At 71.8% G+C, this 57,436-nt stretch carries 50 protein-coding genes and 1 tRNA gene; 25 read left to right on the forward strand and 26 right to left on the reverse strand.

Annotated features, from left to right (window positions below; translation table 11 throughout):
• Positions 1–237: 237 nt before the first annotated feature.
• From VLK66_RS16910 to VLK66_RS16965, 12 genes are all read right to left on the reverse strand, one after another.
• Positions 238–310: transfer RNA gene (locus VLK66_RS16910), tRNA-Ile, on the reverse strand.
• 131 nt (positions 311–441) lie between these two features.
• Positions 442–3,162, reverse strand: a complete 2,721-nt coding sequence (locus VLK66_RS16915; RefSeq protein WP_325310630.1) for a DUF5916 domain-containing protein — start codon at positions 3,160–3,162, stop codon at positions 442–444.
• Between the two features lie 315 nt (positions 3,163–3,477).
• Positions 3,478–4,119, reverse strand: coding sequence for a uracil phosphoribosyltransferase (gene upp, locus VLK66_RS16920; protein WP_325310631.1), 642 nt, complete (start codon positions 4,117–4,119; stop codon positions 3,478–3,480).
• A gap of 430 nt (positions 4,120–4,549) precedes the next feature.
• A complete protein-coding gene (locus VLK66_RS16925; RefSeq protein WP_325310632.1) occupies positions 4,550–7,303 on the reverse strand; it encodes a DUF5916 domain-containing protein in 2,754 nt (917 codons plus the stop codon).
• 71 nt (positions 7,304–7,374) lie between these two features.
• On the reverse strand, positions 7,375–9,501 hold the full coding sequence (locus VLK66_RS16930; RefSeq protein WP_325310633.1) for a M56 family metallopeptidase: 2,127 nt from the start codon (positions 9,499–9,501) through the stop codon (positions 7,375–7,377).
• A complete protein-coding gene (locus VLK66_RS16935; protein WP_325310634.1) occupies positions 9,501–9,902 on the reverse strand; it encodes a BlaI/MecI/CopY family transcriptional regulator in 402 nt (133 codons plus the stop codon). Before VLK66_RS16935 ends, VLK66_RS16930 begins: the two co-directional genes overlap by 1 nt.
• A 366-nt stretch (positions 9,903–10,268) precedes the next feature.
• A complete protein-coding gene (locus VLK66_RS16940) occupies positions 10,269–10,781 on the reverse strand; it encodes a Fur family transcriptional regulator (RefSeq protein WP_325310635.1) in 513 nt (170 codons plus the stop codon).
• Positions 10,782–10,845: 64 nt separating this feature from the next.
• Positions 10,846–11,289 carry a hypothetical protein gene (locus tag VLK66_RS16945; protein ID WP_325310636.1) on the reverse strand — a complete coding sequence of 148 codons (444 nt, stop codon included), beginning with the start codon at positions 11,287–11,289 and terminating at the stop codon, positions 10,846–10,848.
• A gap of 31 nt (positions 11,290–11,320) precedes the next feature.
• Positions 11,321–12,082, reverse strand: a complete 762-nt coding sequence (locus VLK66_RS16950) for a TonB-dependent receptor (RefSeq protein ID WP_325310637.1) — start codon at positions 12,080–12,082, stop codon at positions 11,321–11,323.
• Complete coding sequence (locus tag VLK66_RS16955; RefSeq protein ID WP_325310638.1) at positions 12,082–12,984, reverse strand: carboxypeptidase-like regulatory domain-containing protein; 903 nt, start codon at positions 12,982–12,984, stop codon at positions 12,082–12,084. Before VLK66_RS16955 ends, VLK66_RS16950 begins: the two co-directional genes overlap by 1 nt.
• A gap of 375 nt (positions 12,985–13,359) precedes the next feature.
• Positions 13,360–14,469, reverse strand: coding sequence for a hypothetical protein (locus VLK66_RS16960; protein ID WP_325310639.1), 1,110 nt, complete (start codon positions 14,467–14,469; stop codon positions 13,360–13,362).
• Positions 14,470–14,745: 276 nt separating this feature from the next.
• Complete coding sequence (locus VLK66_RS16965; RefSeq protein WP_325310640.1) at positions 14,746–15,243, reverse strand: hypothetical protein; 498 nt, start codon at positions 15,241–15,243, stop codon at positions 14,746–14,748.
• A gap of 221 nt (positions 15,244–15,464) precedes the next feature.
• On the opposite strand from VLK66_RS16965, the gene VLK66_RS16970 reads away from it, so the two are divergent.
• The gene (locus VLK66_RS16970; protein WP_325310641.1) at positions 15,465–15,707 is read left to right on the forward strand and encodes a hypothetical protein; all 243 of its coding nucleotides are present in this window, start codon (positions 15,465–15,467) and stop codon (positions 15,705–15,707) included.
• A 60-nt stretch (positions 15,708–15,767) separates the two neighbouring features.
• On the opposite strand, the gene trpD is transcribed toward VLK66_RS16970, so the two are convergent.
• Positions 15,768–16,811: an anthranilate phosphoribosyltransferase gene (gene trpD, locus VLK66_RS16975; protein ID WP_414676494.1), complete on the reverse strand. Its 1,044-nt coding sequence runs from the start codon at positions 16,809–16,811 to the stop codon at positions 15,768–15,770.
• Between the two features lie 2 nt (positions 16,812–16,813).
• Entirely contained in the window at positions 16,814–18,019 is a 1,206-nt protein-coding gene (locus VLK66_RS16980; protein ID WP_325310643.1) for a GAF domain-containing protein, read from the reverse strand.
• Between the two features lie 212 nt (positions 18,020–18,231).
• Here VLK66_RS16980 and truA point away from each other — a divergent pair, with 212 nt between their 5' ends.
• The 6 genes from truA (at position 18,232) to VLK66_RS17010 (ending at position 23,922) form a co-directional block, all read left to right on the forward strand.
• Positions 18,232–19,044 (forward strand): tRNA pseudouridine(38-40) synthase TruA, encoded by an 813-nt coding sequence (gene truA, locus VLK66_RS16985; RefSeq protein WP_325310644.1) that lies wholly within the window; start codon positions 18,232–18,234, stop codon positions 19,042–19,044.
• A 7-nt stretch (positions 19,045–19,051) separates the two neighbouring features.
• Positions 19,052–19,603 carry a CbrC family protein gene (locus tag VLK66_RS16990; RefSeq protein WP_325310645.1) on the forward strand — a complete coding sequence of 184 codons (552 nt, stop codon included), beginning with the start codon at positions 19,052–19,054 and terminating at the stop codon, positions 19,601–19,603.
• A gap of 56 nt (positions 19,604–19,659) precedes the next feature.
• Positions 19,660–20,055 carry a VOC family protein gene (locus tag VLK66_RS16995; protein WP_325310646.1) on the forward strand — a complete coding sequence of 132 codons (396 nt, stop codon included), beginning with the start codon at positions 19,660–19,662 and terminating at the stop codon, positions 20,053–20,055.
• A gap of 36 nt (positions 20,056–20,091) precedes the next feature.
• Entirely contained in the window at positions 20,092–21,528 is a 1,437-nt protein-coding gene (gene purB / locus VLK66_RS17000; RefSeq protein WP_325310647.1) for an adenylosuccinate lyase, read from the forward strand.
• Between the two features lie 74 nt (positions 21,529–21,602).
• Positions 21,603–22,154: a restriction endonuclease gene (locus tag VLK66_RS17005; RefSeq protein ID WP_325310648.1), complete on the forward strand. Its 552-nt coding sequence runs from the start codon at positions 21,603–21,605 to the stop codon at positions 22,152–22,154.
• 226 nt (positions 22,155–22,380) lie between these two features.
• On the forward strand, positions 22,381–23,922 hold the full coding sequence (locus tag VLK66_RS17010; protein ID WP_325310649.1) for a carboxypeptidase M32: 1,542 nt from the start codon (positions 22,381–22,383) through the stop codon (positions 23,920–23,922).
• A gap of 101 nt (positions 23,923–24,023) precedes the next feature.
• Here VLK66_RS17010 and VLK66_RS17015 read toward each other — a convergent pair whose 3' ends face one another.
• From VLK66_RS17015 to VLK66_RS17040, 6 genes are all read right to left on the reverse strand, one after another.
• Positions 24,024–24,497 (reverse strand): hypothetical protein, encoded by a 474-nt coding sequence (locus VLK66_RS17015; protein ID WP_325310650.1) that lies wholly within the window; start codon positions 24,495–24,497, stop codon positions 24,024–24,026.
• Positions 24,494–24,919: a TonB-dependent receptor plug domain-containing protein gene (locus VLK66_RS17020; RefSeq protein ID WP_325310651.1), complete on the reverse strand. Its 426-nt coding sequence runs from the start codon at positions 24,917–24,919 to the stop codon at positions 24,494–24,496. Before VLK66_RS17020 ends, VLK66_RS17015 begins: the two co-directional genes overlap by 4 nt.
• Complete coding sequence (locus VLK66_RS17025) at positions 24,916–25,305, reverse strand: hypothetical protein (RefSeq protein WP_325310652.1); 390 nt, start codon at positions 25,303–25,305, stop codon at positions 24,916–24,918. Before VLK66_RS17025 ends, VLK66_RS17020 begins: the two co-directional genes overlap by 4 nt.
• A 125-nt stretch (positions 25,306–25,430) precedes the next feature.
• Positions 25,431–25,985, reverse strand: a complete 555-nt coding sequence (locus VLK66_RS17030; protein ID WP_325310653.1) for a TonB-dependent receptor plug domain-containing protein — start codon at positions 25,983–25,985, stop codon at positions 25,431–25,433.
• Between the two features lie 187 nt (positions 25,986–26,172).
• Positions 26,173–26,793 carry a hypothetical protein gene (locus VLK66_RS17035; protein ID WP_325310654.1) on the reverse strand — a complete coding sequence of 207 codons (621 nt, stop codon included), beginning with the start codon at positions 26,791–26,793 and terminating at the stop codon, positions 26,173–26,175.
• The gene (locus tag VLK66_RS17040) at positions 26,790–28,499 is read right to left on the reverse strand and encodes a PASTA domain-containing protein (RefSeq protein WP_325310655.1); all 1,710 of its coding nucleotides are present in this window, start codon (positions 28,497–28,499) and stop codon (positions 26,790–26,792) included. Before VLK66_RS17040 ends, VLK66_RS17035 begins: the two co-directional genes overlap by 4 nt.
• Before the next feature lie 475 nt (positions 28,500–28,974).
• On the opposite strand from VLK66_RS17040, the gene VLK66_RS17045 reads away from it, so the two are divergent.
• From VLK66_RS17045 to VLK66_RS17100, 12 genes are all read left to right on the forward strand, one after another.
• Positions 28,975–29,916, forward strand: coding sequence for a phosphoribosylaminoimidazolesuccinocarboxamide synthase (locus VLK66_RS17045; protein ID WP_349260514.1), 942 nt, complete (start codon positions 28,975–28,977; stop codon positions 29,914–29,916).
• Positions 29,913–30,803: a CDP-diacylglycerol--serine O-phosphatidyltransferase gene (gene pssA / locus VLK66_RS17050; protein ID WP_325310657.1), complete on the forward strand. Its 891-nt coding sequence runs from the start codon at positions 29,913–29,915 to the stop codon at positions 30,801–30,803. Before VLK66_RS17045 ends, pssA begins: the two co-directional genes overlap by 4 nt.
• Positions 30,800–31,063 (forward strand): phosphoribosylformylglycinamidine synthase subunit PurS, encoded by a 264-nt coding sequence (gene purS, locus VLK66_RS17055; RefSeq protein WP_325310658.1) that lies wholly within the window; start codon positions 30,800–30,802, stop codon positions 31,061–31,063. Before pssA ends, purS begins: the two co-directional genes overlap by 4 nt.
• Positions 31,060–31,755, forward strand: a complete 696-nt coding sequence (purQ, locus tag VLK66_RS17060; protein ID WP_325310659.1) for a phosphoribosylformylglycinamidine synthase subunit PurQ — start codon at positions 31,060–31,062, stop codon at positions 31,753–31,755. Before purS ends, purQ begins: the two co-directional genes overlap by 4 nt.
• A gap of 229 nt (positions 31,756–31,984) precedes the next feature.
• Complete coding sequence (locus VLK66_RS17065; RefSeq protein ID WP_325310660.1) at positions 31,985–32,878, forward strand: hypothetical protein; 894 nt, start codon at positions 31,985–31,987, stop codon at positions 32,876–32,878.
• Between the two features lie 449 nt (positions 32,879–33,327).
• The gene (gene purL / locus VLK66_RS17070; protein WP_414676492.1) at positions 33,328–35,643 is read left to right on the forward strand and encodes a phosphoribosylformylglycinamidine synthase subunit PurL; all 2,316 of its coding nucleotides are present in this window, start codon (positions 33,328–33,330) and stop codon (positions 35,641–35,643) included.
• A gap of 237 nt (positions 35,644–35,880) precedes the next feature.
• Positions 35,881–37,272, forward strand: a complete 1,392-nt coding sequence (gene purF, locus VLK66_RS17075) for an amidophosphoribosyltransferase (RefSeq protein WP_325310662.1) — start codon at positions 35,881–35,883, stop codon at positions 37,270–37,272.
• A 581-nt stretch (positions 37,273–37,853) separates the two neighbouring features.
• Positions 37,854–38,954, forward strand: coding sequence for an aldo/keto reductase (locus VLK66_RS17080; RefSeq protein WP_325310663.1), 1,101 nt, complete (start codon positions 37,854–37,856; stop codon positions 38,952–38,954).
• 190 nt (positions 38,955–39,144) lie between these two features.
• Positions 39,145–39,738, forward strand: coding sequence for a hypothetical protein (locus VLK66_RS17085; RefSeq protein WP_325310664.1), 594 nt, complete (start codon positions 39,145–39,147; stop codon positions 39,736–39,738).
• A 339-nt stretch (positions 39,739–40,077) separates the two neighbouring features.
• Positions 40,078–40,551, forward strand: a complete 474-nt coding sequence (locus VLK66_RS17090) for a DUF3761 domain-containing protein (protein ID WP_325310665.1) — start codon at positions 40,078–40,080, stop codon at positions 40,549–40,551.
• Between the two features lie 142 nt (positions 40,552–40,693).
• Positions 40,694–40,921 carry a hypothetical protein gene (locus VLK66_RS17095; RefSeq protein ID WP_325310666.1) on the forward strand — a complete coding sequence of 76 codons (228 nt, stop codon included), beginning with the start codon at positions 40,694–40,696 and terminating at the stop codon, positions 40,919–40,921.
• 227 nt (positions 40,922–41,148) lie between these two features.
• On the forward strand, positions 41,149–41,454 hold the full coding sequence (locus VLK66_RS17100; protein ID WP_325310667.1) for a hypothetical protein: 306 nt from the start codon (positions 41,149–41,151) through the stop codon (positions 41,452–41,454).
• A 112-nt stretch (positions 41,455–41,566) separates the two neighbouring features.
• On the opposite strand, the gene VLK66_RS17105 is transcribed toward VLK66_RS17100, so the two are convergent.
• From VLK66_RS17105 to VLK66_RS17125, 5 genes are all read right to left on the reverse strand, one after another.
• Positions 41,567–43,537 (reverse strand): beta-propeller domain-containing protein, encoded by a 1,971-nt coding sequence (locus tag VLK66_RS17105; protein ID WP_325310668.1) that lies wholly within the window; start codon positions 43,535–43,537, stop codon positions 41,567–41,569.
• A gap of 584 nt (positions 43,538–44,121) precedes the next feature.
• The gene (locus tag VLK66_RS17110; RefSeq protein WP_325310669.1) at positions 44,122–45,165 is read right to left on the reverse strand and encodes a tetratricopeptide repeat protein; all 1,044 of its coding nucleotides are present in this window, start codon (positions 45,163–45,165) and stop codon (positions 44,122–44,124) included.
• Positions 45,166–45,179: 14 nt separating this feature from the next.
• Entirely contained in the window at positions 45,180–45,728 is a 549-nt protein-coding gene (locus VLK66_RS17115; protein WP_325310670.1) for a hypothetical protein, read from the reverse strand.
• A gap of 47 nt (positions 45,729–45,775) precedes the next feature.
• A complete protein-coding gene (locus tag VLK66_RS17120; RefSeq protein WP_325310671.1) occupies positions 45,776–47,494 on the reverse strand; it encodes a GAF domain-containing sensor histidine kinase in 1,719 nt (572 codons plus the stop codon).
• 405 nt (positions 47,495–47,899) lie between these two features.
• Entirely contained in the window at positions 47,900–48,076 is a 177-nt protein-coding gene (locus tag VLK66_RS17125) for a hypothetical protein (protein WP_325310672.1), read from the reverse strand.
• A gap of 354 nt (positions 48,077–48,430) precedes the next feature.
• Here VLK66_RS17125 and VLK66_RS17130 point away from each other — a divergent pair, with 354 nt between their 5' ends.
• The 6 genes from VLK66_RS17130 (at position 48,431) to thrC (ending at position 56,867) form a co-directional block, all read left to right on the forward strand.
• Positions 48,431–48,994 (forward strand): DinB family protein, encoded by a 564-nt coding sequence (locus VLK66_RS17130; protein WP_325310673.1) that lies wholly within the window; start codon positions 48,431–48,433, stop codon positions 48,992–48,994.
• A gap of 540 nt (positions 48,995–49,534) precedes the next feature.
• A complete protein-coding gene (locus tag VLK66_RS17135; protein WP_325310674.1) occupies positions 49,535–51,331 on the forward strand; it encodes a right-handed parallel beta-helix repeat-containing protein in 1,797 nt (598 codons plus the stop codon).
• Positions 51,332–51,345: 14 nt separating this feature from the next.
• A complete protein-coding gene (locus tag VLK66_RS17140; RefSeq protein WP_325310675.1) occupies positions 51,346–51,687 on the forward strand; it encodes a hypothetical protein in 342 nt (113 codons plus the stop codon).
• 244 nt (positions 51,688–51,931) lie between these two features.
• Positions 51,932–54,406: a bifunctional aspartate kinase/homoserine dehydrogenase I gene (thrA, locus tag VLK66_RS17145; RefSeq protein WP_325310676.1), complete on the forward strand. Its 2,475-nt coding sequence runs from the start codon at positions 51,932–51,934 to the stop codon at positions 54,404–54,406.
• On the forward strand, positions 54,403–55,347 hold the full coding sequence (locus tag VLK66_RS17150) for a homoserine kinase (protein ID WP_325310677.1): 945 nt from the start codon (positions 54,403–54,405) through the stop codon (positions 55,345–55,347). Before thrA ends, VLK66_RS17150 begins: the two co-directional genes overlap by 4 nt.
• Positions 55,348–55,574: 227 nt before the next feature.
• Positions 55,575–56,867, forward strand: coding sequence for a threonine synthase (thrC, locus tag VLK66_RS17155; protein ID WP_325310678.1), 1,293 nt, complete (start codon positions 55,575–55,577; stop codon positions 56,865–56,867).
• A gap of 387 nt (positions 56,868–57,254) precedes the next feature.
• Here thrC and VLK66_RS17160 read toward each other — a convergent pair whose 3' ends face one another.
• On the reverse strand, positions 57,255–57,404 hold the full coding sequence (locus tag VLK66_RS17160; protein ID WP_325310679.1) for a hypothetical protein: 150 nt from the start codon (positions 57,402–57,404) through the stop codon (positions 57,255–57,257).
• Between the last annotated feature and the right edge of the window lie 32 nt (positions 57,405–57,436).

A 57,436-nucleotide genomic window follows, 5' to 3' on the forward strand; every position in this document is an offset into this window, starting at 1 on the left:
TGCCCGCCGACCTCGCCGCGCTGAAGGAGCGTGTGGCCACGATCCTTCGCAACTACTCCAACGAAACTCTCGCCTCCATCACCGGCTACGAGTACCTGCGGAACATCTATTCTGCACAATCAGCTTAAGGAAATGGTATAAGGCCATTGACTTACCCCTGATGCACCGTGCCTCACCGCGGATCCTGCGAATATAAAAAACAGCCCCGGTTCACTCGGATGAGCGAACCGGGGGCAGTGGGCCCACCAGGATTCGAACCTGGGACCAAGGGATTATGAGTCCCCTGCTCTAACCGCTGAGCTATGGGCCCGAACGACGGATTTGCGCTCGGAATATGATGTTCACCGCATCCCCGGTCAACGCTTTGGCCCGGGAATGGACAGGGCGGCGCCGGGTCGATTCCCCCGCGCCGCCCTTGTTCCCTCCCCTATCCCCTGTCCCCTATCTCCCGATGTAGTAGCTCGCCTTGATCACGAACACGTTGTCGGGGTGCTCGCGGAAGATCGCGCCGGCGTCGCGGCGCAGGGCGAAGTCGCCGAAGCCTTCGCTGGCGCTGCGCTGCTGCTGCCACACGAAGAAGAGCGTGCTCCCCGGCCGGTACTCCCACCGCAGCACCGCGCTGCCGCGGAGCGAGCGAAAGTTGAAGTCCGGGTTGCCGAAGGTGAACGGCGCCGTCGACGGATCGCCGTCCGCGTCCAGCACGTACACGCTGTCGCTCCCCGCCGCGTCGTGCAGCACCGAGATCCGGTCGCCGAACGGCGTCTTGGCCAGGCCGCGCGGCGCGGTGAACTCCTTGAAGTCGTGGTACTCGCCCGAGCTCACGAACGGCTGCGCAAACATCTCCAGGCTGAGCGTGGGGGTGAAGGTCACGTTCAGCCGCGTGTCCATCGAGAACGTCTGCTGCGAGAGCCCCGCGAACACCGCGCGCCGCCCGAAGAACGCCACCGCCGAGGGATCGCTGAACGCGGTCACGTACTGCGCCGCGATCTCGGCCCGCGACCAGGCGGGCGCCACCGAGAGCTGGATGTTGCTGGCGGGACGGTAGCGCACGGAGAAGTTGGCGCCCTCGTCGTGCCCGCCGTCGCCGCGGGTGCCGCGGAACACGTCGAAGCCGAACACCGTCCGCTTGCGCCCGTCGGTGCCGATGTTCCAGTCGAAGTAGCGCTGGTCCGCCCGCCGCACCGTGGCGCCGCCGCGCGTCAGCCGCTCGTCGTACACCTCGGGGCGGTACTGCGCGTAGAACCCCATCCCCCAGTAGTTGGGCAGCGTCATCGAGCCGGAGAGGTGGACCTGCGCGTCGTTCACGTCGCCGCCGAAGGTCTGCTGCCGCTGCCCGCCCACCGTCACCCACAGCTCGCGGAAGATGCGGTTCGGCTTGGTCCAGTAGCCGTTCAGGTTGGCCAGCGTCCAGATGTAGTCGGCCCGGGTGAGGAACGCCATGTCGTTCACCTCGAAGCCGGGGCTGCGGTAGTTCGCCTGCGCCTCCCAGCGGATCGTCCCCGCCTCCTTGGCCATGCGCAGGTAGCCGCCGTAGCCGCGCAGCGCGGTGGCGGAAGGATCATAGGCGTTGGAGAAGAAGCCGTTCGACCCCTGGTCGCGGTCGGGGCGCTGAAAGTAGCGCGCGGACGAGCGCTGCAGGCGCAGGATGGCCAGCGAGTCGCCCTGCACGTTGCTCAGGGCGAAGTTGCCCTGCAGCCGGTAGGTGTGGCGGCGGAAGTAGGCGTTCCAGTCCACCCCCACCGCCTCGGCGTGCGAGGGAAGCTGCTGGCGCAGCGAGTCGTACCCGAAGCTGCGGGTGACCGAGGTGGCGATGGCGCCGAAGCTCAGGTTGCCGCCGTTCAGCGTCTGCCGCACGCGGCCCACGAAGTAGTTGGTGAGCGGCTCCACCTCGCGCTCCAGCGTCTGCCCCTCGGTGTCCACCAGCCGCGCGTGGCCGGCGCCGGTCACCGCCTCGAACGCGCCGAACTCCAGCCCGCCGCGGAAGCGGCCGGTGAGCTTGGCCGCGCCCAGGATGCCGGTGTTCTGCGGCCGGTCCACGAAGCGCGTGTCCATCGGCAGCGCCCCCTGCGGCGCCCGGCCGATGCGGCGCGAGTAGAACAGCGACAGGCTGCTCACGTTGCTGCAGGTGAAGCAGCTGAACGATCCGAATCCGAGCAGGCCGCTGCCTTCGACGAAGAAGGGGCGCTTCTCGGCGAACGAGGTCTCGAAGGCGGAAAGGTTCACCACCGCGGGGTCCACCTCCACCTGGCCGAAGTCGGGGTTGATGGTGGCCGACAGGGTGAGGTTGGAGCCCAGCAGCGCCTTGATGTCGGCGCCCACGCGCACGTCGTAGGCGCTGGCGTCCTGGAAGGGGCTTCCCGGCTGGCTGGGGCGCACGTACGAGGCGCGCGCCACGGTGTAGGGCATGATCTCCCACCCGCCCGGCTTGCGGGTGATGCGCAGGTCGGTGAGATGGCCGAAGCGCGACGGGCCGCCGGGCTCGTTCTGGCTCACGAACGACCACTGGCTCAGCTCGTTGCGACGCTCCACGAAGCGCTTGATCTGCAATCCCCAGGTCTGCACCGAGTCGCGGGTGAACTTCAGCTGCGACCAGGGGATGCGGAACTCCGCCGTCCACCCGGCCGAGTCGATCTTCGTGGCGCCCTCCCAGATGGGGTCCCACGCGGGGTCGGCGCTGGGCGAGGCCTGGCCGGCGTCCCACTTCACCCCGCTGGGGTTGAGCTGGATGATGGTGATGCCGGAGTGGTCGTGGTAGGTGTCGAAGTCCAGCTCCAGCCAGTCGCCGCCGCCTTCCTGGTCGCGCCGGGTGAGGCTGGTGCGCACCCCGGCCGCCCCCAGCGAGTCGTGCATCCGCGCGCCGATGTACAGCGCGTCGTCGTCGTAGGCGAAGCGCACCTCGGTGTTCTGCGACGCCGGCCGCCCCTCGTCGGGCCGCTGCTGGCGGAAGCCGGTGGCCGCGGGGGCGCTCGCCCAGACGCCCTCGTCCAGCACGCCGTCCACCTGCACCGGCGAGGTGCGCGGCACGGCGTGCACGGTGGGCGCGCCGGCATGCGACCCGTGCTCGGGCGGTGCCGCGGGCCCGGCCTGCGCGGCGAGCGTGGCGGCGGACGCCAGGGAGAGCGCGAGCCCGAATGCCGTCGAGGCGAGGGGGCGGAGGTTCATCGGGAGGACTTGGTGGGAGGACGGCGCGGTGCTGCGAACGTCCGGTTGGACGGCGCGAACGGCGGGAAGGTTTGCAGAGAGATCGGGATAGGACGAAATGGGAGGAAGATGGTGCTGATATGAGTGCTGAGTGCTGAGTGCTGAGTGCTGAGTGCTGAGTGCTGAGTGCTGAGTGCTGAGTGCTCGACGATGTCACTCCTGAGAATATATCTGACCAGGAATAGTCGCGGCGGCCCGTGCGCTTGCCCTGGCCGCCGCGTTCACCGACCTCCGCAGTTCCGTACTTTCGTACTTCCCGTACTCTCGTACTTCGGTCTACTTCGTCCCGAACAGCCGGTCCCCCGCGTCGCCCAGGCCGGGGAGGATGTAGCCGACGTCGTTCAGCTCGCGGTCCAGCGCGGCGGCGTAGACGTGCACGTCGGGATGGTCCTCCAGCATGCGCTGCACGCCCTCGGGGGCGGCCACCATGCACAGCATCCGCACGCGCTTGGCGCCCTGCCGCTTCAGCGAGGTGACCGCGGCGGAGGCGCTGCCGCCCGTGGCCAGCATGGGGTCGAGCACCAGGAAGTCGCGGGACTCGGCGTCCGCGGGGATCTTGAAGTAGTAGTCCACCGGCTGCAGCGTGTCGTGGTCGCGGTACAGGCCGATGTGCCCCACGCGCACGCCGGGCATCAGCCGCACCACGCCATCCACCATCCCCAGCCCCGCGCGGAGGATGGGGACCACGGTGAGCTTCTTCCCCGCCACCTGCCGCGCGGTCATCCGCTCCAGCGGCGTCTCCACCTCGACCTCGGCCAGCGGCAGGTCCTTGGTCACCTCGTACGCCATCAGCATGGCGATCTCGTCGACCAGCTCCTTGAACTTCTTCTTCGACGTCTCCTTGTCGCGCAGGAAGGAGAGCTTGTGCTGGATCAGCGGATGATCGACGACGGTGAGGTTCGGAAAGGTCGGGCTCACGGGCTCCTCCGGACGGATGGGCTGCACGGGCGGGCGTGAAGCTACCGTCTTTCGCGCGGAGGACAAGTGCGCGGGGATAACGGGAGTGCGGGAGTGCGGGAGTGCGGGAGTGCGATGGGATTGGTGAGCCGCGCGTTATCCGTGCTGATCCGGGCGTGGTGCGCGCCGCCGGGCCCTCTCCCCGCGCCTGAGAGCGCTCGCCCTCTCCCGTTCCGGGCGAGGGGGGCTGCCCGGCACGGGCGCACCCTGCAGCCTCTGGTCACGCCAATGCTTCCCCGTGCCGGTGATGCTTGAAAGCTACCTCTCCCGGTACGGGAGAGGTGGACGGCCTCGGCCGGCCGGAGAGGGCGCGATGCCCCGGCAACGCGCAGACGTCAGTCCCACACCCTCCCCGACGCACTCACGCACTCACGCACTTCTGCACTTCCGTTCACCGGCCGATCCAGTAGCTCGCCTTGATGACGATCACGTTGTCGGGACGCTCCCGGAAGATCTCGCCCAGTTCGCGGTCGAGCCCGGGATCGGACCGGAGCGCGGAACTGCTCCGCTCCTGCTGCCACACCACGAACAGCGTGCTGCCCGGGCGGAATTCCCAGCGGATCACCGCATTCCCGCGCAGCGAGCGCACGTCGAAGTCCGGGTTGTCGAACTCGAAGTCCGGGGTGGCGGCGTTCCGGTCCGGGTCCAGGCGGTAGCGCGACGGCCGCCCGCTCTCGTCGCGCGCGGCCACGCGAAGCTGCAGCGAATCGAACTCCGCGCGCTCGCCGCTGCGGGGGCGCACGTACTCCTGGAAGCGCCCGAATCTTCCGCTGGAAACGAACGGCTCGGCGAAGAGCTCCAGCGTCAGCTGCGGGGTGAACGTCCAGCTCACCCGCGTGACCATCGACACGGTCGTCTGGAGCATGTCGCCGAACACCGCGCGGCGGCCGAAGAACGCGGTGGCGGAGGGATCAACGAACGCCTGCACGTACTGGCCGCGGTCGTGAAGCCGCGTGTACGCCGGGCCGGCGGAGAGCTGGACGTTCGCCGCCGGCTTCACGCGCACCGAGGCGTTGAGGGTCGTGATCGTGCTCCCGTCCCCGAAGTCCTGGTACGATGGGCTCACGCTCGCCACCACGGCGCGCCGTCCGTCGGTGCCGAGCCTGGGGCCCACGTACCAGCTGGACGCGCGGCGGACCACGGCCCCGCCCCGGGTCATCCGGTCGTCGTACACCGCGGGGCGGTAGCGGGCGTAGAGGCTGGCGGTCCAGTAGTTCGGCAGCTGGCCGGCGAAGGACTGGTGGAACTGCAGGTCGGTCCGGTCGCCGTCGTAGTTGAACTGCTGCTGCGCCCCCGCGATCCAGGTGAGGCTCCGGTACCACGCGCCCGGCGTGGTCCACAGCCGCATCACGTTCGCGTTCATCCACACGTAGTCGGCACGCTGCAGGAACGCCAGGTCGTTCACCTCGAACCCGGGGCTGCGGAAGTTGACCATCGCGTCCCAGCGCCAGGGGCCCTGGTCGCGGCTCGCGCGCAGGTATCCGCCGTAGCCGCGCAGCCGCCCCGCCGAGGTGTCGTACCGGTTCGAGAAGACCGCGTTGCCGCCGCCCTCGCGGTCCGGGCGCTGGAAGTAGCGCGCACTCGAGCGCTGCAGCCGCGCGACGGCGAGCGAGTCGCCGGCCACGCTGGAGAGCACGAAGGTGCCGATCAGCCGGTACGTCTGGTCGCGCGTGGCCACCGACCAGTCGGCCCCGACGGCCTCGGCGTGACCGGGGAGCGCCTCCCGCAGCGCGCTGTCGCCGGCCTCGAAGCGGCGGACCACGGAGGTGCCCATCACCCCCCAGGTGGCCAGGCCCCCGCGCGTGGTCCGCCGCACCCGCCCCACCAGGTAGTTGCCGAGCGGCTCCACGGGCACCCGGGTCGCGGGGCCCACGTCCGGGTCCTCCACGCGCGCCACCTCGCGGCGGGTGACGGCGTCCAGGAAGCCGATCTGCCAGCCGGCGGCGGTGCGGCCGGTGAGCTTGGCCGCGCCCAGCAGCCGGGTGTCGCGCGGCACGTCGCGGTAGACGTACCGCTCCGGCACCTCCCCCTGCGGCGCGCGGCCGATCCGCCGCGAGTAGAACAGGTTCATCCCCGCCGCATTGCTGCAGCTGTAGCACTCGAAGCCGCCGAAGAACAGGATCCCGCTCCCTTCCACGAAAAACGGGCGCTTCTCCTCGAAATAGCTCTCGAAGGCCGACAGGTTCACCACGGCCGGGTCCTGCTCCACCTCGCCGAAGTCGGGGTTCAGGGTGGCCGACAGCGTCAGGCTGCTTCCCAGCAGCATCCGCAGGTCGGCGCCGATCCGGGCCTGGTAGCGGCTCCCGTCCTGGAAGGGGCTCCCGGGCTGCGTGGGGGCCGCGTAGCTGGCGCGGGTGAGCGCGTACGGCATGATCTCCACCCCGCCCGGGCGGCTCCGCACCCGGACGCCCTCCAGGTGGCCGAAGCGCTGCGGCCCGCCCGTCTCCTGGCGCCCCCAGAACGACCACATGCTCAGCTCGTCCAGGCGCTCCACGTAGCGCCACGCCTGCATCCCCCAGGTCTGCAAGCTGTCGCGCGGAAAGCGCAGCTGGCTCCAGGGGATGCGCGCCTCCGCCGTCCACCCCAGCGAGTCCACCCGCGCGGCATACTCCCACACCGGGTCCCACGAGGGGTCCGCCCCCGGCGACGCCTGCCCCGCGTCGCCCTTCACCCCCGACGGGTTCAGGGTGAAGACGGTCCGGCCGGCGTGGTCGTGGAACGTGTCGAACACGAGCTGCAGGTAGTCGCCCTCGGTGATCTGGTCGCGGCGCGCCAGGCGGGTCCGCACCCCCGCGGCGCCCAGCGAATCGTGCATCCGCGCGCCGATGTAGAGCGCCTCGTCGTCGTACAGGAAGCGCAGCTCGGTGCGCTGCGTGGCGGGCAGTCCCTCGGCGGGCCGGAACTGCCGGAAGCCGGTGGCGGGCACCGCGGCGCTCCACGCCGCGTCCCCCAGGGCTCCGTCCAGCGCGATGGGACCGGTGCGTGCGGCGGCGACCGCCCGCGGCGCGCCGGAGTGGGCCGCCGTCTGCGCCAGGGCGGGACGGACGAGCGTCAGGAGAAGTACGGCGACCACCGCACCGGTGCCGCGGCCGGCGGAGGCGCGCGGCGGCGCCGCGGGAGTGCTGGATGACATCATCTTCATCATACGAAGAATTTCGTAGATACGGACGCGGAGATGCCCGACGGCGCGCGTGCCGCCCGGGCATCTCTCCGGGTTCAGCGGCTCCGGGAAAGCTCCGCCGCGAGCTCCGCCGCCAGCCGCGCGGATTCGCCACCCCCCCGCCCCGACCGGGGGAGGTACACCACGAACGAATACCGCGCCGCGCCGGTGCGGTCGAAGGCGAGGCCCGCGAACCAGCCGTCGCCGGCGCCGCCCGCGCGGGGAGCCGTTCCGGTCTTCCCCCCCAGCGTCCAGCCGGTGCCGGCGAGGGCCCGGTCCGCCCCGCGCGCCGTCCCCCGCCGGACCACGTCGAGCATGGCCTCCCGCAGCAGCGCGGCGGTGCGGGCGGTGAGCACCCGCTGGGGAGCCGCGGGCGCCAGCGCCGCCGCGCGCTCCACGGTGGGCGCCAGCATCAGCCCGCCGTTCCCGATCGCCTGGACGAAGCGCGACAGGTGCAGCGGCGTCACGTTGACCTGCTCCGCGCCCAGCGCCACGCCGGCCCAGTCCTCCGGTGCGTCCAGCCGCACGCCGACCCGCTCGGGGCTCATGGGCTCGCGGAAGCCGCCGGAGGTGGTGGCCCAGAACGACTCGTCGCGCCCCGCCGCGGCGGTGTCCGCGGCCTCCGCCGTGGGAAAGCCCGCGCGGGCCAGTTCCCTCCTCAGGCCCTCCGCGCCGAGCCGGTCCCTCAGCCCCAGCGCCATCCGCGCCGCCGCCGTGTTGCACGACTGCACGAGCATGCCGTGCACCCCGCTGCCGCGGGTTTCGGTGATGGGGGACCCGTTGCGGATCGTCCGCCCACCGGCGGAGAGCCGCGCGCTGCACCGGACCGGGGCGTCGCCGAGCCCCTGGTCCCACCAGATCCCCGCCAGCACCAGCTTCCACACGGAGCCGGGCGCCGTGCCGCGGCCGGCCTCGGTCCCGGCCGCGGAGTTGGCGAGCACGGCGCCGGTCGCCACGTCCTGCACGATCACCACGCCGCCATCCGCGCGCCCCGAGAGCGCCCGGCCGGCCAGGGCGGCGAGCTCCGCGCAGAGCGTGCTCCCCGGTTCCGCCGGCGTGCATCCGCGCGTTGGCGCCGGGGCCGCATGCCGCGGCGCGGGCACCTGCGCCCCGGCCGCACCCGCGCGCCGGGCGGGGAGGAGCGCCACGGCGCCCAGCAGCAACAGCACGCCCAGCGCGGGGAGACGCGGCGCCCGCCGTGGCGCGGCCGCGCGCGCCTCCACCAGGCGCAGCACCCGGGCGAGCAGCCCGGAGCCGTCGGCGGCCAGCGCCAGCACCGGGCGCGCCGAGCGGACCTGCTCCATCCCGGCCAGGGCCTCCACGTAGTCGCGGACCCCTTCCAGCCGGGCGACCGCATCGTCGCAGCAGAACTCGCGTTCCTGCCGGATCCGCCGCGACACCCACCACGCCGCGGGGTGATGGAACAGCGCGATCTCGGCGGCGGCCTGGAGCAGGTTCACCAGGGTGTCGTGGCGGCGGACGTGCACCAGCTCGTGCAGGATCAGCAGCTCGATCTGGCGGGGGGTGAGGCCGGTGAGGGCGCTCAGCGGCAGGAGCACCACCGGCCGCAGCCAGCCGGCCACGGTGGGCACCCCCACCGCCACCGAGGTCAGCAGACGCACGGGACGGGAGATCCGCAGCCGCCGGCGCAGCCGCTCCGCCGCGGCCAGCAGCCACTCCGGCGGGGGCGCCACCCCCACCCGCACCATCCGCCGCACCTGCAGCCAGGCGGCGCCCAGGCGCAGCGAGAAGAGGAGCACGCCCGCCCCCCACAGTGCCACCAGCGCCGGCAGCGCGCGCTCGATCCCGCGCACGGCCTGCCCCCACGCGGCCCGCGCGCCGAGCACCGCCACCCCCGTGGGAGCGATCGGGACGAGGGGCGCGGCAGCCCCGGGGGCATCGCCCGCCGGCGCGGAAGCAACGTCCAGTGCGGCGGGGCGAGCCGGCTCTCCGGCGGCGGCGCCGCCCGGGAGCGACGCGCGCGACGCGGCCACCCACGCCGTGCCGCCCAGCCCGCCCAGCATCAGCAGCAGCGCCCCGCAGCTGAGCCAGTAGCGCGTCGGCGCGGCCGCCCGCGGCACGATGGCCAGCACCAGGCGCAGGGCCGCCCACACCAGGAAGCACTGCCACAGCGAGTGGACGATGGCCCACCCCAGGGCGTACAGGAGCACGTCGCCCGACATCAGCCCTCCTCTTCCGGCCGATCGCCGGTGCCGAGCGTGTCCAGCAGGGCACGGATTTGCGCGAGCTCGGCGGGCGAGGCCAGCTGCGGCGACAGCGCCTGCAGCACCAGCTGGTGCGCCGAGCCGCCGAACGCGCGCTCCACCAGGTCGGCCACCAGCCGGCGCTGCGTGGACTCGGGCGGCACGGCCGCCGCGTACACGTGGGTGCGGTTCGTCTCGTCGCGGATCACCAGGCCCTTGGCGTGCATGATCTGCAGGAGCTTCAGCGCGGTCGTGTAGCCCGTGTCGCCGCCGCCGGGAAGGGCGTCGAGCACCTCGCGAACCGTGCTCGGGCCGCGCTGCCACAGCACCCGGAGCAGCCGCAGCTCGCCCTCGGTGGGAAGTGGGGGTTCGTGGGTCATCCGCGGTTCTCCGACGGTCGCCAGTGAATTCGGGTGCAAGGAAGAACTCCCGCGACCACCAGAATACGAAGGCCCTCGTAGGAAGTCAATACGAAGGCATTCGTATGCTCCATGCTACTGGCTCGACCCGCGCCCGCTCCAGAAGTGATAGGAATTTCGGGGAGATGAATCGGTGCGTCCGACCAGCTCACGTGCTACCGCGCCCACAGATCCTTCGGCCTGAACGGTGCTGTGGCGATGCGAGTTGCGGTGTGGCCGGCCTCAGGATGACGTCGGCGGGGGCGCGGAAACAGGAACCGGGTATGAGAAACGCGGACGGAGCGACATCGCCCCGTCCGCGTCTCGTCTTTCCCATCTCCCTGCCAGCTATGCGACTTCCAGCGCCGGGCAGGCCAGGCCCTCGTACTTGATGGTCACGCCCTTCTCCTGGCAGGCGGCGCAGAGGCCGTAGATCTCCAGCCGGTGGCGCGTGGGGAGGAAGCCGTGCGTGGCGGCCACCTCGTCCTGGATGCGCTGCACCTCGGGGCGCTCGAACTCCACCACCGTGCGGCAGTGGGTGCACACCAGGTGCTCGTGCAGCGGCTGGTGCCCGAACAGGTGCTCGTAGCGCTTGAAGCCGTCGCCGAAGTCGTGGTCCTCCACCAGGCCGCTGCGCACCAGGATCTCCATGGTGCGGTAGATGGTGGCCTTGCCGATCCGCTCGCCGCGCTCCTTCAGCCGCGCCTCGATCTCCTCCACCGACAGGTGCTCCTGCGAGGTGAACACCACGTCGGCCACCACCTCGCGCTGCAGCGTAACCGGCAGCCCCTGCTGGCGCAGGTAGCGCCGGAAGAGCGGGAGATAGGGCGAACTGGGCGCGGGCGCGGCGTGGGCGGACATCGAGTCTCCTGTCACGTGCGGGCCACCCCGCGAGGCAATCTGGATCATCCTTAAACGATAATCATTATCGATTGGACGCGTCAACCGCCGTGTTCGAGCCGAGCTCCACCAGCAGCGCGTGCCAGGCCTCCGCGTCGCCGTCCAGCTCGCGCACGTCGGGAGCATCCCCCTCCCCCTCCAGCCGCCGCACCACGCCGTCCACGATGCGGTTCACGCGGTCGGGCGGCACCGTCCCCTGCTCGTCCAGCGTGTCGGTGCGGGCCATCTTCCCCCCCTTCCCCGCCTCCGCCTCGTAGCGCAGCGTCCAGATGGTCCGCCGCGCGTCGGCCGGGTCCTCGGCGGTCACCACGAGCACGGCCAGGCCGCTCTCCTTCGCGCCCACGCGGCGGGGGGGGAAGATCCACACCTGCGCCACCCGTTCGGCGGGAAAGAGCGGGGCCACCCGGGCCAGCGCGGCGCCCAGGTGGGGGTTCTGCGTGTCCTTGGCATTGGGGACGGGAGGAAGCATCCGGCCGTTCAGGGGCGGGGGATGGGGCGCGTCACTGCGTCCGCGTATGCAGCACGATCACCCCGCATCCCGCGTTGGAGCCGCTGTACTCGGGGGGCACCACGTGGAGATACACCTCCACCGCGTCCAGCTCGTGGATGGCCACGATGTCCAGCGAGGGGGTGCGCAGCAGCACGCCGTCCAGGTACACCTCCGCCACGCACCGCTGCCCCAGGGAGCTGGGGTCGGCCCCGCTCCCGCCCTGCAGCATGGCCACCGCGCCGCCCGAGCCGTACAGGATGCGCACGCCGGGGACCTTTCCCAGCAGGTCGGACAGCCGCCGCGCGCGCGAGCGCTCGATCTGCCCGCGGGAGATGAGGATCCCGGTGCCGCGGGTCCGGCCGAAGGCGCGGGAGATGGCGTTGCCGGGCCCGTCGTCGGGCTGCGTCTCGGCGGTGATCTCGGGGAGCTCCACGGCCGATGCGTCCATCAGCACCTCCAGCTCCAGCGTCTGCCCGGTGCTGACCTCCACCTGCGGCTGCATGGTGCGCCGCCCCATCATCTCCACCTCGATCACGTGCGTTCCCGCCGGCAGCCCTTCCAGCAGCACGCGGCCGCTGGAGTCGCTCACGCCGGCCGCGCCGCCGTCCACGCGCACGCTGGCACCGGCCAGGGGCGCGCCGGTCTCGGCGTCGCTCACCACCAGCTCCACCGCGCCGCCGGCCTGCGCGCGCGCCGGCGCGGCGGCCAGCAGCAGCGCCGCGGCGACCGACGAGAGCAGGCGGAGGTGCGCGGAAAGAGGGCGCAGGAACATCACGGGCCGGGCTTGGAAAGGGAGTGCGATGAATGCTTGGGCGCGGGCTGCTTCCCCATCACCCGCGCCGCCTTGGGCGCGAGTGGGCGGGGGCGCGCCTTCTCCGTGCGGCCGGGGCCGCGGAGGGTGCGCGGCTTGGGCGCGGCCGCCGGGCCGCCGCGGGTGCGGATCACCACCACGCCGCACGACGCGCGGACGCCCCCGTACTCGGCCGGAACGTTGCCGGGGAAGAGGACCACGTCCTCCACCTCGGAGATCGGGAAGAGGTCGGGCGTCTCCAGCGCGGCGAAGCGGATGCCGTCCACGTAGTACTCCGGCGCGCAGTCCGGCGGCTCCAGCCCGCCCCCCGGCGCCGGGCGGAGCGCCGCGAAGGTGCGGCGGAAGCGCAGGACGGGCCCGTGCGGCCCCTGCACCAGCTCCACCTCGGGCGCGTCCCGCAGCACGCCGCTCAGCGTGGGCGACTTGCTGCGGTCCAGGTCGTCGCGGGTGAACTTCTTTCCCGTCCCCGCCAGCGTGGGGCGGCCGTGCGGCGAAGCCTTGTCGCGCGGCACCGTGGCGGCCAGGCCGGGAAGGCGGATGGCGTCCGGCTGCAGCCCCACCTCCAGCTCGGCCACGCCGCCGGGGGGCACCATCATTCCCAGCGCCACGGCGCGGCGGCCCAGGAGCGTCACCTTCAGCGCGTGCCAGCCGGGGGCGATCCCCTGCACGCGCACCCGCCCGTCCGGGCCCGTCGTGCCGCGGCGGACGCCGTCCACCTTGGCCGCGGCGCGGGCCAGCGGGACGCCCTCGGGATCGGTCACCTTCAGCACCAGCACGCCCGTCTCCTGTGCGTGCGCGCGGCGCGGCGTCACGGCCAGCGTGAGCGCGAGCAGGCAGGCGAGGATGGTGCGGGATGAAGGCATGATGCAGGGCTCTGAGGCGGGAAACGTCTCCCTGCAATTTCTAACCGATCGGAGCCGGGGACAAGCCACCGAGAGTGCGAGAGTGCGAGAGTGCGAGAGTGCGAGAGTGCGAGAGTGCGAGAGTGCGAGAGTGCGAGAGTGCGAGAGTGCGAGAGTGCGAGAGTGCGATCGAAGGCTCGGGCGGTCCGGTGCGGGGCGAAAGGCCGAGGCGGCCGTCGACGCGTTGCCGGACGCACCGAAATCTCACCCATCATCGATCCAATGTCCGCGAAGGCGGACTGCGTGCCGTTGTAGCCGCGAGTTCACTCGCATTTTCCCACGGCGATGCCCGTCACCCCGCACTCAATGCACTTCCGCACTTCCGCACTTCCGCACTCAGGCGACCGCGGCTGGCTGCCGGCTCGCGGCCTCGATCTCCACGTAGTGCCGCAGCACGTGCAGGAAGTCCTGCGCGTTGGTGATCACGCCGAACGCCTGGTGCGTGCCCCGGTCCTTCAGCTTGCTGACCACGAACTCCGAGCTGTCCACGCAGATGGTGGTCAGCGGCCGCACCTCGCCCGTGTCTTCGCGGTAGACGTACGACGGGAGCATGTTGCCGGTGGCGATGGAGTGCAGCGCGGTGGCGATCATGATGACGCCCGTGGCCCGGCGCGTGTGCACCTTCATGGCCTCCTGCCCCGCCACCACGTCGGTGATGGTGTCCGGCAGCGGCCCGTCGTCGCGGATGGAGCCGGTGAGCACGTAGGGAACGCCGCTGGTGACCAGCGCGTGCATGATCCCCGTCTCGATGATCCCCTGCTCCACCGCCGCCCGGATCGACCCCGCCGCGCGGACGCGGTTGATGGCGCGCATGTGGAAGGCGTGGCCCCCCTCCACCGGCACGCCGCGGCCGTTCATCCCCAGCGTGGTGCCCATCGTGGCCGCCTCGATGTCGTGCACCGCCACCGCGTTGCCGCCGAAGAGCACGCCCACGTAGCCGTTGTTGACGAACCACGCCAGCGTGTCGCGCCCGCGCGAGTGCAGCACCGCCGGGCCCACCACCCAGATGAAGTGCCCCCCGCGCTCCCTCTCGTCCACCAGGATGCGCGCCATCTCGGGGTAGTCGGTGGGCTTCTCGCGGCTGACTTCCGACGACATGAACTTGAACTCGCCCTCGGGCCCCATGTCGGGGTCGCCCATCAGCCCGCTGGCGTGGACGTAGATCCCCTCCGCGCCGTCCTCGGCGAACCCCATGGCCACCATCTGCCCGCGGCGGACGTAGCGCCCCTCCAGCACGCGGGGAACGTTGTCCGGGTCCAGCACCAGCGCCGAGTCCATGCGCGGATCGCGCGGCAGCTTCCACTCGCCGCCCACGCGCACGTACGTCGGCAGGTTGGTGGTGGAGAAGAAGCCTTCCGGGAGCACGCCGTCGGCCGGCGCGGCCTGGAAGCGGGCGTCGGGCGCGTTCTGGAACCGCGGGTGCGAGAAGTCGGGCTGGCGGTACATGCGTTCGGAAGCCGGGGAGATTCGGGGCGATGGAGGGAAGTGCGAAGCCCTGAGTGCCAAGTCCTGAGTCCCAAGTCCCAAGTGTCAGGTCCTGGGGATTCGATGGATCCGGGCCGCATTCCGTCTCGCCGATGGCGGGAAGCTAGCGGGGGGCGGGCCGAGGTTCAACCCGGCCCGCGAACCCTTTCGCCGCATCCGCGCGGATGCGATCAGATCCCTTTCCACGGACGGCTGGAAAGGGATCTGGGGAGATGCGTCGCGACCGATCGGGCCGCGTCAGGTCGGGCGCTCGAACGCGAACGGCTGCGGGTTGCCGTCGATGGTGAGCGTCCCCGTCAGTCGGCCGCCCTCCAGCCGGCCGACGTACTGCTCGCGCACCCCCGTGTCGCGGACGATCGCGAGCCGGAGCGTGCCGTCGCGGAAGGTGCCGGTGATGGTGGTGTTTCCCGACCGGCCGCCCTCCATCATGAACGTCCCCGTCCCCGTGACGTTCTCGCCGCTGACGGCCAGCGTCATCGTCTCCAGGAAGCGGATCGGCATCTCGCGATGCACCCACGCGCCCGCCACGCCGGCCGGCACCGGCTGCGTCACCGGCGGAGGCGCCGGCGGCTGCGGGGCTGGCGGCTGCGGGGTCGGCGGCTGGGGAGCCGGTGGCGGCGGCTGCGTGGGGTTCGTCACCGGCGGGGCGCTCTTCTGGCACGTCGCCGCCGCCAGCGCGAGGAACGCCACGGTCGGCAGCACGCGGCCGGCGCGGATCAGTCGCTTCATCGTCATCGTCCCATCTCCCCCAGGATTGTTGGCCCGAGCCGATGCTACCCATCTGCGGCGGAATGTGTCCTCCACCCGCCGGATATGATACATCGATGGCGCCAAATGGACACGTCCGGTCGCATCAGCGGCCGCTGAGGAGCGACACATCCCGCCAGAGTTGACGCCTTCTCGCGGACGCTGTTTACTTCGCGGAGCCAGCGATCTCACCCGCGCCCGAGGCCGTGATGAACGACCGGAGCGAGAACGAACTCGACAGGATCGACATCGTCTGCTGTACCGTCATTCTCGCGGCCGCGGCTTTCGTGCTCTATGCCCTGGCGAAGTCGGAGTTTGCGCTTGCCTGGCGGGGCAATGGTGTCGCCGCCATCGCCACGTTCTTCAAGATCCGCTCGTCGCGCGAGCGCTCCAGGCGGTGGCACCGGGCGCAGCAGCAAAACAGCGGGGAGCGCGCGAACGATGAGGCATAGCCGCTCGTCGCCCAAAGATTCGAGCCCCGCGGGTCAGGCGACCCGCGGGGCTCGTTGCGTTCAGGCGGCCGGCGCGGCGGCTCGCAACTCCTCCAGCTTGGCCCATCCCGCGCCCGCGGCGAGCGCCTCCTCCGCGGCGCGGACGCCGTCGACCAGCGTGGGGGCGAGGCCGGCGCAGTAGAGGGCGGCGCCGGCGTTCAGCACCACCGCGGCGCGCGCCGCCCCGGCGATGCGGCCGCGGAGAACGCCTTCCACCTTCTCCGCGTTCTCACGCCGGTCGCCGCCCGCCAGCCCGCCGGGGTCGAAGCGCTCCCATCCCAGCTCGGCGGCGGGGTCGAAGGTGCGGCGCTCCCAGCGGCCGTCCATCACCTCGATCACCTCCGACATTCCCAGCGGACTCAGCTCGTCCAGCCCCGGCTGGCCGTGGACGACCAGCGCGCGGTCGTGCCCCAGCTCGGCCAGCGCGCCGGCGATCAGCTCCAGCAGCGCCGGATCGGAGACGCCGACCACCTGGCGGCGCGCGCCGGCGGGGTTCGTCACCGGGCCCAGCACGTTCATGATGGTCGGCATCCCCAGCTCGCGGCGGATGGGCCCCACGTGCTTCATCGCGGGGTGGTGCAGCGGCGCGAACATGAAGACGATCCCGGTCCGCTCCAGCACCCGCGCCTCCTCGTCGGGCGACAGCTCCAGCCGCACGCCCAGCGCCTCGAGCACGTCGGCGCTCCCGCACTGGCTGGTGAACGAGCGGTTGCCGTGCTTGGCCACGCGCGCCCCCGCCCCAGCGGCCAGCAGCGCCGCGGCGGTGGAGATGTTGAAGGTGGTCATCGCCCCGCCGCCGGTGCCGCAGGTGTCCACCAGCCCGGCCGCGTCCGCGGGGACGGGAACCATCGCCCGGCGCAGCGCCCGCACGCCGCCCGCCACCTCGCTCGGCACGGCGCCGCGCACGCGGATGGCGACCAGGAGCGCGGCCATCTGCACCGGCGTCGCCCGCCCTTCCATCACCTCGCTGAACGCGGCCTCGGCCTCGGCGGCGGTGAGCGGGCGGAGCGTGGCGTGGCGGATCAGCGCGCCCAGGTCCGGCGCCGCGAGCGCGTCATCCCCCACGCTCACGCCGCCAGCCCCGCGAACAGGCGGTCGTTCAGCCCCGCGTGGTCGGCCAGCAGCCCCACGCAGAGCGCGACTAGGCGGAGCTGCTCCACCTCGTAGTCGTCCACCGTGCCCGCGCGGAAGTTGCTCAGGTTCAGCACCCCCAGCAGCCGCCCGCGGCAGAGGAGCGGGAGCGAGACGAAGGCCGGGCCCGTGTACCACGCGTCGCGCATCAGCGGGTGGGTGACGCCCTCGTCGGGGTCGCGCACCACCAGCGGCATGCGCGAGCTTGCCACGGCGCCGCTGATCCCCCGCCCCAGGGGAATGCGCACCCGGTCGGAGTCGATCATCGGCGGGAGGCCCACGGCCGCGCAGAGGCGCAGCTCGGGGGCGCCGCCGTGCTCGTCGATGAGCAGGAGCGAGCAGCGGCTCCCGCCGAACGCCTCGGAAACGGTCTTCACCACCTCGTCGGCCAGCTCGGCGGGGCCCATGCCGTGGGCGCTGCGCTCCAGCAGCTTGCGCAGGAGGTAGAGGACGCGCGTCTGCCGCTGGTGGCGCTGGGCGCGGCGGTCGATCTCCACGTGCGCCTCCATCAGCATCTCGGTGGCGCTGGCGGCGGCCTGCTCCAGCGCCTCCATCCGCGCGCGCATGCTTTCCACGTCGCGGCGCGCCTCGGCCACGTCGCGCGGCTGCGCGGGCGCCTGCGCCAGCGAGCGCAGGGCGTGCGCGCGCGCCGCCTCGGCCTCCTGCCGCTCGCGCAGCAGGAGCGCGCGGGAAAGGCAGAGCTCCAGCACGTCGCCGCCGGCGTCCATCGAGTCGTCGCTCCGGCGCGCCAGCATCCGGCGCCGCGGCTCGGCCACCACGAACACGCCCAGCCAGCGGCCGTCGTGGGCCACGGCGCGGGCGCGCACCCAGTGCTTCTCGGGCTCGATCCCCGGGAGCAGGTCCTTCAGCACCCAGGCGGCGGCGCTGTCCACGGGGCGCAGCGGGCGGTCGCCGCCGGCGTCGTCGGCCAGCAGCGCGTGCAGGCGGGCGGGCTCCAGCTCCAGCCGGGCCTCGTCCACCCCGCCCTCCCCGGCGGCGGACCAGCGGCGCACCAGCACCGCGGCGCCGTCGTCGTACGCCGCGTAGGCTACGCGGCGGCCGCCGTGCGCCAGCACGGGGAGGAGTCGCTGGAGCACGGTTTCGTCGTCGACCGCGTCGTGCAGGCGGACCAGCAGGTTCATCTTGGAACTGCAGGGGACAGGGGACAGGGAACAGGGGACAGGGAACGGCCGGCGACGGGCACGCCGGCGAGTCCTCCTGCGGACCCTCATCTCTCGTTGTGAGCGGAGGTTGAAGGGTATGCTGCCGCGCCCCGGCTGTCAACGCGCGCAAAGCCCTTTGGGGACGCGGAATTTGCTTGACAGCACGCGCGCCGCCGGGCAGGTTGTCGCGCGTGAACGAACCCGCCCTCCACCGCATCCGCCTGACCCTGCACTACGACGGGCGCGCCTTCCACGGCTGGCAGGTGCAGCCCGAGCAGCGCACCGTGCAGGGCGAGCTGGAGCGCGTCGTCGCCAAGCTCACCAACCGCCCCGCGCAGGTCGTGGGCAGCGGCCGCACCGACAGCGGCGTGCACGCCACCGGGCAGGTGGCGGCCACCGACGTGCCCGAGCGGTGGACGGCGCACGCGCTGCGCCGGGCGATGAACGCGCTCCTTCCCGACGACGTGTGGGTGGCCGACGCGGTGCTCGCGCCGCCCTTCTTCCACCCCCGGTACGACGCCACTTCGCGCTCGTACGTCTACCGCATCGGGCTGGCGCAGCACGCCGACAGCCCGTTCCACGCGCCCTGGTGCTGGCCGCTGCTGCGCCCCGTCGACCTCGGGGGGATGGAGCACGCGGCGGAGATGATCGTCGGCGACCACTCGTTCAAGGCGTTCGCCAAGGCGGGGCAGGAGGAGCGCGGCGACCGCTGCACCGTGACCGAGGCGCGCTGGGCGCCGTGGGAGGGGCTGGGGCTGGAGTTCCACGTGAGCGCCAACCGCTTCCTGCACCACATGGTGCGCTACCTGGTGGGGACGATGGTGGACGTCGGGCTCGGCGAGCGCCCGGCGGGCGACATGGCCGACCTGCTGGACGGCGCGCCGGGGCTGGAGACGAGCCCGCCTGCGCCGCCCGAGGGGCTGTTCCTGGCCGCTGTCACCTACCCGTCCGACGCCGGCACCACGCCGCCGCCGAAGCGTCCGCGCCTGCGGCTGATGGAGTGAGGTCCCCATGCCGGACGAAGCGCTTCCCCGCTTCCCCTACCACCCCGATCCGCTCGGCACCGGTTCCGTCGCACAGTCGGCGGCGGCGTGCCGGTGCTGCGGTCGTGCCCGTGGCTACATCTACACGGGGCCCGCATACGCCCGTGACGACCTGGACGACGCGCTCTGCCCCTGGTGCATCGCCGACGGCTCTGCGTCGAAGCGCTTCGACGCCGAGTTCACCGACGCTGCCGGGATCGGCGGCTATGGCCGGTGGCCGACGGTCTCTCCCGAGGTGATCGAGGAAGTCAGCCGCCGGACGCCCGGCTTCATGGGGTGGCAGCAGGAGCAATGGTGGACGTGCTGCGATGACGCGGGCGAGTTCCTGGGGCGAGGGGGCTACGCCGAGCTGTCGCAGCGGTGGTCCGGGGCGATCCCGGAGATCCGGAAGGAAAGCGGCATCGAGGACGCCGGCTGGGAGCCGTACCTGCGCGCGCTCGATCGCGACGACGCTCCCACGGCCTACGTGTTCCGCTGCCGGCACTGCGGCCGGCTGGGCGGATACAGCGACACCCCCTGACCCCCACGGCGGCCGGCGTCGTGGGAGACGGCAGCGGGAGACGCACGGAGGAGACGATGGCGAACAGCGTTCGACCGTTCCTGATGTTCGAGGGTAAGGCCGAGGAGGCGATGAATTTCTACGTCTCCCTGATTCCGGGGAGCGAGATCACGCGCATCTCCCGCTACGGCCCGGGACAGCCCGGCGCCGAGGGGTCGGTGATGATGGCCGAGGTCTCCATCGCCGGGCAGACGGTGATGTGCACCGACAGCGTGATCGAGCACGGCTTCACCTTCACCCCGGCCTCGTCGTTCTTCGTGGAATGCGAGAGCGACGAGGAGATCCGGCGCCTCGCCGCCGCGCTGGCCGAGGGCGGCGCCGAGCTGATGCCGCTGGGCGACTACGGCTTCAGCCGCCAGTTCGCGTGGGTGAACGACCGCTTCGGCGTCTCCTGGCAGCTGAACCTGTCGTAGCGTCCGCCCCGAATCGACACCACCAGATCCGGAACGATGGCATCCGATCGATATTCCAACCCGCTCACGGAGCGGTACGCGTCCGCGGAGATGAGCCGCATCTTCTCCGCGGACTTCAAGTTCGGCACCTGGCGGCGGCTCTGGCTGGCGCTGGCCGAGGCCGAGCGCGAGCTGGGGCTGCCCATCCCCGACGAAGCGGTCGAGGCCATCCGCGCGCACCTGGACGACTTCGACCTGCGCCGCGCCGCCGAGCTGGAACGCCAGCTCCGCCACGACGTGATGGCGCACGTCCATCACCTGGGCGAGCAGGCGCCCGGCGCGCGTGCCATCATCCACCTGGGCGCCACCAGCGCCTACGTGGGCGACAACACCGACCTCATCCAGCACCGCGAGGCGCTGAAGCTGGTCGCCCGCCGCATCGCCGCCGTGGTCGCCGCGCTGGCGGACTTCGCGCGGCGGTATCGCGATCTCCCCACCCTCGGCTTCACGCACTTCCAGCCCGCGCAGCCCACCACGGTCGGCAAGCGCGCCACGCTCTGGATCCAGGACCTCCTCCTCGACCTCGAGGAAGTCGAATTCCGCATCGCCACGATGCGCTTCCGCGGGGTGCGGGGGACCACGGGGACGCAGGCCAGCTTCATGGACCTGTTCGAGGGCGACGGCGCGCAGGTGGAGCGCCTCAACCGCCTGGTGGCGAAGAAGATGGGCTTCGAGCAGGTGTACGGCGTCACCGGACAGACGTACACGCGCAAGACGGACTACGCCTGCCTGGCGACGCTGGCGGGCGTGGGCCAGAGCGCCAGCAAGTTCGCCAACGACGTGCGGCTGCTCTCGCACCTCAAGGAGGTGGAGGAGCCGTTCGAGGAGCACCAGATCGGCAGCTCGGCGATGCCCTACAAGCGCAACCCCATGCGCTGCGAGCGGATCAACGCGCTGGCCCGCCACGCCATCGTGCTGTCGATGGACCCCGCCTTCACCGCCGCGCAGCAGTGGTTCGAGCGCACGCTGGACGACAGCGCCAACAAGCGCATCGCCGTCCCCGAAGCCTATCTCGCCATCGACAGCGTGCTGCTGCTGATGCACAACGTGGCGGGGGGGATGGTGGTGTATCCGGAGATGATCCGCCGCCGGCTGATGGAAGAGCTGCCGTTCATGGCCACCGAGAACCTGATGATGCGCGCGGCGAAGCGGGGCGGCGACCGGCAGGACCTGCACGAGCGCGTGCGGGTGCACAGCATCGAGGCCGGGCAGCAGGTGAAGCAGCACGGCCGCCCCAACGACCTGATGGACCGCATCGCCGGAGACGCGGCGTTCGGCGTCACCCGCGCGGAGCTGGACGAGGACCTGCGCCCGGAGCTGTACGTGGGCCGCGCCCCCGAGCAGGTGGACGAGTTCCTGGAGGAGTGGGTCGCCCCCGCCCTCGCCCGCTACCCCGAGGCCGCGCGCGACGCCGCGCCGGAGCTGCGGGTTTGACCTTCTCGCCAGGCGAACCTCCAGCGAGCCGCCGGAATTCCTCGGCCAACAGGGGCACGGCCTTCGAGCTGGCCGTGAAAGCGCTGATAGAAGCGGAACTGCACGAAGGGAATCTGGGGCTGGATCCAGCGTGCGCGACGGTCTTCCACCAGAAGGGGTACCGGTCGCTTCAGCGGGGCTCCGACATCGTGGTGGACCTGGCGATCGAACTCCGTATGAAGGGCGCGAGCGATCCGTATCTGGTCTGGGTGTGGGAGTGCAAGGGCTACACGCACCCCGTTCGGGTAGACGACATCGAGGAGTTTCACGCGAAGCTGCAGCAGATCGGCGCGGACCGGACCAAGGGAACCGTGGTCACCCGGTCGACGTTCCAGAAAAGCGCCGTCAGGTTCGCGAAGGCGAACGGAATCGGTCTGGCCCGCGCCGTTCCCGGCACCGGGCTGGACCACGTGATGTACCACGGACTTCCACCCACCCAGGAAGAACTTGCGGCGGGATTGATCGCCGGAGAGAGCCCCGATGGCGGAGCGGAATTCTACGGCTTGTGCCTGGACGGCCGGTTCACCGGCGACTTTGCGGAGTTCCTCGAGTCCGGCCTTCCCCCGGAGATGGTTTCGGAGGAGTGATGCCCAGCATGAGGGATGCGCGCCCGGAGGGCCGGGAACCCGCCGCGCCTGGATCGATGCCGGGGATCGCGGCTGATCCTATGCGCGGCGGGGGCCCGGCGCGGTTGGGCACAGCGGTACCGTGCCCTACCGCGCGCGCAGCCCGGCCCGGAGCGCAGCGGAGGGACATGCCCGCACCCCGCTTTTCAAGCTTTTCCGACGGAGATGAACGGATGAAGGAGAACGGATGAGCGAACAGACGGACGTGGCCGCCCCGCACCCCGCCTACGACGAGCTGCGCCGGCTGCTGCGCGAGGCGGCCACGCTGCAGTCCGCCAGCAGCATCATCGGGTGGGACCAGGAGACGCACATGCCGCCCGCCGCCGCGCCGCTGCGCGCCGAGCAGATGGCCGTGCTGTCGTCGCTGATCCACGAGCGGCGCACCAGCCCGCGCATCGGCGAGCTGCTGGCGCGGTGCGAGGGCGACCCGTCGCTCGGCGCCGACCCGGGCGCCGCCGCCAACCTGCGCGAGATTCGCCGCGACTTCGACCGCCACACCCGCATGCCGGGCGACCTGGTGCGCGAGATGGCCGAGACCTCGTCGCGTGCGATGCACGTGTGGCGCGACGCGCGCGAGCGGAACGACTTCGCCGCGTTCGCGCCGTGGCTCGAGAAGATCGTCGTCCTGACGCAGCGCTCGGCCGAGGCGCTGGGGTGGCCCGAGGGCGGGGTGATGTACGACGCGCTGCTGGACCAGTTCGAGCCGGGGATGACCACCGCCGAGATCACGCGCACCTTCCAGGCGCTGCGCGGCGGGCTGGCGCCGCTGATCCGCGCGGTGGCCGATTCGGGCGTGCAGCCGGACGTGTCGTGGCAGCGCACGCCCATCTCCATTGCGAAGCAGGAGGCGTTCAACCTGGACGTGGTCCGGCGGATGGGGTTCGACATGGACGCGGGGCGGCTGGACGTGTCGGCGCACCCGTTCTGCGACGGCATTGGCCCGGGCGACACGCGGCTGACCACGCGCTACGCCGAGGACCAGTTCCCCAGCGCGCTCAGCAGCACCATGCACGAGACCGGGCACGCGCTGTACGAGCAGAACCTGCCCAAGGGCGGGCACTTCGGCGAGCCGCTGGCCGAGGCGGCGAGCACCGGCATCCACGAGAGCCAGTCGCGGATGTGGGAGAACCTGGTGGGCCGCTCGCACCCGTTCTGGGAGTGGGCGCTCCCCGCCATCCGCCAGTCGTTCGGCCCGTCCGCGCTGGATTCAGTGGACGTGGATGCGGCGTACCGGTCGATGAACGTCGTCGAGCCGAACCTGATCCGCATCGAGAGCGACGAGGCCACGTACAACCTGCACATCATGCTGCGCTTCGACCTGGAGCGCGCGATGCTCTCCGGCGAGCTGCCGGTGCGCGACCTGCCGGCGGCGTGGAACGAGCGCATCCGCGCGGACCTGGGGCTGGAGGTGCCCGACGACGCGCGCGGGTGCATGCAGGACATCCACTGGTCGATGGGCGCGTTCGGCTACTTTCCCACCTACACGCTGGGGAACCTGTACGCGGCGCAGTTCTGGGCCACGCTGCGCCGGGCTCTTCCGTCGCTGGACGACGACCTGCGGCGCGGGGAGTTCGGCGGGCTGCTGGGGTGGCTGAAGGAGAACGTGCACGCGCACGGCCGCCGATTCACCGCGCCGGAGCTGTGCGAGCGCATCACCGGGGCGCGGCTGAGCCACGAGCCGCTGCTGCGCTACCTCGAGGCCAAGGTGCGGCCGGTCTACGGGCTCTGAGCGTTTCCGCGGCATCGCGGATCTCACGCGGAGACCCGGAGGAGACACGAGCGCGAACCCCTCGTCCGGGTGGCCGGGCGAGGGGTTCGTTGCGTTCGTGGCTACGGCGTCCGCTCCGCCGCGACGTCCAGAATCGGCGTCGGGCGCGGGGGGATGGGGATGCCGATGCATTCGCCCAGCCTCTGCCCGAAGTCGCAGGGCGGGGTCCGGATGACGACGACGCTGTCGTAGTCGCCCGGCCCGAAGCGGTCGCCCACCTCCGCGCGGGTGAAGACGATGGCCGCGGCCACGCCCCGCCTGCGGATGCGCGGATCGTCGCGCCGGAGATGGACCACGCGGCCGTCCAGCACCACGCGCGGATTGCGCACGAATTCCCGCGGCCCGTCGACGATCAGCCCGTCGACGATGCCGAGCGAATCCCGCAGTCCGGTCGCCGTCGCGGTCACCTGCACCGCGGAGAGCCGCTCGGCGGCGGTGGTGGGCCGCACCTGCGCGGGCGCGGGCGCCACGGCGCGGTCCGGCGCGCACCCCGCCGCCGTGCACATGAGCAGGACAGCGGCGGCCCCGCGCTTCATCGCTCGTCGTGCTTCAGGGTGATCAGGACGACGCCGTGCTCGGCCGCCGCACCGTAGCGTCCAACCGCATCCATCCCCTTGATGACCTCGATCGCCTCGACCTGCTCCGGACGGATGTTCATCGCGGCGATGTCGTTGCCGGGAACCGGTTTTCCGTCGACGAAATAGAGCGGGGACGGTCCGGGTGGGGCAGGACCGACGGGCCGGGACCGGATGTACACTCCGGTTGACCCGGGCGGCAGCACGAAACCCTGAACTCTCGTAGCCAGCAATTCGGTCAGTGGCGAGACGATGACGGGCGGCGGCGCCACGCGGGCCGGCGCGCTCGCGAGCACGGTCGGCGCGCGGCGCGGCGTGGCGTTCGAAGCGCAGGCGGTAAATCCGAACACGAGCGCGGCGGCGCAGGCGCGGAGGACGCTCATCGGGGCTTCAGCGTGATCAGCACCACGCCGTTGGACGCGGCCGCGCCGTAAAGCGCCACTGCGGATGGACCGTTCATCATCCCGAGGTCCGCGATCGACCCCGCATCGATGTTCAGCGCGTGGAACTCGGCGTGGGATACCGGGCGGCCGTTCACGACGAAGAGCGGCTCGCTGCCGAGGGAGATGCTGCCGCCGCAGCGAATTCGTATCACCGCGCCAGGAGTCGCGCCGCGGACCGCGCGGATCGGCGAAGCCGGGGAGTCCACCAGATCCAGGACCGGCGCTGGCCGCACCTCGGCTGGCATGGCCGCCGTGACGCCATCTGCGGCGCAGGCAGCGGCCGGAAGCACCAGAGCGGCGATGGCCATCACGCGAAAACGATTCATCCTATTTCGTCTCTCGGAAGATTCGGCATGTCCTGAACACAACGCGCGGGACGCCTCCACCCTGACGCACGAAAACCCCTCGCCGGAAGCCGGCGAGGGGTTCGTGTGCGCGTCGCCGCGCCGGGTCAGAGGCTGTCGTCCACGCGCTTCGTGCGGACCACGACCACGCCCTCGGCCGCGCGGTCGCCGTACTGCTGCACGGCGGCTGCGCCCTTCAGCACCTGGATGTCGAGGATGTCGTCGGCCGCGATGTCCTGGAGCGTGGCGGCCGGGACCGCGCGGCCGTCCACCATCACCAGCACGTCACCGGTGATGGCGTTGCTGCCGCGGATGCGGATCTGTCCCTCGCGCTGCACCACGGCGTCGTGGCCGCCGCGGGCCGCGGCTTCCTTCGTGGTGACGATGATCACCCCGTTGGCCGCGGCGTCACCGTACATCTCCACCGCGCGCGTGCCCTTCACGATCTCCACGTTGGCGATGCGGTCCGGATCGATGTCGCGTCCGCCGCTGGTCAGGATGTGTCCGTCGACCACGAAGAGCGGCTGCGCGGAACTCCCATGCTCCGTCACCCGCAGGCTGCGCGCGGACGGCTGCTGCGGCGCGGTCATGCGGTCGGGCGCGCACCCGCCGCTCACGAGCACGAACACGCCGGCGAACGCCAGACGATTCACTTTCACCATCAAACCCTCCGCGATTGTGGGTGTGAGCCCCGGATCGGTCTCCGTGACCAGTGAACGCGCCGGAGCGGTGCCGTATGACAACGGGGAGATGAGGAGGAGATGAGGCGCGCCGTCGAGACGAATCGCCCCCGGCACCCGATACCATCGGGCGCGCGGGGGCGATTTCGGTCGCGCGGCGATGCCGGGGCTACGAGTTGGCGACCACCGCCGCCGGCTCGGGCGTGGCGATCCGGCCCACGGGAACGGCGTCGCGGATGGGAACGCCGTCGCCGAACCTGAGGACGCGCGGGAGCTGGACGTCCTTGATGCGGCTGCCGGCGGGCTGCTCGGCCACGGTCAGCGCCACGCCCACCTCCAGCTTCCCGGAGCGCAGCTCGCGGAAGCGCCCGCCCTGCACCACCAGCACCCCGCCGATCACCTTCACGCCCACGGTCACGCCGAGCGGGATGGAGACCGGGTAGGTCTCGTTGAAGACGATCTCGATCTTCGGCGCGTACTCCCAGGCGAAGCGGTGCTCGGCCAGCTCCAGCATCGTCTCCTCGCCCGAGGGGTGCAGGCGCGCGTCGGCCAGCTCGCGGATCTCGGGGTAGCGCTCCCAGGCGCCGGTCAGCAGCTCGGCGAAGGGCACGTCGAGCACCTTCGCGGCCTGCTCGATGACCTTGCCGATGGCGGCCTCGAACACGGTGCCGCTCACGTGCCCCGCGAAGGGCAGCAGCTTCTCGCGCACGGCGGCGGTCAGCTTCTCGGCGAAGGTGGCCTCGAACTCCACGGCCTCGGCCAGGGTGGTGCGGCTCTCGTCCATCATCATCTCCTCTTCAGGATCACGGATTCGCCGTCGCCCGGCCAGAAATCCGGTTGGTCGTCGCTGGTGGTCACCCGCACCCGCCCGGCGGAGATCGTCTCCGGCTCCTCGGTGGGTCGCGGCACGTCGCCCTCCATCATCGTCACCGCCACGCGCCCGGCGCCCAGCGGCACCTGCGCGGTGTTGGCCTCCTTGGGGCGCGCCTCGGCCATGCGCACGCCCAGCCGCACCCGCCCGCCGGTGGCCATCTTCTCCGGCTGCGGCGCCGCCTGCTGCTCGCCGCCGTCCACCCGCACGCGCACGCCGACGGGCATGGGCCCCGGCACCGGCGCGGCCACCGTGGCGCCCCGCGGCGCGGCCCGGCGCCGGTCGATCGCGCGCAGGACCAGCCCGAGCACCATGAAGGCGAGCAGCACCAGCATCGCGTACAGCGCCGAGCGCGGGAAACGCCTTTCCGCCGGCGCGGGCTGCGGCTCCGGTCGAGACGCGGGCGGCCGCGCGGCGGGCTGGTTGGCCGCGGGCTGCGGCGCGACCGGCTGCGGCGTCACCTCGGGCGTCGCGGGCTGCGGCGCGGGCACGGTGTCCTGCGCGGCGGGCGGCACGACGGGCGGGGCGATGGGCTGCGTGGCCACCGGCGTGGTGTCCGCGGGCGGCCGCACGGGCTCCGTCGGCGCGACGACGACCGGCGGCACCACGGCGGGCGCGCGGGAGACGGTCAGGGCGACGGCGGTGCCCGGCGCGACCGCCGTACCCGCCGCGACCGACTGGCCGACCACGCGCGGCTCGCCCGGCGCCTCGCGCTCCGTCACCCCGCCCGCGCGGAGGCCGGCGGCGGCGAGCGTCCGCCGCGCCTCGGCCAGCGGCTGCCCGGCCAGCGACGGCACCCGCACCAGCCGCGGCCGCGCCACCGTCACGGTGACGAAGGTGCCCGGATCCACCGACGCGCCCGCCGCGGGCTTCTGCCCGACGACGGTTCCCGCGGCGGAGGAGGACGACGCGCTGTCCACCGAGCCCAGCAGCAGCCGCGCGCCGCCGATCGCCGCGCGCGCCTCGGCCACCGTCTTCCCGGCGACGTTGGGAACGACCACGCGGTCCGGCTGCGGCTCCACCGGCGTGGGCGGCTGCGGCTGCGCCGCCGGCGCCCGCCGGGCGATGGTGATGCGCACGCGGCTGCCGGTGCTCACCCGCGTCCCCGCGGCGGGCTCCTGCGCCACGACCCGGCCGGCGCGCGCGCCCTCGGCGGAGGCGGAGTCCACGCGGCCGGGAACGAGCCCGCCGGCCACCAGCCGGGCGCGCGCCATCAGCACGCTCATCCCCGTCAGGTCCGGCACGCTCACCTCGTTGGGCACCTGCACCACGCGGCCGCCGCCGTCCGTCTCCCCGTCGCCGGTCTGCGTCTGGCGCGCGCCGGTGGACACCTCGAGCACGGCGGCCGAGCCGACGCGCACGGCCTGGCCGGACGCGGGCTCCTGCGTCACCACCACGCCCTTCGGCTGGGCCGAGGCCACGTCGCGCACCCGCACGCTCATCTGCAGGCGCTGCAGGCGGGTGATGGCCTGCTCGCGCGTGAGCCCCACCACGTCGGGCATGGTGGGCTGCTGCGCCGAGGAGAGGGTCGACTGCGCGCGCAGGCCGGCCGCGGGCGCCACGAAAGCGAGCGCCAGCGCCAGGAAGATGCGGAACGGCAGCGGAAGGGAGATGCGCCCCGGCATGGGAAGTCCGCGAGGACGGGGAAGGCGAAGTCGGCGGGCGGGAGGAAGTTACGCCCAAACGGATGATACTCTGATCGCGCGGATCGCACAACAGAATCGCGTCAAAGGAAGTGCTGAGTGCTGAGTGCTGAGTGCCAAGTCCTAAGTCCTAAGTCCTAAGTCCTAAGTCCTAAGTCCTAAGTCCTAAGTTCCTGATGCGGAGTGCTGGACTCTGGAAGGACGGCCGGGGGATGAGGCTCCGGAGCACCCTGCGTCGCATCCCTCCGGCCGAATCCTTCGTCGGCGAACGTCAGCACCTGGCACTCAGCACTCAGCACTCAGCACTCAGCACTCAGCACTCAGCACTCAGCACTCAGCACTTAGGACTTAGGACTTAGGACTTAGCACTTAGGACTTGCCTTGGTTGCCGCGCCCCCGCGCGCCTGCTACCTTTCCGCCCATCCGACCGGCAAAACCCAGCATCGGAGCCACCGTCCTGACCCCGGCGCTCGTCACCACCGACCTCCCCTTCCCGCTGCGGGTGCGCGGGAAGGTGCGCGACGTGTACGACCTGGGCGACGCGCTCCTCATGGTCGCCACCGACCGCGTCAGCGCGTTCGACGTGGTGATGCCGCAGCCGGTGCCCCGCAAGGGCGAGGTCCTCACCCTGATCTCCGCCTGGTGGTTCGCGCGCACCGCCGACCTGGTGCCCAACCACCTCATCTCCGTCGACCCCGGCGAAATCGCCGCCCGCTACCCCGCGCTCGCCCCGCTCCGCGACGCGTGGGCGCGCCGGTCGATGCTGGTGCGCAAGCTCGATCCCTTCCCCGTGGAATGCGTGGTCCGCGGCTACATCAGCGGGAGCGCGTGGAAGGAGTACCGCGAGCGCGGGACGCTGGCCGGCGAGCCGCTTCCCGCGGGGCTGCGCGAGTCGGACCGCCTCGACCCGCCGGTCTTCTCCCCCGCCACCAAGGCCGAGACCGGGCACGACGAGAACATCCCCTTCGGGCGGATGGGCGAGATCGTGGGCGCGGAGGTTGCCGGTACGCTCCGGGCGCACGCGCTGGCGCTGTACGGCCGCGGGCGCGAGGTGGCGGCGGGCGCGGGGATCATCATCGCCGACACCAAGTTCGAGTTCGGCCGCGACGGCGACGCGACGATCCGGGTGATGGACGAGGTGCTGACGCCCGACTCGTCGCGCTTCTGGCCGGCCGACACCTACCAGCCGGGGCGCGGCCAGCCGTCGCTGGACAAGCAGCCGCTGCGCGACTGGCTGGAAGAGCTGGTCGGGCGCGGCGAGTGGAACAAGGCGTACCCGGCGCCCGACCTGCCGCCGGAGGTGATCGATGCCACCTCGGCGCGCTACCAGGACGCCTTCCGGAGGCTCACGGGGATGACGCTGGACGAGTTCCCGCTCCGCGCGGAGGAGGGGCGATGAGCGACACGGGGAACACCGTGGCCGGCGCGCGCCGCCGGCGGCTGAGGCGGGGGATCATCATCCTCCCCAGCGCCTTCACGGTGGGCAACATGTTCCTGGGCGTGTGGGCCATCGTCCACGCCACCCGGGGCGACTTCATCACCGCCGGCTGGCTGATCGTGCTGGCGGCGGTGTTCGACATGCTGGACGGCCGCATCGCCCGCTTCACCGCCACGGGAAGCGCCTTCGGCGAGGAGCTGGACTCGCTGGTCGACGCCATCTCGTTCGGCGTGGCGCCGGCGCTCATCATCTACTTCACCTTCCTGAAGAACGGCGGCGAGTGGAGCTGGATCGTCGCCTTCCTCTACATCACCGCCGCGGTCTTCCGGCTGGCGCGCTTCAACATCGAGCAGGCGGGAACGGCGAAGTCCGCGTTCCACGGGCTTCCCTCCCCCACCGCGGGCGCCTCGGTGGCCACGTACTACGCCTTCACGCAGACCGCGCTCTGGCACCGCTGGTTCAGCCACGTGGACGCGGGGCGCGCGGCGGGGTGGCTGATGATGATGGTGGCGGTGCTGATGGTGAGCAACGTCCTGTACCCGGTGGTCCCGCGCTTCTCGCTCCGCACCTGGAGCGGGCGCTTCGCGATGGCGATGGCGGTGCTGGCCATCGTGGCCGCGTTCACCTATCCGGAGTACTTCTTCTTCCCCATGTCCATCGTCTACATCGGCTACGGGCTGCTGCGCACGGTGATGCAGGGGTTCGAGGAGAAGCTGCCCGACGAGGACCCGATCGAGACCGTGGACCCGAGCCCGGACGAGGTCCGGCCGCTGGAATACGAGGGGCGCCGCGGCCCGCGCGCCGCGGGGCCGCCGCCCGACGCGCTGAACGAGGAGCTTTTGCCGTGACGGACTTTCGCGTGGAGGTGCGGGTGACGCCGCGCCGGGGGATCCTGGACCCGCAGGGGAGCGCCGTGCAGGGCGCGCTGAAGTCGCTGGGCTTCGGCGGCGTGGAGGACGCGCACGTGGGGCGGCTGATCCGCTTCACCCTGTCGGCCGACTCGGAGGCCGACGCGGCCGGCCGCGTGGACGCGATGTGCCGGCAGCTGCTGGCCAACCCGGTGACCGAGGACTACGACGTGCGCGTGGAGGCGCTTGCCGCGGCATGAAGATCGGCGTGGTGACCTTTCCCGGCAGCAACTGCGATTACGACTGCTACAAGGCGGTCCAGGAGAACCTGGACGCCGAGGCCGTGTTCCTGTGGCACAAGGAGCACGACCTGCAGGGCGTGGACGCGGTGTTCCTCCCCGGCGGCTTCAGCTACGGCGACTACCTGCGCGCCGGCGCCATCGCGGCGCACAGCCCCATCATGCGCGAGGTAAAGGCGTTCGCGGAGGGCGGCGGCCCCGTGGCCGGCATCTGCAACGGCTTCCAGATCCTGTGCGAGAGCGGCCTCCTCCCCGGCGCCCTGGTCCGCAACCGCACCCTGAAGTTCCGCAGCCGCCCCGTCCACCTGCTGGTCGAGCGCAACGACACGCTCTTCACCGCGGAGTACGAGGTCGGGCAGGTGCTGCGGGTGCCGATCGCGCATGGCGAGGGGTGCTACTTCGCCGAGCCGGAGCTGCTGGACGGGCTGGAGGCGAACGGGCAGGTCGTCCTCCGCTACTGCGACGCGGAGGGGCTGGTCACGCCCGCCGCCAACCCCAACGGCTCCGCGCGCGGCATCGCGGGGATCGTGAACGCCGCCGGCAACGTGCTGGGAATGATGCCGCACCCCGAGCGCTCGGTGGACCCGCTGCTGGGGCCGACCGACGGGCTGGGGCTGTTCCGCTCGGTGGCCGCGCATCTGGCGCGGGTGTGAGCCTCGCTCCGCCGAATGAATTCGGCGGCAACAAGGGGCACGAAGTCCCTGCGGGACTGCTGGCGGGGCATCCGGGCGGCTCCGGAGCATCGGTGACTAGCCGAGAAGCGGCCAAGCCGTGGTGCTGGAGCGAGTTATGCGCTGCGGGCGGGGATGACGGAACCGATCGGCGGGATGGGGCGATGCGGATCTCGCCATCTCCCGGCCCTGCCACACCGGAGGTGAGACGATGAAGATGATGCTGACGCTGGCCGCGGCGCTCTCTGCTGTCCTCGCCGCCTCTCCGTCCGCCGCGCAGCGGACCATCGCGCAGGGGATGTCGCCCGACCAGGTGCGCTCCGTCTTCGGCTCGCCCGCGCGGACGCGCACCGAGGGCGACTGGAGCTACTGGTTCTACTCCAACGGCTGCCCCAACCGCTGCGGCAGCGACGACGTGGTCTTCTTCCGCGGCGACCAGGTGATCGCCGCCGTGCTGCGCACCCGCGCGCGCCGCATCGACGCCCCGCCCGCCGCCGATGCCATCGGCGGCGAGGGCGGCTCGGCCGGCGCGGCCGCGGTCCGCGCGCAGGCGGCGCCCGCCGGGCCCGCGCAAAGCCAGGAGCGCGTGATCGTGCGCGGGCGCAGCCGCGAGCGCAACGGCACCCTGCCGCCCGCCGAGGTCGGCGGCGTGCGCGTGGAGTCCGGCGCGCCGGGGATGTCCGGCCAGGTGCGCGACGTAACCCCGCCGCCCGCCCGCTCGGGGAGCAACCTGTCGCGCGACAATGCGGCGGGCGCGAACGGCGCCGGGCAGAGCACCATCATCCGCGGCGGCGCCCCCACTACGACCGGCGGCGCGACGACGACGACGGGCGGCGGCCTGCCGGTCCCGACCCTGACGCGCGGCAACCAGACGGGGAACGGGCGCACGGTCACCGGCCCCGGCCCGATCACCGCGGGCGCGCAGCCGCCGGCCACGCTCAGCGACACGACCGGAACGCCGCGCGCGACCTCGGTGGACGACGAGCGCGCCGACCGCGAGAGCAAGGTCACGCGCACCACGGTGCCGAACCAGCCCGACACCATCCAGTCGCGAACCCGCGACCGCGAGAACAGCGTCACCCCGCGCGTGGTCCCGCGGCCGTAGGGCGGAGGGCGATCGCGCAGGAGACAGGCTCGGCGCGAGACGGGCTCAGCGCGGGACGGGCTTTCGAGCCAGTCCGACGCGTCGCGCCCTCTCCGGCCGGCTTAGGCCGTCCACCTCTCCCGTACCGGGAGAGGTAGCCTGGCGAGCTCGGCGCGGTGGGGAGAGATCCACGACGCCACGCGAGGCTGGGTGACGAGCGCGGATGCCGGGGCGCGAGTCCGCGAAGGCGGACTTCGGGCCGTTGTTGCCGCGAATTCATTCGCCCGGCGAACCCCGGCCGCGCCGAATCCGGCCCACGCGCACTCTGTTCCACCCCCTCCCGCGCAGCGGGAGGGGGTACGCGGTCTAAGCCGCGGGGGAGGGCCTCCGCGGGGGGAGGGCCGGGTGGCCTCGGACGCGCACTGCTGCTGGTCCCGATTGGAAACCACATCAACCGAAGCGATACACCGGTGTCCGTGAGCACACGTCCCGGCGATCCCGCGATCACTCCCGAGCTGGTCGCGGAGCACGGGCTTTCGACCGACGAGTACAGGCTCGTCCTGAGCATCCTGGGGCGCACGCCCACGTGGACCGAGCTGGGCGTGTTCAGCGCCATGTGGAGCGAGCACTGCGGCTACAAGAACAGCCGCCCGCTCCTGAAGAAGCTCCCCACCAGGGCGCCCTGGGTGCTGCAGGGCCCGGGCGAGAACGCCGGCGTCATCGACGTGGGCGACGGCCTGGCCATCGCCTTCAAGATCGAGTCGCACAACCACCCTTCGGCCGTGGAGCCGTACCAGGGCGCCGCGACCGGCGTGGGCGGCATCCTCCGCGACGTGTTCACCATGGGCGCGCGCCCCATCGCCATGCTGAACTCGCTGCGCTTCGGCGAGATCGACGGCGAGCAGGGCGACCGCGTGCGCTACCTCTTCGCCGGCTGCGTGAAGGGGATCGGCGACTACGGCAACTGCGTGGGCATTCCCACCGTGGCCGGCGAGGTGTACTTCGACGGCGCGTACGAGGGGAACCCGCTGGTGAACGCCATGTGCGTGGGGCTGCTGAAGCACGACGAGCTGATCCGCGGCGTGGCGGCCGGCGTGGGCAACGCGATCATGGCGGTGGGCGCGAAGACGGGGCGCGACGGCATCCACGGCGCCACCTTTGCCTCCGCCGAGCTGTCGGAAGAGAGCGAGGCGAAGCGGCCTCAGGTGCAGGTGGGCGACCCCTTCACCGAGAAGCTGCTCCTCGAGGCGTCGCTGGAGCTGATCCGCAGCGGCCACATCGTGGGCATCCAGGACATGGGCGCGGCGGGACTGGTCTCCTCGTCGACCGAGATGGCGGCGCGCGGCGGGACCGGCGTGGACATCGAGATCACCGCCGTGCCCGTGCGCGAGCGGGGGATGACGCCCTACGAGATCCTGCTCAGCGAGACGCAGGAGCGGATGCTCGTCGTCGCCAAGAACGGCCACGAGGAGGACGTCCGCGCCATCCTGGGCAAGTGGGACCTGGACGCGGAGACGATCGGCCGGGTGACGGAGACGGGGCGCTATGTCATCCGTGAGAACGGGGTCGTCATCGTCGACATCCCCGGCGAGCCGCTGGTGGAGGGATGCCCGACCTACACGCGCCAGGGCGTGGAATCTCCCGAGATCGCCGCGCTGCGCGAGTGGGACGCGTCCACGCTCTCGCCCGCGTTCGAGGAGAGCGACCCCACCTGGACGCTGCGGCAGCTGCTTGATTCGCCCTCCATCGCCAGCAAGCGCTGGGTGTACGAGCAGTACGACAGCACCGTGCGCACGAACACGGTGGTGGGTCCCGGGAGCGACGCGGCGGTGCTGCGGCTGCGGGGGACGAACAAGGCCGTGGCCATGACGGTGGACTGCAACGGCCGCTACGTCCACCTCAATCCTTATCGCGGCGGGCTGATCGCCGTGGCCGAGGCGGCGCGGAACCTGGTGTGCAGCGGCGCGCTGCCGCGGGCGGTGACGGACAACCTCAACTTCGGCAACCCGCTGAAGCCCGAGGTCTACTTCCAGATGTCCGAGGCGCTGCGCGGCATCGGCCAGGCGTGCGAGGCGTTCGAGACGCCGGTGACGGGCGGCAACGTGTCGCTCTACAACGAGAACCCGCGCGGCGCCATCTATCCCACCCCCACGATCGGGATGGTGGGGATCGTGGACGACGTGGCGCACGTGACGACCGCCGCGTTCAAGGCCGAGGGCGATGCGATCGTCCTCGCCGGGACGAACACCGGCGAGCTGGGCGGGAGCGAGTACCTGAAGGTGGTCCACGGCCTGGTGGCGGGAGATGCGCCCGCGCTGGACCTCGCGGCCGAGTCGCGGCTCCAGCGCGGCCTGCTGGCGGCCATCCGCTCCGGCCTGGTCCGCTCCGCGCACGACACGGCCGAGGGCGGGTTCGCGGTGGCGCTGGCGGAGAGCGCCTTCGCCTCCGGCGACGACCCGTTCGGCGTGGAGGTGGAGCTGCGGGACGACCTTCCCGCGAACGCGCTCCTCTTCGGCGAGGCGCAGGGGCGCGTGGTCCTGTCCTGCGAAGCGGCGAAGGAGGCGGAGCTGGTGCGCTGCCTGGAGATCCACGGTGTCCCCGCGCGCCGCATCGGCACCGTGGGCGAGCGCGGCGGCGTGTTCCGCGTAGCCACGAAGGACGGCGAGATCCGCGGCGTTTCATCGCTGCTGCGCGACGTGTACGAGCGGGCCATCCCCCGCCGAATGGACGGCAGCGCCGCGGACGTGGAGACGGCGCTGGAGAGCGAGGTGCAGCACGGGGCGTAGGGAGACGGGGAGATTCGCCGGTCGAACGGCATCTTCGATCGTCCGACGCATCGCGCCCTCTCCGGCCGGCCCAGGCCGTCCACCTCTCCCGTACCGGGAGAGGTAGCTCGGTGAGATCGGTGCACGGGTGGGATGCGGTCGCGAGCCACCGAATCCCGTTGCCTGCGGCTCCGAATCGCCCTCACGGTGTAAGAATCGCTTTCGCAACAACCTCACATCAGCAGGACAGATCGCCCCGTGTGTGGAATCGTCGCGGTTTCCGGCAATCCCGAAGCGGCCCGGCTCGCGTACCTGGGGCTGTACTCGCTGCAGCACCGCGGGCAGGAGGCGGCGGGGATCGCCACCTTCGACCGCGCCACCGGCGACAGCAGCCGCGTGCGCGAGGCCGGGCTCGTCTCCGACGTGTTCGGCGAGGACAAGCTGGACAAGCTGCGCGGCGACCTGGCCGTGGGGCACATCCGCTACTCCACCGCCGGCGGCGCGGGGCTGAAGAACGCGCAGCCCATCCGCGAGATCTACCGCTCCGGCCATCTCGCTCTCGTCCACAACGGCAACCTCACCAACTTCCACGCGCTGCGCGACCGGCTGCTGGACGAGGGCGCCATGTTCCAGAGCACCATCGACAGCGAGATCATCGTCCACCTGATCGCCCGCAGCCGCGAGGCGGGCGCCGAGGCGCAGATCATCGACGCGCTGCAGCAGCTGGAGGGCGCGTACTGCGTGCTGGTGTCGGTGGACGACGCGCTGTTCGCCGCGCGCGACCCGTTCGGCTACCGGCCGCTGGTGATCGGCGCGCTGCCCGACGGCGGGCTGATGGTGGCCAGCGAGACCTGCGCGCTGGACATCGTGAAGGCGCGCTACGTCCGCGACGTGGAGCCGGGCGAGGTGATCCGCATCCGCGGCGGCGAGATCGAGGAGGTCACGCGGCTTCCCCGCTTCGTGGACCAGCCGCAGCCGTGCATCTTCGAGCTGGTGTACTTCGCCCGCCCCGACACGCACCTGTGGGGGTACACGGTGGACCGCGCGCGCCGCGCCTTCGGCCGCAGGCTGGCGCAGGAGCAGCCCGCGCCGGGCGACATCGTCATCTCCATCCCCGACAGCGCCAACTCGGCCGCGGTGGGATACGCGGAGGCCAGCGGGATCGGGTTCGAGCTGGGGCTGATCCGCAACCACTACGTGGGGCGCACCTTCATCACCCCCACGCAGGCCGGGCGCGACTTCAAGGTGCGGCTGAAGTTCAGCCCCGTGCGCGAGGTGCTGGACGGCAAGCGCGTGGTGGTGGTGGACGACTCGCTGGTGCGCGGCACCACGAGCCGCGCGCTGGTGCAGATGCTGCGCGAGGCGGGCGCCTCGCAGGTGCACCTGCGCCTGGCCAGCCCGCCGGTGCGCTGGCCCTGCTTCTACGGCATCGACATGCCCACGCGCAACGAGCTGATCGCCGCCGAGAAGACGATCGACGAGATGCGCGAGTACCTGGGCGTGGACTCGCTCGGCTACCTCTCGGCCGAGGGGATGATCGACTGCGTGCGCGACCACGGCGAGACCTACTGCACCGCCTGCTTCACCGGCGACTACAAGGCCCCGCTGGTGGACGCGCAGGAGGGCTTCGCGATGTCCTCGCACTGCTGAGGCGCGCGGCCGCACGATCGGACGTCTCCGGCATCGGCTGAACGGGAATCGCGCCGCACGCCGGCATCCTGCCCGCCTGGCCCGCCCCTCCGCCCGCTCCGTGGCGGAGGGATGAACCGCAACTCCGCGCAGCGCACCGCTCTCGTCGAGCTACCTCTCCCGGTACGGGAGAGGTGGACGGCCTCGGCCGGCCGGAGAGGGCGCGATGCGGCGGGCACGCGAGGATGCCTTCCCCCGATCCGACGGAAGAATCGGTGCGTCCCGCCGAGTCACGTGCTGCCGCGGCTATGGATCCTTTGGCCTGCAACCTGTTGTGCAGACGCTGATTATGGCGTGACCGGCCTCAGGATGACGTCGGGTGGGGGCGGCGCGGAAGGACAAACTTCATTGCCGGATCTGGTATCAGCACCGCCTGCTGTCATCCCCTCCCCTACACCGCCGGTACGGCATCTTCCCACTTGCTTCCGCCCGCCGCGGAGGGCACCTTTCCATCTCTCCACTCCACTGAACTGGAGTACCGGCGCATCATCCGCCGCCGGCGAGATTTAGAGTCCGTTTCCGCGCCTGATCTGGAGGGCACGATGAGATACCGCACCTATCCGGGGACCGACATCACCGTCTCCGAAGTGGGCTTCGGGCTGTGGACGCTGGCCGCCGGCTGGTGGGGCGAGTTCAGCGACGACGAGGCGGTGGCCATGCTGCACCGCGCCTTCGACCTGGGCATCACCACCTTCGACAGCGCCGACACCTACGGCAACGGCCGCGCGGACGAGCTGCTGCGGCGCGCCTTCGGCGACCGCCGCGACCGGGTGGTCATCACCACGAAGGTGGGATACGACTTCTACAACAACCCCAACGTCCGCCGCGGGCAGCAGGAGATCCCGCACAGCGCCGACCCGGCATACATCCGCTTCGCCGTGGACGAGTCGCTGAAGCGCATGGGCACCGACGTGATCGACATCGTGAGCTACCACAACGCCCACGAGGAGCACGTGCCCGACGACGCGATCTGGGAGACGCTGGCGCGGCTGCAGGAAGAGGGCAAGGTGCGCGCGTGGGGCGGCGCGCTGGGGCCCAGCAACGGCTACCTGTTCGAGGGGGTGGAGCTGATCCGCGAGCGGCGCGCGAAGAACCTGCAGCTCATCAACAACATCCTGGAGCCCTTCCCCGGCCAGATCCTGACGCGCGAGGCCGAGCAGGCCGGCGTGGGGCTGCAGGTGCGCGTGACGCACAGCAGCGGGATGCTGGAAGGCAAGTACACGGAAGATACAGAGTTCGCCAAGAACGACCACCGCCGCCACCGCCCGCGCAGCTGGCTGACCAACGGGCTGAAGAAGCTGGAGGCGCTGGGCTGGCTGCACGAGGGGCGGGAGATGACCATCGGCCAGGGCGCGCTGAAGTGGATCCTGGCCAGCCCCGCGGTGATGACCACGCTGCCGAACATCTACAACGACGAGCAGCTGGAGGAGTTCGCCGCCGCCAGCGACCTGCCGGACCTCACGGCCGACGACCTGCGCCGTATCGACGAGCTGCAGCGCATCAACTTCGGCGTGCACGAGGAGCACATGCGCTACAAGGGCACCATGCTCCGCGACGGCGAGCCCCTCGCCCCGCACTACCGCTACGCCGGCGACGGCTATCCCGGCGCGCCGGAGTCCGAGGAAGCGGCGGCGGCGGATTGAAGCGCAACCTGTTTTCTGCTGTCCCGTCGATCTGATGGAGCACGGCCCCGGCGAAACCGATTCGCCGGGGCCGATGCATGCGCCCACTCCGCATGTGATTTGCAGCGGCCCCTCGCCAGACGGTCACGCGCGTCGCGGCGAAGGGAGCCTCTGCACCTCGTTCGCGATCTACCCCTGGATGGAAGTACCCATGCGCATCTCCCACATCAGCGTGCGTGCCGTGTTCGCCGCCGCGCTCGCCGCCCTGCTGTCCGGCCTGGCGCCGGCCGCCGCGGCGCAGGACCTCGTCCCCCTCGTGGGCAAGCCCATCGCGTACCGGGTGAGCATGCCGGCGCAGGGCTGGAACGTTTCCACCGTGGACGACAAGCTGATGGTCGGTCGCGACAGCGTGATAATGATCGTCTCCGCGACGGACCTGGTGGCCCTGCAGGGCGACTCCCGCGCCGGCACCGAGGCGGATCGACGGCGGATACTGACGGCAAGGTTCATGGGCTCCGACTCGATCATGATGGCGCTGATGACCCGAGTGGCCGCGCGCGCCACCGCCCTGGAGCAGGAAGGGCTGGTGCAGGAGATCCGCACGCTGGGCGGCCAGCGGGCCGCATACATCCGCGACCGTAAGGTGCAGGACGGCAGGACCACGTGGCGCCAGGTGTACCTCACCGTGAAGGACGGCATCATGTACCTGCTGGTTTTCGTCGCCCAGGGCGAAAACCCGGACATGCACAAGGATCTCTTCGACCGCGTCCACCAGTCGTTCGTGCTGGCGGAGACGCCGAAGTAGGGACGCGAGCTTCTGAAATCGAGAAGCAGGGAGGACGCAGATTGCGCCCCGGGACATTCAAGGAACGCCAGGAAACCCCAGCGAGTGCATCGCCGGGGTTTCGTCTTCTTCGGGACCGCTGCGGAAACCGATGCTCCACCTCCTTGGCACTGGAGGAGAGCGCCAGGCAACCCACCGATGTCATATTTGGGCCGCAGTGCGCGCAACCGAATCGCCGTTTTCTCTTGACTTCCGAACAAAATTCATCGAATGTGCGCCCGAGAAGGAATCGGCCTCTGTCCAGCCGTTGGCGTCAACAGATCGCAGCTGGTCACACGTCACCCCATCGTGCGTACGGCCATGGAAGAGAACATTTCGCCGCGTCCGATTCAGAACGTGAACGTGCACGGCACCGGGCACACGATCATCGTAGCAGGCCGCGACGCGCAGGTGACGTTCCCGCCGACTCCAGCGCCGCAGCCCGATCACACGCCGAGTACTGGAGCGGGGAGCATGCCGGGAAATGCCGCCACATCGAAGCGGCGCTGGAGCCGGGCTTCCGGTGGCAAGCTGTCGGCCAGCACGCTCGTCGCCGTCGCGCTGCTCTCGGCGCTCGCCTTCTCTTCATCACACGGAACAACTTCTCCCCCGACGAACACCGTCTGGCCCGAAGGGAAGACGGCCCTGTGCAAGGACGGCCGGTTCTCGGAGAGCCATACGCGTTCGGGCACCTGCTCCAGCCACGGCGGTGTGGTGGAGTGGCGGCTCCCAGCCTCGAATCCGGTCTGGCAGCACCCGGCGGCGGCCGGCGAACGGCTCGCGACGCGCACCTGAACTCTTTCCTGGCGCTTGAGATAGAGAAATGCCCCGGCAGCGCAGGCGCCGGGGCATTTGGCGTCTTGTAGGGAAATCGGGAACCCGCGTCCGTCTCTCCTCTGATCCTTGTTGCTACTGCACCTGCACATGGGAGGCACCGATGGCCAGACGGTACAAGGGGCACATGAACGGCGAGCGCTATCTCGCGAACACGAACCCGAGCAAGAAGGAAGTTCACGACCTCGACAACGAGAAGACCGGCAGGAACGAGTGCCAGATCGACGAGATCATCAGCGCGGGTAACGACAAGCCGTACAACTCGCAGAAGGCCGCCAACGACGCCGGTTACAACAACTGCACGCACTGCATCGGGGACTCCGAGCGGTGACCACCGGACCGCGTGGTTGACCGCGTGACACGAGAATGCCCCGGCAGCGCAGGCGCCGGGGCATTCTCGTGTGCGGCAATCCCCGCCATGGGTGCGGGTGATGCTCACCGTCGGCCATCCTCCCGATGCGACACACAAGTTTGCTGGATGCGGGTGGCCTTCCCGATTACACTGCTTGAGACGACGCATATCTGATCATGAGTTTCCTTTCACGCGGAGCTACACCGATGCGCAAGCTCAGGCTGGACGTGGATCGCCTTTCCGTGGAGTCGTTCGCCACGGGAGCAGTGATGCGGAAAACCGGGACGGTACGCGGCCGCGGCGAAGACTGCACGTATTTCGACAGCTGCTTCTGCCACACGGCGTACGCGGTCTGCGGCACTGGCCACGCCACCATCTACTCGTGCAACTACACCTACGACGAGCGCTGTGCCGAGGACACGCTGGCCGAGCCGTGCGAGCGCACCGCGGTGGATTGCCTGGACACCTCGTACGACGTGTGCGGCACGCGTATGGACACCCCCGTCTGCTGAGGGCATCGGCGGACAACGTGCCGAGAGCCCGGCGCGCGCAATCGGCCCCGGCGGTCATCTCGCCGGGGCCGATTCGTATCCACCGTCGCGCGTCATCCGCGGCTGATCGCTCTCAGCGCGTCCCCGCCGCGGCGGGCGGCGGGGCGAAGCTGACGCGGCGCAGCTCGTGGATACGGCCGTCGTCTTCCCTTCCCTCCACCAGCTCGTAGCCCAGCAGCGCGAAGACGCGGCCGCGCAGGAAGATGGGGCGCGCGTTGCCGTACCAGTCCACGCAGCTGACCTTGCAGCCGTCGTCCGCGCCCGAGGTGTCGCGTGCGGCCAGCTCGCCCAGCTCGCGCAGGCGGAACGCCTGGTTGCGCAGGAACAGCACCGACGCCGAGCCGCGGTCCAGCTGGCGGTACCCGGGGCGCGCCGCCTCGGCCACGGGCAACCCCAGCACCCCCACGTCGTCGCCGTCGGGCCGGTAGAAGAAGCCGTGCGTGCGCGTCTCGCCCTGCGACGCGTTCGGGCGAGTGTAGCGGTCCGCCAGCGTGGCCCGCGCGCCGCCCAGCCGCACTCCGCTGAAGTGCAGGTCGCGCCCGTCGCTGCCCACCACCACCGCGCCCGAGCCCATCGCCTCGATGCGGTCCACGCCGTGCGGCAGCCGCAGCGAGTCGACCGCGCCCGCGCCGGCCCAGCGCACCGCGTACACCATCGACGTGTCCTTCATCGCCCCGGCCCAGCCGGCGCCCGGGCCGTACATCAGCCAGCTGCCCACGTAGCGGTTCTGGAGCGCCCGGTTGCCGCCGGGCGTGGGAAGGCGGCGGTAGGCCGACACCGGCGCCGCGCGGCGTCCGTCGCCCAGGCTGGCAATCGGCACGCGCAGCAGCGACAGATCGCCCTCGGGCACCTCCTGCCGCCACATCGCCTCGCCGCTCGCGTCGGCCTCCACCAGCACGTTCAGGTACCCGTCGCCGCCCTCCAGGAACGACATCTGGTCCACGGGCCCGCCGCTCACCCGCAGCCCCGTGGGCGCCGAGCCGTCCAGCGGCATGCGGTAGAGCATGGACTGCGGCGGCAGCTCGCCGTCCCGTTCGTTCCACAGCTCGCGCGTGGCCCACACGTACACCGCGCGCGGCGACACGTAGAACACGCGCCCCTGGGGCCCGAAGAGCGCGGTGGAGCGGCAGTCCAGCGCCTCGCCCAGCAGGTCGCACACCGTCACCGTGTGCAGCACCAGCTCGTCGTCGAACGAGACGTCGCCGGCGGGGCGGTAGACGCGCGCGGCCGGCGCGGTGCGGTGGAAGGTGGTGTCGGCCACGCCCCAGCGGCGCACGGCGGGAAAGCCGGCGAACGGGTCGTCGGTCTCGAACGGGTCCACGGGCACGGGGGAGTACATCACCAGCTTACCGTCCACCAGCCGGCTGGCGAAGTTGCGCGACGAGTAGTAGTCCTCGGAGCGGAGCTGGTAGGTGGCGCGCCAGGCGAGGCGCCCGGCCTCGTCCAGGTGGAACAGGCCCAGCTCGGTGCCGCCGCGCTCGTAGCTGTAGCCGATGACCACCACCTGGTCGCCCGACACCAGCATCTCGTCGATCCAGGTGCCGCTGGGGTCCAGCCCGGGGCCGAAGGCGTCCAGCGCGCTCACCGGCTGCAGCGCGTCGCCGCCGATGCGCACGGTGAAGAGGCGTCCGCGGCGCAGGATCACCAGGTAGTCGCCGTGCACCTTCACGATGCCGCCCTCGTCAACCCCCGCGTGCTGCACGTTGGTGATCGACTCGTCCGGCCGCGCCGCGGCAGCACCGGTCGCCGTGACCACCTGGTCCATCACGATCGGGGCCGGAGGAGGCGGCGGTGGCGCGCCCGGCATGGTGGGCGGGGGCGGGGGAGCGGGCGGCGGGGGTGGAGGAGGGGGCGGAGGTGGGGGTGGCGGCGGAGGCTCGTACGCGGCGGCCAGCTGGCGGACGAAGCTCGCGAACTCGGCGTCACTGCGGAACGGGCGCAGCGTGCGGCCGTGCTGGCCGGGGAGGCCGCCGGTCGCGCACCCGGCGCTGCCCAGCGACGCGGCGCACACGGCGGCCAGCGCGAACAGGGGGATCGCTCTCATCTCGCGGAAACGGTGAAGGGGTGGGGAGATAGCGGAAGGACGGCAGCGGATCGAGCAACGGGCGTGGAGATCCAGTATCGGGAATCGCCGCCGGTTTCGATAGATGCAACGCACCACCCGCCGCGCCTCCGCCGGCGACCGGCCACGAACCGTTGGGAGAGAGCGCTGATCCGAATCTCCCGCCTCTTCCCCCAATCTTCCTGCCAATCCCCCAATCTTGCCGCCCGTCCTCCGATTCGGTGCGATCGCCCGGCATCGCGCCCTCTCCGGCCGGCCGAGGCCGTCCACCTCTCCCGTACCGGGAGAGGTAGCTCTCCTGCATCTCCGCCACACCGCAAACATGGACGCCGCCAAAAGGTTTACCGGTTTCGAAACTGATCGTGCAATCCGGCAGCGCACGTGCGACCTCGCCTATAGATCCTTCGGCCTGCAACCACTCGTGCTGAGCAAAGCTGGTGTGGCCGGCCTCAGGATGACGTCTCTGTGCGTTTGTAATGCCCAGGTGATTGGTAGATCCGGTATTACAGGGCGCGCGGAAGCTGACCCCCTGGCCCGAGACGAGAGAGCGCCAGCCGACAGGAAGGTCAGGCGGGATCGGGACCGGGCGCGAGGACGGAGGCTTTCCACTCCGCCAGGATCGGGTCCAGGCGGGCCGGCTCGCGGCGGGCGCCCAAGGCGGCGAAACGGTCGCGGGCCGCCTCGAGCAGGGCACAGGCTTCGGCGCGGCGCCCCTCCACGTACCGCAAGTGGGCGATCCCGCCCAGCACCTGGGCCTGCTCCAGCTCCAGGCCGGCCGCGCGGGACTCGGCGAGCGCCTGCTCCAGGTACTCGCCGGCCGCCGCGGTGTCGCCCTTCAGCCGCGCCACGATCCCCCGGAAGCGCAGCACCGCCACCGCGGCCTCGCGGTCGTCCGACTCGCGGGCGAAGCGGTCGGCCCGGTCCAGCGACTCGCCGGCCTGGCCCAGCTCGCCCAGGTGGATGAGCGGCTCGGCCACGCCCACCGAGAGGCGCGCCAGCATGGGAACGTGCCCCAGCCGCTCGGCCAGCTCCAGCCCCCGCTCGAAGTAGAGCTCGGACTCCAGCCACTCGCCCATGTCGGTGCAGATGACGCCCAGGTTGTGGTAGGCCATCAGCGCCGCGGTCCGGTCGCCCGTGCGCGCGCTGGCGCCGATGCTCTCCAGGTACAGCGTGCGCGCTTCGTGCAGGTCGCCGCGGATGTTGGCCACGACGCCCAGATTCTGGCAGGCGTGCCCCACCAGCTCGTCGTCGTGCACCGCGCGGGCGCGCTCCAGCGCGTGGCGGTACAGGCCGCTCGCGCCGTCCAGGTCGTGGCGCGCGAACCCGATCATCCCCCGCACGTTCAGCGCGCGTGCCCCGGCGCGCTCCAGGCCATGCAGCGCGGCCATCTCGCCGGCCAGCACCGCCAGCTCCTCGGCCTCGTCCAGCCGGCCCTGCGCCAGGCGCACCCGCGCGCTCCCCCGCGCGGCCTCCACCATCGCCTCGGGCGAGCGCTCCGCGGCGCCGTGGCGGAACGCGGCGGCATAGGCCTCGGCGGCGGCGCTCCACCGCCCGGCCTGCTCCATCTCGCGGGCGCTCTCCCGCCGCGCGGCGCATGCGGTTCCGCTCATCGCCCCGCTCCGCTTCAGTTCCCGCCGACCGCGTAGATGCTGAACCCGCTCAGCAGCGCCGCCACCCTTCCGTCGCGGTCCACCCCGCCCCTGGCCTCGGGCTGCCCGCGCGGCGGGAGGCGGTACAGCGCGTACGGCGGGCGCGGGCGGCCGGAGGTGCTGGCGCCGAGACAGGGCGAGTAGTTGACGGTGAGCCGCACCGCGCCCTGGAAGGTGGTCGGCGCGTTCCCCACCGGCTCGATGCGGAACGCGGCGTACGGGCGGTACCAGGTGATGCGGTACTGCGCCCCGGCAGGCGCCGACCCGGTGTCGAACTGCAGCGAGTGGCCGCCCCCGATCGCCACCGCGCCATAGCCCGCGGGCACGGTCACGATCGCCTGGCCGCCGGGAAGGAAAGCGCTGCTGTCGGCGCACGCGAGAAGGCGGACCCGCGTGGCCACCGTGACGCCGTTCCGGTAGCTGTCCGGGTAGGCGGTTTCGGTGGCGGGGACGCTGGCGCATGCGGGCGCCAGGGCGGCGAGCACGACGGCCGCCCACGCGGCGCGGAGCCGGGTTGCGTACATGAAGACCCCCGATCTGAAGGAGGTGCCGCGGGTTCGCTACCGCCCGTTCAGCACGGCAGGGCCGCCGGCTGGCGGGAAGGAGCGGAGATTGCCGCGGCCGCGGCGGGGAGCCGCAGGATGAAGGTGGAGCCGGCCCCGCACCGGCTCTCGGCGGTCAGGTCGCCACCCATGAGGCGGGCGAGCTTGCGGGAGATGGGAAGGCCCAGCCCGGTGCCGTCGGACCCGGGAACCTGCTCGAACTCGGCGAACACGCGGTCCAGGTGCTCGGGGGGAATTCCCCGCCCGGTGTCCGCGACGCGGATCTCCACCCAGCCGCCGGGCGCGGGTCCGGGGTGCCCGTCCGGCCGCCAGGCGGCGGAGAGCGAGACCTGCCCCCGCTCGGTGAACTTCACGGCGTTGGACAGGAGGTTGGTGAGGATCTGCCGCAGCCGCTTGTCGTCGGCCAGCGGCGAGGGCATCGGGGCCGGCGGCAGCGTGCGGAGTTGCAGCCCCTTGGCGCGCGCCTGGGGCTCGACGGCGGCCAGCGCCCCCTCCAGCGCGTCGGCCACCGGGCAGGGCCGCAGCTCCACCTCCATCTTCCCCGCCTCGATCTTGGCGAAGTCCAGCAGGTCGTTGATCAGGCCCAGCAGGGTGAGGGCGGCGGTGCGGGAGCGCTCCACGTAGCGCCGCGCCTGCGGCGGCAGCTCGCCGGCGATGCCGTCCAGGAGCAGGTCGCCGTACCCCTTCACCGCGGTGATGGGCGTGCGCAGCTCGTGGCTCATGGTGGCGAAGAACCGCTCCTTCACCACCGACAGCTCGCGCAGCCGCTCGTACGCGGCCTCCAGCTCCTGCGAGCGCGACTCCACGGCGCGGTGCAGCTGGGCATTGCTGATGGCCACGGCCGCGTGCCGCGCGAGCGTCACCGCCAGGCGGGTGTCGCGGCGGGTGACGTGGTAGGCCGTGCGGTGCCCCACGATCAGCGCGCCGAAGGTCTCGCCGAACACCGAGAGCGGAACGCCGAGCCCCTCGACCATTCCCTCGGCCACGTGCAGCGGGAAGTCGCGCGTGGGAAGCGCCTGGCCGCCGCCCACGAACAGGGGCTTTCCGGTGTGGATGACCAGCCGCGCGAGCGGGTCCTCCACGCCCCCGTCCGCGGTGCACAGCCCGACGGACGAGCGCAGGCGGACGCCGCCTTCGTCCACCGTGCTCACGGTGACGTAGTCGGCGCTCAGCAGGGTGCGCGTGAACCGCGAGACCAGCGTCAGGACCTCTTCCGGGTCCAGCGTGCGGTTGGCGGCCAGCCCCAGCACGTCCAGCGCCTCGCCCTCCTCGGCGCGCTGCCGCAGCGCCTCGCACTCGTCGCGGCTCTCGCGCAGGGCGCGGTCGCGGGCGTGGACGTTCGCCAGCGCCTCGCCCACCACCAGCCAGGGCTCGGCGGGGTCGGCGAACACGCCCGCGGGCGCGGCCAGCATCAGCCCGCCGGCCGCGCGGCCGTCGGAAACGGGAAGGGTGAGGAGCTCCGCGCCGGGGTACGCGGCCGAGATCTCCCGGCACAGCACGCTGGCGGGGTAGACTTCGGCGCGGCGGGCGTGCGCCACCATCTCGCACAGCTCGCTGGAGAGCTCCAGCTCGGGGGGGAAGCGCGTGAGTGCCGCGGGAGGGTCGCCCGCCACCCAGGCCGCGCAGTGCAGCGGCAGGGTTTCGCGGAGGGCTTCGACCAGCGCGCCGAAGGCGCTGGCGGGGTCGTCCTGCTGGCAGGCGAGGAGTGCGATGGCCGGGTACTGCATGGCCGCACCGATTTGCTGGATCGCGGCGGAAGGAACCCCCCGTGTCCGCCAGGAGGAAGCCGCCGCGGATGGGAGGATCGTTCACGAAACGTGCCCGGCTCGTCCACTTCCCGCACCCCGGCGGAGCGGCGGGGACGGACCCGGCAAGTCCCTGCACAACCGGCATTTATCGGCCACGCGAGAGTCACCCGGTCCGGACAGGTGCGGCATCCGCCGGGCGGCCCTTCGGGGCAGCCACGTCCCACATGGGACATCGTGAGGCCGATCGGATCCCGTCCCGCGCGGCCACCGATTCTTTCCACGACCCGGAGACGAAGCAATCGAAGGAGGATGAGCAAAACGGCGGCGGGCGCCGGAGACTTCGCGTCTCCGGCGCCCGCCGTGCGTTTCCGTGCGTCCGCCGGCTTAGAAGCAGGCGTCGATGCAGGTGTAGCCGAAGCAGGTGCCCACGAGCGGGTCGCAGGTGTACTGGTTCGCCTTGGTGCGGGCGTACGCCTCGACCGTGCCGGCCTCGACCTCGACCGCGGCGGTCTCGAAGGCGCTGACCTGCAGGTCGTCGATGTTCAGCGAGATCTTCTTCATCCTGCTACCTCCCTCTGGATTCCGGCGCGGGACCATGCGGAGACCGGCATCCCGCGCCCCACGGTTATCTCTCGGTGTCCTGAAGCAGTCTCCGTGCAGCCAACCTAGAGGGATCGATCCAGCGACACAACCCCTTGACACAGAGGGGTTTACCTGCATCGTGGCGTTCACGCTGGCTTCCTTCCGGTCCGGTGCTGCCTCGCGATTCCGGCGGCATCCCGTTGCCGCGCGGGTGGTTCGCGGGCGGCCACTCCGGTGGCTTCCCCGGCTCTGTCGGACGGGTACGGGGGAGGTAGATTCCATGAGCTTCGATCCCATTCCACCACGGCACATCCCGACCGGAGACGACGCACGATGCATCCGCGCATCCAGCAGGTGCTGGACCTGATCGACGAGCAGTACCAGGCCCTGCGTGCCGCCGCCGACGCGGTGCCCGCCGGGCACCGCGAGCACCAGCCGGCCGGCGGGGGGTGGTCGGTGGCGCAGGTGATCGAGCACGTCTCGAAGGTGGAGAACGTGATGGCCGAGCGCGTCACGCAGGCGCTGGCCGAAGCGCGGGCGGGCGGCGTGGGCCCGGAGACGGAGACCGCGCCGCTGGACACCTCCGGGCACTTCGCGAGGGTGGCCGACCGGTCGCAGAAGCGCGTCGCCCCCGAGCGCGCCCACCCGGCGCCCGACGCGCGCTACGACAGCGCCCGTGCCGCGCTCGATGCGGCGCACCAGCGCGCGGTGCAGGCCTTCGCCGCGGGCGACGGGGTGGCGCTGGCGCAGGTGGAGATGGCGCACCCCGCGCTCGGCCCGCTGAACCTGTACCAGTGGGGCGTCTCCGCCGCCGCCCACGAAGCCCGCCACGCCGCCCAGATCCGCGAGATCGCCGCCACCCTCGCATCACCCGACGAGCCCGCGGCCGCGAGCTGAGATGCCACGGCCCCGGCGAGCGGATCGCCGGGGCCGTGTTGGTGTCGGGAGATGATGCCGATCCCAGGAAAAACATGATCCTGAGTTGTCCCTTCGCTTTGCGCGCCGAGGGAAGATGAGAGACGAGCCGTAGCCGGCTTCCGAGCCGAACAGCCTCGCGCAGTTTGCGAGGCGTCCCGTGGTTGTTGCTGCGGCTTCAGCCGCCGGTGAGGAGCCAGCCCGTCACCCGCATCTTCCCCCCACTCCCGTTACTCTCGCACTCTAACACCCGTCACCACGGTGGAGCATTCCACTATGAGCGCTCCCTTTAACACAATGCTTGCGCACACCCCGTCACCTTCGTACCTTCTTGGTAAGAAATGTCTCTTGGGGGACGGCGCCCTCGCAGTCGGGCGCTTTCGACCATACACAGCGACGCCCCCCACGAGCGTGCAGGGATATGCGCAGTACAACCGGACCGCCCCGCCTGCCGAAGCGCGGCCGGCGGGGAAGTTGGAAGGGCGGCACCATCATCACCTATCACACGGAGGGAAGCGATCGATGGCAAATTCCTCGATTCTGGCGGACATGCCGGGCACCACGGAAACCGAGACCGGACAGTTCACCGAGGCCTCGCTGTACGACCCCGGCGAGGCCTGGGTCAACGTGCGCGACCCGGACTACGGGGCCACGTACGACGGGTCCGGCGCCATGACCAACGCGGCCGCGGTGATCCAGGCGGCCATCAACGACGCGAGCGCCGCCGGCGGCGGGACGGTCCTGGTTCCCGCCGGCACGTACACGCTCACCGCGTGGGTGTACGTGAAGAGCAGGGTGACCGTGCAGGGGATGCCGGGCTCGCTGATCCAGAACAACGGCGGCGGCTTCCGCAACGGCTCCTTCGTTACCGCCGTGGCCGCCGGGGCGGACTACGACATCGCCATCCGCGGCCTGACCATCCAGGACGTGAGCCCCAACCCCGCCACCCCTCCGTCCGACGATCCGGGGATCATCTCCCTGAAGTTCGCGGACCGGGTCCGCATCTCGGAAAACCGCATCTACCAGACCGGCAACAACACGCACCTGTACGGGGTGAAGATCTACGCGGCCCTGCGCGACAGCTGGATCACGGGGAACCATCACACGCTGGTGGGCGACTTCGTGTACATGATGGCGGGGGCCAACGACAACGTGGAGATCTCGCACAACACGGTGCGGGGCAGGCGCGACCTCAGCAGCATCCCCAACGGCATCAGCCTGTGGGGCGGGGCGAAGAACATCCGCGTGCTCAGCAACGACGTGCGCGGCATCGGCGACGAGGGGATCAGCGTGCAGGACTGCTCGAACGTGCTGGTGGAAGCCAACACGGTGTTCGACTGCGACAGCTCGTGCATCGACGTTCGCGGCACGAACCACAACGTGACCATCGCCGGCAACAACGTGGCGTACAGCAACGAAGGCCAGGGGTGCATCCGGGTGGGCGCGTTCGTGGTCAACGGCTCGCTCGGCGTGCCGGTGGGCGTGAGCGTGACCGGGAACACGGTGGACGCCACGCCCTCCGTCTCCGGCGGCCCGGGCATCCGCATCGAGGGTGCGGAGGACGTGTGCGTGAGCGGCAACGACGTGTACGGCACCACCGGCACGGGCTCGGGAATCGTGGTGCAGAGCACCTACAACACGGCCCGCAACGTGGTGGTATCGGCCAACACGGTGCGCAACCTGATCGTGGGGATCGAGATCCACGGCTGCCGCGGCTGTGCCGTGGACAACAACGTGGTGAGCGGCTGCGCGGGATCGGGGATCCGCACCTACAGCACGGCACCCGTCCGCCTCGACATCACCCACAACAAATGCTCGCGCAACGGGAGGACGGCGGCCTTCTCCAGCGGGATCGAGGTGAACGTGGGCGACCGCGTGCGGATCATGGGAAACCGGTGCTGGGACGACCAGGCCACTCCCACGCAGGCGTTCGCCATCCTCGTCAACAGCGCGGTGACCAACGCGCAGATCGTGGACAACGACGTGTCGCAGGGCGGACTGCTGATCGCCCCCTGGAACCACGCCAACGCGCCCGTGCTGGTGCGCGACAACCGGGGATACACCACCCGCGCCCGGAACAGCGTCACGGTGCCGGCGGGGGCCACCACGCTCTCGGTCGCGCACGGCCTGAACCGCGACATCGAGAGCGTGAACAACGTGCGCATCACGCCGCGATCCAACCTGGGCGGGCTGGACTACTGGGTGACCGACCCCACGCCGGGAGACGGCGCCTTCACCATCAACCTGTCGGCCGCCGCGCCGGCGGGCGGGGCCTCGTTCTCGTACGAGGCGTGGTCCGACCGCATGACCGCCTACTGAGGAGGGGGAAGAGAATGTCTACGGTACGCATCGAGGCGCCGGGAGAAGAGGCGCGCCGGGAAGAGTGGGACGGGCTGGATGGAGCGGCGGTGGACGCCTTTCTCGGCGCCGCCCGTCGGGAAGCCGGGTCCTTCGCCGCCGCCGGCTCGGGGGACCGCGTGGTCGGCTACAGCGCCACGGGAGACGCGGACGGAGTCGTCGTGTTCGTCAGCGAGCGGAACGGCCAGATCGCCTCCCTGAGCCCCGGCGCCGAGCTCCTGCTGGAGAACGCGCGGCACGAGAAGTGGGCCCGGGAGCGGAGAAGCGCGGCGGACCCCGCCGGAAGCGAAGCCCATCCTGAAACTGAATCCGCCTGAACTTGTGGGTGGACGTCGCTTGACACGCGGCGCCGCGCACCGGTAGAGTTGAAGCCATGACGAACGCCGCCATCCGCACCACCGGCACCACCACTACCACCACGACCCGTCTCACGGGCCGCGGCCGGGAGTGCTTGCGCCGGTAGTCGAGAAGGCGCGGTTCACCAGCAGGACGCGAGCGGCCCGTGAGCGATCACGGGCCGCTCTTCGTCTTGTCCCCATCCCCAAGACCCACGAGGACCGCATGCCCCCGGAACGCCTGGTGGTGCACAAGTTCGGCGGGACCAGCCTGGCCGGCGCGGAGCGCTACCGCGCCGTGGCGGAGATCGTCCTCGCGCGCCCCGAGCCGCGGCGCGCCATGGTCGTCAGCGCCATGGCGGGGGTGACGGACGGGCTGGTGCGCGCGGTGCGGCTGGCGGGCGCCCGCGACGCCGCGTACGAGCGCGAGATCGCGGCGCTGCGCGAGCGCCACCGCCGGACCGCCGCCGAGCTCCTCCCGCCCGCCGAGGCGGAATCGGTCGCCGAGGCGATGGAGCGCGAGCTGGCCGACGTGCACGACGTGCTGCGCGCCGCCTGGATCCTGCGCCACGCCCCGCGCGGCGGCGCCGACATGGTGTCCGGCGTGGGCGAGGTCTGGTCCGCGCGGCTGCTGGCCGCGTACCTGGGCACGCGCGGCGCGGGCGGCGCCTGGCTGGACGCGCGCGAGGTGCTGGTCGCCGAGCCCGGCGAGACGACGGCGCGGGTGGACTGGCCCGCCACGCGCGAGCGGCTGCGCGCGTGGGAAGCGGCGCGCGGCGGCATCCCCCCGATGCTCGTGGTAACCGGCTTTGTCGCCTCCACCGCGGCGGGCGTCCCCGCCACGCTGGGGCGGAACGGGAGCGACTTCTCCGCCTCCATCTTCGGCGCGCTGCTGGGGGCCGACGAGATCCACATCTGGACCGACGTGGACGGGGTGATGAGCGCCAACCCGCGCCTCGTCCCCGAGGCCATCGTCCTCGACCGCCTGAGCTACCGCGAGGCGATGGAGCTGGCGCACTTCGGCGCCAGGGTCGTCCACCCGGCGACGATGGGGCCCGCGGTGGAGCGCGGCATCCCCCTCTACATCCGCAACACCTTCCGCCCGGACGCGCCGGGAACGCGCATCGACGCCGACGGCGCCCCGGTGCGCATGGTGAAGGGGCTTTCCACGGTGGAGGGCGTGGCCCTGCTGAACCTGGAGGGGCCGGGGATGCGCGACGTGCCCGGCACCGCGCACCGCCTGTTCGCCGCGCTCCGCGAGGCCGGCGTGGAGCCGCTGATGGTGTCGCAGGGAAGCTCGCAGAACTCCATCTGCCTGGCCGTGCCCGCCGCGCTGGCCGGCGCGGCGCGCGGGGCGGCCGACGCGGCCTTCTTCGCCGAGCGCCACCACGGGCAGGTGCGTGAGACCGAGGTCGACGCCGACTGCTGCCTCCTCGCGGTCGTGGGCGACGGGATGGCGGGGAACCCCGGCGTGGCCGCGCGCTTCTTCGGCGCGCTGGGGAAGGCGGGCGTGAACATCCGCGCGATCGCGCAGGGCTCGTCGGAGCGCAACATCTCCGTGGTGGTCGGCGGAAGCGAGGCCGAGCGTGCCTTGCGCGCCGCGCACGCCGGGCTGTACCTGTCCGGGCAGACGCTCTCCATCGGGGTGATCGGCAGCGGCGTGGTGGGAGCGGCGCTGCTGGACCAGCTGGCCGCGCGCGCCCCCGCCATCCGCCGCGAGCGCAACGTGGACCTGCGCGTGCGCGCCATCTGCACCTCGCGCGCGATGGCGCGGGACGATCGCGGCATCGCGCTCGGCGGCTGGCGGGGGGAGATGGCGCGCGGCGACGCGCCGGATCTGGACGCCTTCGCCGCGCACGTGCAGACCGAGCACCTGCCGCACGCGGTGATCGTGGACTGCACGGCCGACGAGTCCATCGCGCGGCGGTACGCGGAGTGGCTGCGGCGCGGCATCCACGTGGTGACGCCGAACAAGCGCGCGAACACGCTGGAGCTGGACTACTACCGCCAGCTGCGGGCGCTGGGGCGCGGCGCGGGCGGGCACTACCTGTACGAGACCACGGTCGGCGCGGGGCTCCCCATCATCCAGACGCTGCGCGACCTGATCGACACGGGCGACGAGGTGCAGCGCATCGAGGGCGTCCTTTCGGGGACGCTGTCGTACCTCTTCAACGCCTTCGACGGGGTGCGGCCGTTCTCGGAACTGGTCGGCGAGGCGCGGCGCGAGGGGTTCACCGAGCCCGACCCGCGCGACGACCTGTCCGGCGCCGACGTGGCCCGGAAGGTGGTGATCCTGGGACGGGAGATGGGACTGGAGATGGAGATGGCGGACGTGGAGCTGGAAGGACTGGTGCCCGACGGGCTGCGCGGCGGGAGCGTGGACGACTTCCTCCGCCGCCTGGGCGAGCACGACGAGCCGATGACGCGGATGTGGCGCGACGCGCACGGGCGCGGCGAGCGGCTGCGCTTCGTCGGCGCCGTCGAGCGGGACGGGCGGGCGACGGTGCGGCTGCGCGCCTATCCGGCCACGCACGCATTCGCGCGGCTGAACCGCACCGACAACCTGGTGCAGTTCCAGACGCGGCGGTACACGCCCAACCCGCTGATCGTGCAGGGCCCCGGCGCCGGGCCGGAGGTCACGGCCGGCGGCGTCTTCGCGGACCTGCTGCGCCTGGCCTCGTACCTGGGGGGCGCCTCGTGACGCCTCCGTCGCGCGCCACGGCCTTCGCCCCCGCCAGCACCTCCAACCTCGCCGTCGGCTTCGACCTCCTCGGCCATCCGCTGGCGCTGTATGGAGATCGCGTGACGGTCACGCGGCGCGCGTCCCCCGGTGTCGTGATGGGCGCGGTGACGGGAGTCGCCGGCCCGCTGCCGGCGGACCCCGCCGCGAACACCGCGGGGACGGCGGTGATGCGCTTCCTGGCCGACCACGCGCCGGGGCTGGGCGTGGAGGTGGCGATCGAGAAGGGGATCCCGCTGGGCTCGGGGATCGGGGGATCGGCCGCCTCCGCAGTGGCCGCGGTGGTCGCAGCGAACGCGCTGCTCCCGGAGCCGCTCCCCGCCGCCGCGCTCTTCCGCTACGCGCTGATGGGCGAGGCGGTCGCCAGCGGGGCGATGCACGGCGACAACGTGGCCCCATCGCTCTTCGGCGGGCTGGTGCTGGTGCGCGCCGCCGATCCGCCGGACGTGGTTCCCCTCCCCGCCCCGCCCGCGCTGCGCTGCGTCCTCGTGCTCCCGCGCCTGCGGCTGGACACGCGCGACGCCCGCGCCGTGCTGCCGAAGTCCGTGCCGCTGGGCGACTTCATCCACCAGTGCGCGAACCTGGCCGGCGTGGTGGCGGGGTGCTTCCGCGGCGACCTGGCGCTCATCGGCCGCTCGCTGCGCGACGAGGTGATCGAGCCGCACCGTGCCGCCCTCATCCCCGGCTTCGCCGCCGTCCAGGCCGCCGCGATGGACGCGGGCGCGCTCGGCTGCTCCATCTCCGGCGCCGGCCCCAGCCTCTTCGCCTGGTGCGATGAGGATGAAGATGCCGAGCGCGCGCGGATCGCGATGGTCGCTGCCTTCGCCGCCGCCGGAGTCGCCGCCGAGGGCTGGACGTCGCCGGTCGACGGCCCGGGCGCGCGGCTGGAGGACGTGGGGTGATGGGGATGCGTGCGCGTCCCAAAAGATCCAGAATGCGAGTGAACTCGCGGCTACAACGGCACGCACTCCGCCTGCGCGGAGTTCAACCGCGTTTCCCCGTCGCACCAGCGATGCGGCCGCCCAGGAGTGATGTCCGCGAAGGCGGACAGTGTGCAGTTGTAACCGCCACTTCAGCGGCATTTTCCACACACCGATGCCGGTAACAAGCTCCGCATGGCCGGAATGAGATGAGATACATCAGCACGCGCGGCCAATCCGATCCCGTCCCGCTCTCCGCGGCGGTGGAGCGCGGGCTGGCGCCGGACGGCGGCCTCTACGTCCCCGAGGCGTATCCCCCCATCGCGCCCGAGGCGCTGGACGGCGCGGAGACGCTGGCGGAGGTCGCCGAGCGGCTGCTGGCGCCGTTCTTCGCGGGCGATGTGCTGGCGCCCGCGCTGGGCGCCATCTGCCGCGAGGCGTTCACCGTTCCCGTGCCGCTGCGAGATCTGCGCGATCGCACCGCCGTGCTGGAGCTGTTCCACGGGCCGACCGCGGCGTTCAAGGACGTGGGCGCGCGCTTCCTGGCCGCGCTGATGTCGCGCCTCGACGGCGGCGACGCGCGGCCGCTCACCATCCTCGTCGCCACCTCGGGCGACACCGGCGGCGCGGTGGCGGCGGCGTTCCACGGGCGCCCGGGCGTGGAGGTCGCCGTGCTGTATCCGGCGGGGATGGTGTCGCCGCGGCAGGAGAAGCAGCTCACCGCGTGGGGCGGCAACGTGCGCGCGTTCGCCGTGCGCGGCGCCTTCGACGACTGCCAGCGCCTGGTGAAGGCGGCCATGGCGGACCCGGCGCTCCGCGCGGCGCGGCGATTGTCGTCGGCCAACAGCATCAACGTGGGCCGGCTGCTGCCGCAGATGGCCTATTACGCCTGGGCCGCGCGCGAGTACGTCCGCCGCCACGGCGCGGAGCCGGGCTTCGTCATCCCCTCGGGCAACCTGGGCAACGCCGCGGCGGCGCTCTGGGCGCGCCGCGCCGGGCTCCCCATCCGCCAGGTGGTGATGGCCACGAACGCGAACCGCGCCATCGCCGCGTTCGCCGCGGGCGGCGCGTGGGCCGCGCACCCGACCGTGGCCACGCTCGCCAGCGCGATGGACGTGGGCGATCCCAGCAACATGGAGCGCATCTTCCACCTCTTCGGCGGCCACGAGCCTGCGCGCGCGGCGCTGTGCGCGGAGCAGGTGGACGACGACGAGATTCGCCGCGTGATCCGCGAAGGCGAATCGCGGTGGGGCACCGTGTGGGACCCGCACACCGCCACCGCCATCGCCGCGCGCGAGCGCCTCGGCGGCAGCGACTGGATCGTCGTCGCCACCGCGCACCCCGCCAAGTTCGAGGCCGTCGTCGAGCCGCTCGTCGGCCACGAGATCCCCATCCCCCCCGAGTTGCAGCGCCTCCTCGGCCGCCCCTCCCACGCCGAGCCCCTGGAGCCCACCCTCGACGCCTTCCGCGCCGCGCTGGAGGGCGAATCAGAGGGGAGATAACAGCGCCGCGCTGGATGTAGAGTCAGAGGGAGACGCCAATCCCCCGCGAAAAGACGTCATCCTGAGGCCGGCCACGCCCGAGCCGCTTCCGCACAAGTGCATTCAGGCCGAAGGATCTATCGCCGGATAGCACGTCAGCATGCTCCGCGCGCCGGGATGTCGGTCGCCGGTCCCCTGCTCACGTGCGAGGCAGGGTATGGATCCTTCGGCCTGCGACTTTCCGCGCGGGTGCAGCTTGCGGCGTGGCCGGCCTCAGGATGACGTCTTTCGAGGGCGGCGTCAGGACCTGCCCGCACATCCGGTTGCACCGTTTCATCGCCAAACGAAAATGCCCCGGCGCCGCTCTGGCGCCGGGGCACATCCATTTGTCCGATCTCGGCCCGCGATCTAGCAGAAGCAGACCGTCGCCTTGCTTCCGGGGACGCAGCCCGGCTCGTTCGTGCGCGGCGTGATGAGCAGCGATGCCGTATCCTGGGTGACCGGCGTTTCGAAGCTTTCGATGACCAGGTCCTCGGGGTTCAGCGTGAGCTTGGGCATGGTCTCCTCCCGGGCTGGGGTGTGGTGGGAGA

Origin of the sequence: Longimicrobium sp. (assembly GCF_035474595.1) — a bacterium.
Lineage (GTDB): Bacteria > Gemmatimonadota > Gemmatimonadetes > Longimicrobiales > Longimicrobiaceae > Longimicrobium.

Coding starts and splice junctions, on each gene's coding strand:
- VLK66_RS16915 (WP_325310630.1), bottom strand. CDS start 3,162: ATGAACCTCCGCCCCCTCGCCTCGACGGCATTCGGGCTCGCGCTCTCC.
- VLK66_RS16925 (WP_325310632.1), bottom strand. CDS start 7,303: ATGATGAAGATGATGTCATCCAGCACTCCCGCGGCGCCGCCGCGCGCC.
- VLK66_RS16930 (WP_325310633.1), bottom strand. CDS start 9,501: ATGTCGGGCGACGTGCTCCTGTACGCCCTGGGGTGGGCCATCGTCCAC.
- VLK66_RS16935 (WP_325310634.1), bottom strand. CDS start 9,902: ATGACCCACGAACCCCCACTTCCCACCGAGGGCGAGCTGCGGCTGCTC.
- VLK66_RS16940 (WP_325310635.1), bottom strand. CDS start 10,781: ATGTCCGCCCACGCCGCGCCCGCGCCCAGTTCGCCCTATCTCCCGCTC.
- VLK66_RS16945 (WP_325310636.1), bottom strand. CDS start 11,289: ATGCTTCCTCCCGTCCCCAATGCCAAGGACACGCAGAACCCCCACCTG.
- VLK66_RS16950 (WP_325310637.1), bottom strand. CDS start 12,082: ATGTTCCTGCGCCCTCTTTCCGCGCACCTCCGCCTGCTCTCGTCGGTC.
- VLK66_RS16955 (WP_325310638.1), bottom strand. CDS start 12,984: ATGCCTTCATCCCGCACCATCCTCGCCTGCCTGCTCGCGCTCACGCTG.
- VLK66_RS16960 (WP_325310639.1), bottom strand. CDS start 14,469: ATGTACCGCCAGCCCGACTTCTCGCACCCGCGGTTCCAGAACGCGCCC.
- VLK66_RS16965 (WP_325310640.1), bottom strand. CDS start 15,243: ATGACGATGAAGCGACTGATCCGCGCCGGCCGCGTGCTGCCGACCGTG.
- VLK66_RS16970 (WP_325310641.1), top strand. CDS start 15,465: ATGAACGACCGGAGCGAGAACGAACTCGACAGGATCGACATCGTCTGC.
- VLK66_RS16980 (WP_325310643.1), bottom strand. CDS start 18,019: ATGAACCTGCTGGTCCGCCTGCACGACGCGGTCGACGACGAAACCGTG.
- VLK66_RS16990 (WP_325310645.1), top strand. CDS start 19,052: ATGCCGGACGAAGCGCTTCCCCGCTTCCCCTACCACCCCGATCCGCTC.
- VLK66_RS16995 (WP_325310646.1), top strand. CDS start 19,660: ATGGCGAACAGCGTTCGACCGTTCCTGATGTTCGAGGGTAAGGCCGAG.
- purB (WP_325310647.1), top strand. CDS start 20,092: ATGGCATCCGATCGATATTCCAACCCGCTCACGGAGCGGTACGCGTCC.
- VLK66_RS17010 (WP_325310649.1), top strand. CDS start 22,381: ATGAGCGAACAGACGGACGTGGCCGCCCCGCACCCCGCCTACGACGAG.
- VLK66_RS17015 (WP_325310650.1), bottom strand. CDS start 24,497: ATGAAGCGCGGGGCCGCCGCTGTCCTGCTCATGTGCACGGCGGCGGGG.
- VLK66_RS17020 (WP_325310651.1), bottom strand. CDS start 24,919: ATGAGCGTCCTCCGCGCCTGCGCCGCCGCGCTCGTGTTCGGATTTACC.
- VLK66_RS17025 (WP_325310652.1), bottom strand. CDS start 25,305: ATGAATCGTTTTCGCGTGATGGCCATCGCCGCTCTGGTGCTTCCGGCC.
- VLK66_RS17030 (WP_325310653.1), bottom strand. CDS start 25,985: ATGGTGAAAGTGAATCGTCTGGCGTTCGCCGGCGTGTTCGTGCTCGTG.
- VLK66_RS17035 (WP_325310654.1), bottom strand. CDS start 26,793: ATGATGATGGACGAGAGCCGCACCACCCTGGCCGAGGCCGTGGAGTTC.
- VLK66_RS17040 (WP_325310655.1), bottom strand. CDS start 28,499: ATGCCGGGGCGCATCTCCCTTCCGCTGCCGTTCCGCATCTTCCTGGCG.
- pssA (WP_325310657.1), top strand. CDS start 29,913: ATGAGCGACACGGGGAACACCGTGGCCGGCGCGCGCCGCCGGCGGCTG.
- purQ (WP_325310659.1), top strand. CDS start 31,060: ATGAAGATCGGCGTGGTGACCTTTCCCGGCAGCAACTGCGATTACGAC.
- VLK66_RS17065 (WP_325310660.1), top strand. CDS start 31,985: ATGAAGATGATGCTGACGCTGGCCGCGGCGCTCTCTGCTGTCCTCGCC.
- VLK66_RS17080 (WP_325310663.1), top strand. CDS start 37,854: ATGAGATACCGCACCTATCCGGGGACCGACATCACCGTCTCCGAAGTG.
- VLK66_RS17085 (WP_325310664.1), top strand. CDS start 39,145: ATGCGCATCTCCCACATCAGCGTGCGTGCCGTGTTCGCCGCCGCGCTC.
- VLK66_RS17090 (WP_325310665.1), top strand. CDS start 40,078: ATGGAAGAGAACATTTCGCCGCGTCCGATTCAGAACGTGAACGTGCAC.
- VLK66_RS17095 (WP_325310666.1), top strand. CDS start 40,694: ATGGCCAGACGGTACAAGGGGCACATGAACGGCGAGCGCTATCTCGCG.
- VLK66_RS17100 (WP_325310667.1), top strand. CDS start 41,149: ATGCGCAAGCTCAGGCTGGACGTGGATCGCCTTTCCGTGGAGTCGTTC.
- VLK66_RS17105 (WP_325310668.1), bottom strand. CDS start 43,537: ATGAGAGCGATCCCCCTGTTCGCGCTGGCCGCCGTGTGCGCCGCGTCG.
- VLK66_RS17110 (WP_325310669.1), bottom strand. CDS start 45,165: ATGAGCGGAACCGCATGCGCCGCGCGGCGGGAGAGCGCCCGCGAGATG.
- VLK66_RS17115 (WP_325310670.1), bottom strand. CDS start 45,728: ATGTACGCAACCCGGCTCCGCGCCGCGTGGGCGGCCGTCGTGCTCGCC.
- VLK66_RS17120 (WP_325310671.1), bottom strand. CDS start 47,494: ATGCAGTACCCGGCCATCGCACTCCTCGCCTGCCAGCAGGACGACCCC.
- VLK66_RS17125 (WP_325310672.1), bottom strand. CDS start 48,076: ATGAAGAAGATCTCGCTGAACATCGACGACCTGCAGGTCAGCGCCTTC.
- VLK66_RS17130 (WP_325310673.1), top strand. CDS start 48,431: ATGCATCCGCGCATCCAGCAGGTGCTGGACCTGATCGACGAGCAGTAC.
- VLK66_RS17135 (WP_325310674.1), top strand. CDS start 49,535: ATGGCAAATTCCTCGATTCTGGCGGACATGCCGGGCACCACGGAAACC.
- VLK66_RS17140 (WP_325310675.1), top strand. CDS start 51,346: ATGTCTACGGTACGCATCGAGGCGCCGGGAGAAGAGGCGCGCCGGGAA.
- thrA (WP_325310676.1), top strand. CDS start 51,932: ATGCCCCCGGAACGCCTGGTGGTGCACAAGTTCGGCGGGACCAGCCTG.
- thrC (WP_325310678.1), top strand. CDS start 55,575: ATGAGATACATCAGCACGCGCGGCCAATCCGATCCCGTCCCGCTCTCC.
- VLK66_RS17160 (WP_325310679.1), bottom strand. CDS start 57,404: ATGCCCAAGCTCACGCTGAACCCCGAGGACCTGGTCATCGAAAGCTTC.